Here is a 53,720-nt window from a genome sequence, read left to right on the forward strand (position 1 = left end):
CACCGTGGGGAGTACGTTTTCGATGCCGAGGCCACTGCCAGGATTGGTGTTGGCAATCTGGAAGCCCTTAGCGATGGGCGCATTGGGATGATCGGTCGAGGTTCGTCAGCTTCTGCTGGCGCAGAGCGCGCGCAGAGCGGTGGTGCCCAGATCATCATCAACTCACCAATCAACGTCCAGGCCCAGCAAGGAGTAAGTGAAGAGCAGGCGAGGCGTCAGGGTGAAGGTCTGCGAGAGGGCTTCGAAGGTGTCGTGCGTGATGTGCTGTATCGGGAAACCCAGCAGGGCGGCCTTCTTTGGAGAAAGTGATGACAGAGATCTTCAGCTTTGACGTTGAGGCCGAAGCTGACGGCGAGGTCAAGCAGAACACCTGGGAGAACAACTTCGGTGATGGTTTTGTCCAGGCAGGTGGCGTCGGCATTAACACCAAGACACAGTCGTGGAGCTTGTCCCATACAGGCCTTCTAGTCGAGGGAGAGGAAGCCTTTGAGATTCGCAAGTTCCTAGACCGCCATGAGGGCTATCGCACCTGCTACTGGACGCCGCCGGGTGGTGTGCAGGGTCGGTACAGGGCCAAAGGCTACAAAATCAGAGCCCGTGGCGCTCCCAACCTGGTGACCATCAGCTGGACTTTCGATCAGCGATTTACCCCCTATTGACCCCGCGCTTGCGGGGTTTTCTCTTTCAGAGGCCCCATGACTTTCGAATCCGATATCCAGAAGCTTGAGCCTGGCAACCAGATCCGGCTCTACGAGGTGGACGCGACCCGACTGGGCGGGAACATCATGCGCTTCCATGGCCATGCTCAGGAGGCCGATATCATCTGGCAGGGCCAGCTCTATTCGGCCATGCAGATCGAGGCCAAGGGCTTCGACATTCGCGGCGATGGCCGGCCTGCCACCCCGACCCTGCAGATGGTCAACGAAATTGACGGGGTGCGTGGCGCGGTCACAGCGCTCTGCCTGGCGCTCAAGGACCTGGTGGGCTCCAAGGTCAGGGTCATCGAGACCTTCCGCCACTTCCTGGATGCTGCGAACTTCCCGGACGGAAACCCCGATGCGTCCAACCAGGCCCGGGAAAACCTCTGGTACATCGAGCAGAAGACCGACGAGAACCGCCAGCAGGTGACCTTCCAGTTGTCCAGCCCTTTGGACATGGGCGGCGTCATGCTGCCGGCTCAGCAGATCACCAAGCTATGCCGCTGGGCCTGCCGTGGGCAGTACCGGGGTGAGGCCTGCGCCTATACTGGCGCTGCCATGTACACCAAGCAGGACGAGCCCACTGACAACCCGGCGCTCGACCGCTGCCCGGGGCGCTGGAAGAGCTGCAAGCTTCGCGGCAACACACGCCGCTTCGGCGGCTCCATGGGCGCAAGCCTGATCGTCAGCTCGAGGTGATCAATGCGTATCAACCAGTCACTGCAGGCCGCGATCCGCGAGCATGCCGAACGCGCGTATCCGGCCGAAGCGTGCGGGGTGCTGATCAAGACCGACCAGGGCCGGGCCTATGTGCCGTGCCGCAACCTGGCGAAAACGCCGCGGGAGAACTTCCGCCTTCACCATGAGGACTTGGCAGACGCCGAGGATCAGGGCGAGCTGCTGGCGATCGTGCACAGCCATCCTGATGCTGCGCCTACGCCCAGCATGGCAGACCGGGTGAGCTGTGAACTGCATGAGGTGCCCTGGGGGATCGTCGGCTGGCCAGGTGGCGACATGCAGTGGTTCAAGCCGTCAGGCTACCAGGCCCCGCTACTGGGTCGCGAGTTCGCCCATGGCCTGCTGGATTGCTGGGCCGCCTGTCGCGACTGGTACGCCCGCGAGGCCGGCTTGGTGTTGCCCAACTTCGAGCGCGATGACCTCTGGTGGGAGCAGGAAGACGGCCCAAGCCTGTATGAGGCCAACTTTGCTGCAACCGGCTTCTACCAGGTGGATGAGCCCCGGCGCGGCGACATGCTGGTGTTTATGGTGCCATCGCCTGGGCGGCCCTGCTTTCACCCTAATCATGCAGCTATTTACCTCGGCAGCCAGCCGGAGCTGACCAGCGAGCCGGCGGCGCGCCTGGGTGGCAGCGGGCCCTTCATCTACCACCACATGGCCGGCAGGGCCTCCACGCGGGAAGTCTACGGCTGGTCAATGGCCAACCGCTGCCGGCTGATCCTGCGGCACAAGGACTTTCAACCATGAAGCGCAAAGTGAAACTGTATGGGGTGCTGCGCAAGCACTTTGGACGCGAGTACGACCTGGATGTGAACAGCACACGCGACGCCATTCAGGCGCTGTGCAACATGGTGCCCGGCTTCGAAAAGTTCCTGACCACGGGCGAGGAGCGAGGACTGGTATTCACCGTGTTCTCCGGCACCCGCAACCTGTCAGCCGATGACTTGGACATGGTGGGCGACGACGCCGGAGACATCCGAATTGCCCCGATCATTCAGGGCAGCAAGCAGGCCGGGCTGTTCACCACCATCATCGGCGTCGTGCTCATTGTGGCTGGCTACTTCACCTTCGGTACCACCTCCGCCTATGGCGTGGCGATGATCGCCGGCGGTGCCGCCATGGCTGCAACTGGTGTGGTGCAGATGCTGTCGCCCACACCGACAACTGGCAGCCTTGATCGCAACGAGGACGGCAACAACCCCAGCTACGGGTTTGGCGGTGCGGTCACGACGATTGCCCAGGGCAATCCCTACCCGGTGCTGTACGGCGAGCGCGAGATCGGCGGAGCCGTAGAGTCGGGGGGGATCTACCCGCAAGACCGGCTGTGAATATTGGCAACACACGACCCGCTTCGGCGGGTTTTTTCGTTTGTGGAGACTGGAATGGTCCAAGTATCGAAGCGCGCGCCGCAGCAGTCCCGCGCAGCGCGTAAGCGCCAGGTTGTGGGCAGCAAGGGCGGGGAGAAGAAGCAGAAGCAGCCCAGCATCGCTTCCAACAGCGTTCCGTCCATCGCCGTTGCCCGCCTGCTGTACCTGTGGAGTTGGGGCCCGATTGTGGGGCCGGTCAATGGACTGCGCTCCGTCAAGCTCGATGGCACCCAGGTCATGGCCGACGACGGCACCATGAACTACCCGGGTGTCAAATGGCAGTTTCGCTCAGGTGAGTTGAACCAGGAGCGGATGTCCGGCATCACCGAGTCGAGCAACGAGATTGCTGTTGGCCAGTTGCTGCTGACCACTGCGCCCTACGTGCACACCATCAGCAACCCCATGCTGGATGCCGTGCGTTTGCGTTTTTCCTGGCCACAACTGCAGCGCCAGGACCAGGCCGGCAACATTGATGGTGTCCGCATTGAGTATGCGGTCGATGTATCGACCGACAATGGCCCGTTCCAGCAAGTGCTGGCGTCTGAGGTCAACCGCAAGAACGTCACCAAGTATGAGCGCTCGCACCGGATCGAGCTTCCCGCCGGTTCGCGCTGGACCATTCGTGCCCGCCGTATCACGCCCGAAGCCAACAGCTCGCTGACCCAGGATGGGATGTACGTTGAGGCGTTGTCGGAGGTGGTCGACAACGACCAAGAATACCCGCTGACCGCCGTCAGCTGCGTGGAGTACGACGCCGAGCAGTTCGGTGGCGATATCGCCAAGATCGCCGTGCTGATGCGCGGGCGCATCGTGCGCGTACCTGCCAACTACAACGCAGAGACTCGCACCTACGCCACCAGCGGTGCTGGTACCACCAACGGGGTCTGGGATGGCACCTTCAAGGAGGCCTATACCAACAACCCGGTCTGGGTCTTCTATGACCTGGTGCTGCACCCTTACTACGGTCTGGGAGATCGCATTGATGCAAGCATGATCAATCGCTGGTCGCTGTATCGCATCGGGCAGTATTGCGACCAATTGGTGCCAGACGGCATGGGCGGCCAAGAACCGCGCTTCACCTGTAACCTGTACCTGCAGAAGCAGGCCGAGGCCTGGGCGGTGATCCAGGACCTGGCAGCCATCTTCCATGGCCTGGCCTTCTGGGACGGTAGCCAGATCACAGTCAATGCCGATATGCCGCAGGACCCGGTTTACAACTACACCCTGTCGCAGATCCTCGACGACGGGGCGGTCAAGTACACCGGCAGTAAGCTGCGCGAGCGGCATAGCCAGGCCATGGTGTCGTTCGATGACCCGGCGCGGGGGTATTACACCGACAAAGAGCCCGTTTTCGACGAGGACGCGATCGCTGAATATGGGGTCCGCGAGATCTCCGTAGAGGCGGTGGGGTGCACCTCGCGTGGCCAAGCCCAGCGCGCTGGGCAGTGGGCTCTGATGACTGAGCAGCTGCAACTCAGGGGCGCAACATTCCGCGTTGGCCTGGATGGCTACATTCCGAAGCCAGGCAAAGTCATCACCTTGTCCGACCCAATGCTCGCTGGGCGGGACAATGGCGGACGTATCGCCGCAGTAACGGGCCGCGTCGTGACGGTTGACCGTGACATCTATGTTCCAAGCGGCGCCCGCCTGCTGGTCAACCTGCCTAGCGGGAGGTCCGAGGTTCGCCAGATCCGTTCTGTGGCCGGTCGCCAGATCACCGTGGTAGCCGAATTCAGCGAGACGCCGCAGCCTGAGTGTGCCTGGGTGCTGGACTTCGACGACCTCAAGGTCATGCAGTTCTACGTCCGCAACATCACCAGGCCTGAGTGGCACCAGTTTCAGCTGGAGTGCATCCAGTATGAGCCGGGCAAATTCGACGCCATCGATTTCGGTACCATCATCGATGACCGGCCCATCAGTGTGCTTCCGCCGGGCGTACAAGATGCACCCGCGCGCGTACTGATCGGCAGCTACTCCGCTGTGGACCAGGGCATTGCGGTCACCACCATGACCATCTCTTGGGATGCGGCACCAGGTGCTGTGGCCTACGACGTTGAATGGCGCTGGGGTTCGCGTGACTGGGTGAGGATGCCGAAAACCGGTCAGCTCACCGCTGATGTTCGTGGGGTCTACGCGGGTCAGTACTTGGCCCGCGTGCGCGCCATCAGTGCTATGGACGTGGCCTCTATCCCGACCACCTCAGCCCTGACGGAAATTGCCGGTAAAACAACGCCACCGCCGGCGGTGACCTTCCTGCGCGCTGAAAGCTTGATCTTCGGGATCAAGGTCACCATCGGTTACCCAGCTGGCGCCAGCGACACGCAGCGTGCAGAACTGTGGTACGGGCCGGGCTCAGACCTGGCAGCAGCCACGAAACTGACGGATCTGGCCTACCCGCAGGCAGACCACACCCTGCAGGGCTTGCGCGCTGGCCAGACGTTCTACTTCTGGGCGCGCCTGGTCGACCGTTCTGGCAACGTCGGGGCTTGGTTTCCGGTCGATGCGCCAGGGATTAAGGGTCAGGCCAGCGCCGACGCCGGTCCCATCCTTGAGCAGATTGCCAAGCAGATCGGCGAGAGCGAGCTCGGCAAGGAACTCACCAGCAAGATCGAAAAGATCCAGCTCATTGACGGCAACGGCCCGGGGTCGGTGAACGAGCGCGTAGGGGCGGCGAAGACCGAGCTGGCCAAGCAGATCAGCGATGTGAACAACGCTCTTGGCACTGTGAAGGGCAACCTCGAGCAGCAAATCACCGCCGTGAGCGCGGACGTTTCCGCTGCCAAGACCGAGCTGCAGCAGCAGATCGCCAATGTCTCGGCCTTGGCCGGCTCCTTGCCGTATCGCAAGGACAAGGCCTACAGCGTCGGCCAGAGCGCCCTGGGCAGTGATGGCAAGCTATACCAGGCCCTGAAAGCGGTACCCCTGAACACGCCACCGCCGAACGCCACCTACTGGACCGATGTTGGCCAGGCGGTAGTGACTGCCAACGGCATGGCCGCGCGGGTTTCGAAGGTCGAGACCGACGTGTCGACGCTGGATGGCAAGGTCACTGCCCAGGCGTCGCAGATCGGCGGACTGCAATCGAGCCTGACCACCACCAATGGCAATGTCTCGGCTGCCCAGCAGGCTGCTCAGGATGCGGCCACGCTGGCGGGCGGGAAGGGCAAGGTCATTGTTCAATCGGCAGCGCCTGCTGTTGCTGATCGTCTGGCGCAGAATCTGTGGATCGATACCACCAGCAATGCCAACACCCCGAAACGCTGGAGTGGCTCTGCTTGGGTGGCGGTGACGGACAAGGTGGCCACCGATGCTGCAGCCGCGGCCGCTGGCGCATTGGCCCTGGCACAAACCAAGGCCGATGCTTCGGTAGTCAGCAGCCTGACCACCCGGGTCAGCGATGCGGAGGGCAAGCTCACGTCGCAAGCCACCCGCATGGACGGCATGCAGACCAGCATCGACGGGAAGGCCAGTTCGCAGGCTCTGCAGCAGGTCACTAGCCGCGTGACGGCGACCGAGGACAAGGAGAAGGCCCAAGATCAGCTCATCAGCTCGCAAAGCCAGGCGCTTACCTCGCTGACCGACAGCGTGAGCAAGAAGGCCGATGCCTCAACGGTCCAGGCCCTGAGCAACGAGGTGAAGACCCAGGGGCAGAACCAGACCGCCCAGGGCCAGGCGCTGACCCGGATAGACACAAAGCTGCTGGCCAGTCAGGACAATTCGCCGACCAAGGTTTACCAGAGCGTGTTTTCGGACATGGCTCAGGATCAATGGGTGTCTACCAATTCGGGTGCAGGTTCCTCGGCATCGTTCGGTACGCCCACTGGCATCACGCGGGGCGCGGCGCTGATCTTGTACGGCGGCGCCGGCAACAGGACTTGGTGGGGCGCTTCGACCCGCAAGATCCGCTTCGACCCGACGCGTCTGTACAAACTGACTATCCGAGTGCAACAGGTCGCCATGGGTACCGGCTCGCCCGGCACCTACGCTGGCCTTGATTGCTACGCGGAAGACGGCAAAACCCGCGTCAGTACGCTGGGAACCGGCTCGGTTGGTTCGTCTCATTACGTCCTGCTGGCCAACAGAAAGCTCGCCCAAGGTGAATGGGCAACCGCCGAGGTGTACGTAAAGGGCCATACCACTGGCTCGGAAGGCGGGGCAGCAGGCGCCGGGACGCTGGCAGACCCCAAGCGGCTTAAGGAAGGTGCTGCCTGGTTCTCGCCCATGATCATCGCCGGTTACTCGGACTTGGGCGGGCAGGTCGTTGTCGATTATTTCGACATCGAGGACGCCACCGAGCAGGCGCAGATCGACGCAGGCGCTACGGCCACGTCGGCCATTGGTGCGCGGGTTGAGCGAACGGAGCAGGGACTGAGCTCGCAGTCCGGAGCCATCACCGTACTGATCAACACGCTGAATGCAACCAACCAGGAGGTGGCCAAGAAAGCCGATGCTTCAACGGTCCGGTCGCTAGACAATGCTGTGACGCAGCAGGGGGCCTTGATCACCGCTAACGGTCAGGCCTTGACAGGCATCAATGCAAGCCTGAGCAACTTGGGCGCCAGTGGCGTCAACCTGGTCCCGGCCGAGTACTGTGCGTTCACCAAAGACCTGCCGCCCATGTATTCCAACGGTGGCGTCAACGTCACCACGGTGGCTGATCCTCAAGCCCTCAAAGGCTATGCATTGCGGGCTGATAGCCGCGCCGTCGACTCTCACACCTTCGGTTTAAACACCGGTTTCAATGCGCCTGGTTGCAACATGGACTTCAAGCCAGGGAAATACCTGGTGTCCTTTTATGCCAGGACGGAGACGGCTGGCCATATGGTGGGGGCCTACGCCCGCGTGTTGCTCGCGGACGGGACATCTTTCAAGACGTCGAACGCGCCCACCTTCGCGTTGACCACGTCGTGGGCCAGGTACGCAGGGGTTATTGACCTGACAGACTCGGCCTACACCGGCACGCAGATGCAGCTGGCCATTCAGGGCAACCGCTCCGGGGTGGCCAACCGCATCAGCTACTTCGACCGATTCATGTTCGAAGCAGTGGTAAACGAGCAGAAGGCGCCGTCCACGTTCAGCATGGGCAACAGCTTCGACCAGGCCCAGGCGAACGCCTTGGCTAACACGGCCCTGACGGGGCGAGTGGAGCGGGCCGAAAGCGGGGTGACCAGTGTTTCCGGTCAGCTAACCGAGCTGAACAACAGCATCGGCGATGTGGGCGCGGAAAACCTGGTCTTCAACCCATCGTTCGAACGGGTCGATCCGGGCACTCCGGGAATGGCAGATGGCTGGTGGTATGACGGCACCGGCAGTACGACTCGAGTCCCGAGCCTGGTGCCGTCTTCGCTGGCATCGGGCACGGCCCAGCGATTGGACGTGACTGGCCTGACGTCGACCACCTGGGCCCGGTTCTACGTAAAGTCGCAGTTCCGGTTCAAGCCAGTGCCGGGCAAGACCTACACGGCATCGGTCTATATGCGCGGTACGCCGGGCCTGCGTATCTTGCCGCAGGTCTATGGAACCACTGAGGCAGGTGCTGGTACCGAGAGCTGGGCAGCGGCTCGCACCGATGCAACAGACGGCTGGGTACGGCTGACCGTAACCTTTACGCCCGGCGCCGTTACGACCAAGATTTACGCAGCGGTCGTGGTGTATGGCGGTGGCTCGGCCAACAGCGGCTTCATTGAGGCCGACCGCTATCAGATCGAGGAGGGTATCCGGGCAACCGGTTGGCGGGACAATGGCCAGGTCAACAGTTTCGAGAGTTCGGCCCTGTCGTCCGCCGTGACTGGGCTGTCATCAACGGTCTCGCAGCAGGGCTCGAACCTGTCGAGCGTCAGCAGCCGGACGACCAACCTGGAGAACGCTGTCAACAGCACCTCCAGCGGTTTGCCGTCCAAAGCCAGCACCAGCGCGCTTCAGTCTCTGACCGGTCGTGTGACAGCGGCCGAGGGTGGTTTGACCGCTGCCAATTCGAGCATCACGCGGATTGGCAGCCAAGTCGAAGCTATCGGCGGGTCAGGGGCAAACCTGATGCCGGCGGAGTACTCCACGTTCACTGATTCGCTACCGGTCTTCCGGAGCCAATCCGGGCTGGTGTTCAGTGCAGTGGCAGACGCTGCGGCCTACAGCGGCAGGCTGCTCAAGGTTGAGTCGAACTCTGGGTCGGGTTGGACTTGGCTGGCAAGTAGTCCCACCGACTACAACCTGCGCTTGGTAACGGGGCGCCAGTACATCGTCTCGTTTTGGGCCAAAGGCAGCGCGGTCCATAACGTGGCGGTCCGTATGCGCTTTCAGAACGTCGCGGGCGGCGAAAGCGAGGTGGTCTTCGCCAACGTGAACGTGGGTCTGGAGCTCGCGCGGTACAGCGGTGTGTTCACGGCTCCTGCAGCGCTGGCTGGGCCTGCCTGTGTGGTGCTGTTCACGCAGTCAGCAGGTAATTCCGGGTCTACTTGGTTCGACGGTTTCATGGTCGAGGAGAAGATCGGCGAATCGACGGCGCCCTCTGCCTTTACGCCTGGCACATCCACGCGCCAGGCTGCTGGCCAGGCGCTTGCGGTATCGGCGCTGGATACCAAGGTCACCCAGCAGGGTGCCAAGATCGAGTCGGAGGCCAAGCGCACGGACGGGCTGTACACGTCAGTGGGCAACGCCAACTCAGCGATTCAGGATGAAACGACTGCTCGCGCCACTGCTGACTCGGCACTTAGCACGCGGATCAACACCGCCCAGGCGAAAGCCGATGAAGCAGCAGCTGCGGTCCAGAGCGAGGTTCAAGCGCGGGCAAATGCCGATGGCGCTCTTTCCAAGCGCGTCGACACTGCCCAAGCAACGGCGGGTAACGCTAACGCTGCTGTTCAGCAGGTCGCGACTGCACAGTCGAATCTGAAGGGTGAGCTCAATGCCCAATATACCGTTCGGGTCCAGGTAAACCGGCAAGGCGGCTATTATCACTTCGGTGGGTTTGGGATCGGGGTTACAGAGCAGGGCGGTGTCGCTCAATCGGCCTTCGTGGTGTATTCCGATCAGTTTTTGCTGATCAACTCCAATGGGGGCGGCCTGTCTTCTCCTTGGTCTGTAGTAGGGGGACAGACGTTCATCGCCGATGCGTACATTCGCGACGCCAGTATCGGTGCTGCGAAGATTCAAGACGCTGCCATTGGTACAGCCAAGATCCAGGATGCTGCGATCTCAACCGCTAAAATCGGCGATCTGCAGGTGAGCACGCTCAAGATCGGCAACGAAGCGGTGACGATCCCGCGCTACACAGGCTATGCCCCGCGCTTTGCTTGCAATGCTACTTGGCAAACCCCGTTATCGATCACGTTCTTCATGCCTCAACCAGGCATGGTTTACATCAACTACTGCTCGACGTTCCTCTCGAATGGCACCCAGTTCTATCAGTACCGCTTGGTCCTGGATGGAAACATGATCGCTGAGTCCGTCGCGAACTGGTCGGACAGCTCCATCACCCTGGCATCTGGTCAGTACGTGGGAGCAGGCCAGCACACGGTTGATTTCTCGATCCTGGGGGCGGTGGGCGTGGTGCTTTCCTATCAGAACCTTATGGTGCAAGGAATCATGCGATGACTCAGTCACCCCAAGTCGGGGAGGTTGTGCTCTACAACGATCGTGGAGAAATCCGTATGCGGGGCTACATGTCCCGGCTCGAGGCGGAGCTCAACGCGAAGCGAACAGGATTCTCCTATCTGTTCGCCCGGGCCAGCGAGCTCGAGCAGTTCGTCAGCGCGGGCAAGATCGTGCCTCTACCGAAGATGGCACTGCAGCTGGTTGGGATGACCCTCAAAGGCGTGCCCGCCAATGCGGTGCTCAACATTGAGGGCGTGGAGTACACCGCCGACGGCAGCGACATCGAGTTGGGCTTCAGCCTGCCCGGCGAGTACGAGGTCGTGATCGACCTATGGCCTTACCAGAGCGAGGTATTGAGAGTTGAAAATCGAGCACAAAAGTGACCATGCCAAAGCCCGGGCCACTGACTACCCGGCGATCGAGGAACAGCTGGACATGCTTTGGCATGCGATGGACCAAGGAACAATGCCCAAGGCCGAGCCGTTCTATTCCACGATCCGACGAGTAAAGCAGCAATACCCCAAGACCTGACAGTTAACCACCTCTCAAGCCTGCCACGCGCGGGCATTTTTTTGCCTGGAGATAAACCATGCCCTATGTAGCCATCAACCTGACCAACGATTACGACCCTGACAACAAGACCCGATTCAACACCCTGGAGCAGGCCAAGGAGCGTATTCAAGCCGGCCTGCTCCAGTTCCCCAGCCACCGGTTCGTTACAGCCGAGCTCCTCGAGGAGTTCACTGCCGAAGTCGTGATCACTGGTAGCGAGCCAGCCAAGCCCGATCCGGTACCGGACGAGAGCACCGAGGCCTGAGCCCCACGCTTCACCATACAGCCCGCTCGGCGTGGGCAATTTGTGCCTGTCGAGTTACTTTCCAAAGCGCCTCATGCGCGAGTAGCGGTGCCTCTCATTTCCTGCCGATTTGAAACTTCAGTTTATCGGTTGGCCACCAGTTGAAAGACGGAGGTGGCTCATAGCAGCCTGGCTGGTTAGCAGGCGAAGCATCACACCGAACGGTGTATCCCTTCGAGCCTACCTCTGTAGTGTCATCGCTGGAGCTATAGTGAGAGCAGCCCGCCAGCGCGGTGAATATGAGTGATGCAGCAACACGCTTCATAAGAAATTCCTTCCATAGATTGCACCATCGTATCGCTTAGCAGTGGCGGGTAGGGACGTAGATCTCAGAGACCACCAGTGATTCAAGAAAGCGAGTCGAGCAGCTTGTTGAGGATGCCTTCCTGATACTGCCGGTTGTAGCAGCCCGGTTGATTCGGAGGAGTGTCATCGCACGCAATATCATGCTTGTTGGTGGTGCTCCCGTAGGTGCTGTTGGAGAAGTGGGAGCAACCAGTAAGCAGCCAGCTGAACAGCGCTAGTGCTAAAAATCCATTTTTCATACCCAGTCTCGCGTAACGGATGATGCAGATTGGACGTTCGTGCAACAAATAAGGCACATCCGGCCCGCCCAGCGCGGGCTTTTTTTCGTCCGGAGAAAACCTATGACCACACCTCGCGGTGTCCGCAACAACAACCCAGGGAACATCGATTACAACCCGCGCAACGCCTGGCAGGGGCAGCTGGGTCTTGAGGTGGGCGTGGCCAAGCCTCGCTTTGCGCGCTTTGACCATCCAGAGAACGGCATCCGCGCTTTGGGCAAGTTGCTGCTCAACTACCGGGGCAAGGATGGGATGCCCGGTGTTGGCCGGCCTGGTATCGACACCCCGCTGGAGTTCATCAACCGCTGGGCGCCGGCGAGCGAGAACGACACCAATGCCTACGCGCAGGCCATAGCCAAGCGCCTGGGCGTCGGTGTGCGCGATTCGATCGACATTTCCAGGCCGCAGATCCTGCGCGAACTGGTGGTCGGCATCATCGTGCACGAGAACGGCACCAACCCTTATCCGTCGACGCTGATCGATGAGGGTATCAGGCGGGCTCTGGCATGAGCCCCTGGGTTGGCTTGGCGGCTGCCGTGGTCCTGGTGGCTAGTCACTGGGGCGCCTACGAACACGGCCGGAGCGTCGAGCAGGCGCAGGCCGGCCAGGCCACGGCCCAGCGCGATAGCGGCGACCGTCTTGCCGAGGTGCTCGGTGAGCGTGGCGCCCGTCAGCAGGAACATCAAAGCGCACAGGCGCAGGAGGAGGCGAGAGCCCATGGTCATGAGGAAAGATCTATTGCGAGTAATGGCGCTGCTGGCGCCGATGCTGCTGGCCAGCGGCTGCGCAATGAAGGCGCCAAGCTCGCCGCCGCCATCAGTTGCCCCGGCACGGATACCGCCGCTGTCGCCCGAGGCCAGGCAGCCACCCGCGCCGCCATGGTGCTCTCCGACCTGCTCGCACGGGCTGATGCTCGAGCGGGAGAACTGGCTAAGGCTTATGACCAAGCCCGAATAGCAGGACAACTGTGCGAGGCATCCTATAATGCCCTGATCAGGTGATCGGGGCATATCATGGGGAAGCGTACTTTCATTGGCTTGATCGAGGCGGGAGAGCCCCTCATTAGGCAGGCCCTGGAGGCTATACACGCTTATCACGCGGCTCAGGATGCTGGACAACCGGACGAGGACGTAGAACGACTTCGCTTACTTTCAGAGTCGCTTTACCAAGTGGTCTGCGACTACCAGCTTCGGGTTGAAGCCAAGGCGCGCGGCGAAGAGCTACCATGGCTCCACTAGCGCGCATGCATCTTGGGCGTCAAAGCCCTGTAAGTGGTTCATGCCAAAATCTGAAATCCCAAGAGCTGGAATGACTTATGGATAAGGATGAATTTGCCGCTGCCGTTGAGGCAGGCAAACCATTGATTGCACAATCAATGGAAGCTCTCAAACGGTACTGGGAAGCCAGGGACTATGGCGCGCCGCCCGAGGAGATAGAGCGCCTGCGACTCCATTCCGAGTCCTTGGCCCAGGCGGTTTCTGACTACCAGCTTCGCACCGTCTCCAAGCTGATGGGCAAAAAACTGCCCCCGCTACACTAGCGCTCCCCGCTTGTCGGCAGTTGCCGGCCCCATTGCAGGTCACTACCATACTGTTCATATATACAGTATGGAGGCCCCGCCAATGAACACCGCCCTTGACTTCGAAATCGACGACATGCCCCAGCTCAGCCTGGACGATCTGATGCAGGTGCGTGCGCCCTGGACCTATCTGGTCAAGATCGAGGGCGGGAGCATGCAGGGTATCGGGATGTACTCCGGCGACCTGCTGGTCGTTGATCGAAGTGTCGAGGCCAAGCACGGCGACATTGTGATCGCGGCGGTGAACGGCGAACCGGTCTGCAAGCGCATGTGCCATGAGCATGGTGTGCTCGTCCTGCGGTCGGAGAACCCAAAGTACCCGTCTCGGTACATCATGGAGGGCGATACGTTCGAGGTGTGGGGTGTGGTGCGGTTCAGCGTGCGGGACCATGATCGTCTAGCAGGTTAGGCTTCCGATTCGGATTTCGAGCCTATGTGGGTAATGAGCCGACCCCTTCCACATAGCGAATGGGATCTGCCGGTAATCCAGTTGCGGCGCTCAGCTCCAGGCGCCAATAACCGACATCGTGCCAACGGCCTAGTTTGAAACCCACCTGAGGAAAGGTTCCGATATGGATGAAGCCCAGCCGCTCATGCAAACCTACGCTGCCTGGATTGGGCAGCGCTATGCCGGCATAGGCTGCGTTGAATCCTTGCTTGGAGAGTGCGGGAAGCAGCTCGGCATAGAGGCTACGACCCACCCCGGAGCGGTACTCTCCGTCCGCGACATAAACAGTGACATCCACCGCCCATCGGTATGCGGCCCGTGCACGATGTTGACTGGCGTACGCGTAGCCAACCAGGCGCCCATCACGCTCCGCGACAATGTATGGATAGGTCTGCAGCGTCTTGATGATGCGCTGCCGCATCTCCTCGGTTGTCGGCGCTATTTCCTCAAATGAGATCGCCGTGCTGGTCACGAAAGGGGCGTAGATGGCCTGGATCGCCGCAGCGTCATCGGGCCGGGCTTGTCTGACTTCAATGCACATGTCTGCCTCAGATTGAGCGCTGATTTACTCGGACGGAAAGCTGCTGGGCGCTTTCTTTGCGCTCCGAATACCGATCCACCAGAAACTGCTGGCGATCACGTAACAACAGGGTGAATTTGACCAGTTCTTCCATGACGTCCACCACGCGATCGTAGTACGCCGACGGCTTCATGCGGCCCACATCGTCGAACTCCTGATAGGCCTTTGGGAGCGACGACTGGTTGGGGATCGTGAACATGCGCATCCAGCGGCCCAACACCCGCAGCTGGTTGACTACGTTGAATGACTGCGAGCCGCCGCAGACCTGCATTACTGCCAGTGTCTTGCCCTGGGTGGGGCGCACGGCCCCAAGCGCGAGGGGAACCCAGTCGATTTGGGCTTTGAACACGGCGGACATTGCCCCGTGACGCTCCGGCGAGCACCAGACCTGGCCTTCCGACCACTGCACCAGGTCACGCAGCTCCTGCACCTTGGGATGCTCCACCGGCACGTCGTCAGGTAGCGGCAGACCAGAGGGGTTAAAGATGCGCGTCTCTGCGCCGAAGTGCTCCAGCAGGCGCGCTGCTTCTTCCACTAGTAGGCGGCTGAAGGAGCGCTCGCGGGTCGATCCGTATAGCAAAAGGATGCGCGGCTTGTGCTCGCTGATAGAGGTTGTCGCTGTCGGTAGGTCAAACAGCGAGAGATCGAGATTAGGCAGTTGATCGGACATGCTTCCTCCTGGTTATAGAGCGCCAATGCGATCCAGCTCGCGTTTGAGTTCGTCGCGGCCAAGGGTGCCGAAAGAAAGGGCGAAGAACGCCCGGCAGCGTAACTCGATGCGAGCCAGCGTGGCGCGGAATGCTGCTTCGACCGATGCCTGGTCAGCCACGACATCGGACGGATCCTCCAGCCCCCAGTGAGACTTCAGTGCAGGGCCGAAATACACCGGGCAAGCTTCACCTGCTGCCTTGTCGCACACCGTGATGACGATGTCAGGAGGGCAGTCCACGAACGCGTCATTGCCCTTGCTGCTCAGCACTTCGGTTGAGATGCCGGCATGCTGCAAAGTGGTCAGGGTGCGAGGCAACACTTGGCCCTTCGGAAAACTGCCGGAACTGACGGCTTCAAATCCGGGAGGCGCCAAGTGATTGAACATTGCCTCGGAAAGGATGCTGCGGCAGCTATTGGCCGTGCACATGAACAGGACTCGCATGGGAGCTCCTCCGCTTCGTGGCGGATGTCAGAGGCTCAGGCGCAATGCCAGGGCCGAAAGAGTGATCAACAGAACCGGCAGCGTCAGCAGGATGCCGACCTTGAAGTAGTAACCCCAGGTGATGCGCACGCCTTTGCGCTCAAGCACGTGCAGCCAGAGCAGCGTGGCGAGGCTGCCGATAGGGGTGATTTTTGGGCCGAGGTCGCAACCGATGACGTTGGCGTAGATCATCGCCTCACGCACCAGCCCTTGCGCCTCGCTGGCCTGGATCGACAGGGCGCCAACCAGCACGCTGGGCATGTTGTTCATGACAGAGGACAGTAATGCGGCGATCAACCCAGTGCCGATGGCGGCAGCCCACAGCCCTTGCTGCGCAAGTCTGTCGAGTAAGTGAGTGAGCATATCGGTGAGGCCGGCGTTCTTCAGCCCGTAGACCACTAGGTACATCCCAAGAGAAAAGATCACCACCTGCCAAGGCGCTTCGCGTAGCACCCGACGGGTCGAAATGCGGTGCCCGCGAGCGGCGACGGCAAAGAGGATCGTCGCACAGGCTGCGGCTACCGCACTGATCGGGATACCAAGTGGTTCCAGGGCAAACAGGCCGATCAACAGCACCACCAGCACCCAGCCACCGACGTTGAAGGTTGCGCGGTCATGAATCGCCTCGCTTGGGACTTTCAAGGCCCCGACCGTGTATTGCTTAGGGATGTCACGGCGGAAGAACAGGAATAGCACCAGCAACGTTGCGCCCACGCTGGCGAAATTCACCGGCACCATCACCGAGGCGTACTCGCTGAAACCCAGTCTGAAGTAGTCGGCCGAGACGATGTTCACCAGGTTGGAGACTACCAGCGGCAGGCTCGCCGTATCGGCGATGAAGCCGGCGGCCATGACGAAAGCCAGCGTCGCGGCAGGAGAAAAACGCAGCGCGAGAAGCATCGACATGACGATGGGCGTGAGTATCAGCGCCGCACCATCGTTAGCGAACAGCGCCGACACGGCAGCACCGAGCAGCACGCAGAAGCCGAACAGGCGGTAGCCGCTGCCGTTTGCCCAGCGCGCCACATACAACGCGGCCCACTCGAAAAAACCTGCCTCGTCCAGCAACAGGCTGATGATGATGATGGCGATGAAGGTGGCGGTGGCGTTCCAGACAATCGCCCACACGGTTGGGATGTCGTGCAGCGAAACGGCACCCGACGCCAAGGCGATGAGGGCACCGAGTGCGGCACTCCAGCCAACCCCAAGTCCCTTCGGCTGCCAGATGACCAAGATTAGGGTGAACACAAAGACGGCAATTGCAATCAGCATGAAAGCCTCGCTCGATGTTGATCAGCAGCAGGCAGCGTCACGAACGGGGCGGCCGTCCATGTTTTGCAGCCGAAGCGAGTTTTCTGCCAACCACTGTGAGTTGGCCTGCAAGGTTACCTGCAGCATTTCATGCACCCAGTCGGGAAGATCCGGGTTTAGGCGGTAGTACACCCATTGACCCTGTCGACGGTCCAGCAGCATGCCACTGCTGCGCAGCTGCGCTAGGTGGCGACTTATCTTGGGTTGGCTGTCATTCAAAGCGCACATCAGTTCGCAGACACAGAGTTCACCAAGGCTAGCGATCAGCAAGGTGGCGCGAGCACGGGTCTCGTCGGATAAGTTCTTGAACACATCGGGCGGGGTAGTCATGGCTGTACCATCACATATGGAAAGCCGAATATACGAATATCCATATGTATGATGCAAGCAGATTCGGTCTGAAAGTCCGCTGTGGGTCGATAGCAGACTTTGAATCAGCGGAGCATACGCCGGGAACGACGTGCGTTATGCCGGATCGGCATCATGGCCGGATGAAAGCCGTCGGACCAATTCGCGAACCAACTCATGAGTATCGGTGAGGAAGTGAGAGGGGTTTGGCCCAGCAAAATCGACAAATTTCCACCCGCAAAACCCCATGGCATAGCGCATGGTGATGTTAGCGGTGTAGATCAGTCCCCATGTTTGGAACCGGTGAACTCAGGTCATCAAAAACGAGTTCCGAGGTTCGATTCAGCGCTACTGCTGCAGTGCTGCAAGGCAGGCGAAATGGCCCGAAAATCGATTCCGCAACTCGATGCACACCCCTTGATTTCAAAGGGCTGCGTAGCGTATATAATCACGTCATTGCGGAAATCAAAAGCTCGTAAGCTATTGAAATTGAAAGTAATGGATGACGGATTGCAAATCCGTCTACGCCGGTTCGATTCCGACCTCGGCCTCCACCATTCGAAAGCCCCGCAGCCCTTTGGGTTGCGGGGCTTTTTTAATGCCCGCGATTTTCTCCAGTGCTCAGCAGCCAAAGGGAGCTGGTCAATGCTGGCGCGGTTTGGATCAACTGCGCACTGGATCTTGGGCTTTTTCGCTTCAAGCGGTAGGATTTTCCCGAGGCGCACCCTTTGTTTCGAGTCATGAAAAGAAAAATCTCAAGGGCGCTGCGAAAGTGGGTTGTTTACCTTGTGCTTGCAGGGCTGGCAGGCAACTCCAGCCGAGTGTTCGACCACCTGTCCGCCTTGAAGCCTTGGCGCGTCGCCAAGGGCTTCGCGGCTTACCTTATGACGACCTTGTGATACTACGCTGGCGCAGTGCGTTTACCTTCCGAGCCAAGACACTGGCCAGCGGCGTTCACACCTGGTCGTTGGTCAACGGCTGGTGATGTAGCTAAGGTTCAATACTCAACCCGCTCAAGGAAAATGCGCATGTGGTGGATCGGCCCCGAAAAATCCAGGTTCAAGATTCAGCGCCGCGTATCGGCCGTGGTTCTGGTATTGGCCGTCTTGTTTCTTGCCACTCAAATCGAAGCGTACATTCATGGCGAGGCCTTGCTGACAGACGTGCTGGGCGGGCTGTTCCTGACCGCGCTGGGTGGCGGCATGTTTTACATGGCGGACAAGTGGTAGCTCCCGCTCATGCGGGTGCATGAGGCGCGGACGCAGGTCCGCTCAAGACGTCTGCTCGCACACCCAGTCCACGAAGTTGCGGATCTTCGGTGAATCGTGGCTCTGGGTCGCATAGGCCACGTAGTGAGCATCCGGGCTGGGTGCATAGTAGTGCAGGGGAATCAGCAAGGCGCCGCGCTGCAGTTCTTCTGTCACCATGAACCTGGGTACCAAGGCCACACCCAACCCTGCGATCGCTGCGCGAATGCACAGGTCGAAGGTGTCGAACTGCGGGCCTCTGTAGCTGTTTCTGGATGTCATCGCCTGAGCACCCAGCCAGTCATGCCACGCCTCGGGTCGCGAAACGCACTGCAAGAGCGTATGGCTGTGAATGTCATCGATAGCCTTCAGCGGCCGGTGCAGCAGCAGGGCAGGAGCGCACACGGGCACGACGTCTTCGCGAAACAGCTCGACGCACTGGGCGCCGGGCCAGGTGCCACGCCCATAGAAGAATGCAACGTCCGCCTTGGCCTGTAACAGGTCGAACGGCTCCAGTTCATTGCGCACGCTTAGCCGCACGTGCGGATACGCTGCGCTGAATGCCGGCAGCCGAGGAATCAGCCAGCGCGAGCCGAATGTCGGTTGGGTCGCGATTCTCAAGGTTTCTGCCTGGCCATCGAACGTTAGGATGAAGCGCGTCGAGATGTCCGTTTGGCTCAGGATCTTGCCAACTTCGCTCAGGTACAGCTCGCCCACGGCGGTCAGTTGCAAGCCGCCACGCAACCGATTGAACAGCCGACGCTGCAACATTTGCTCAAGTTGAGCGACCTGCTTACTGACGGCGCTTTGCGTCAGGTTCAGTTCACGGGCAGCGAGGGTGAAGCTGGCATGACGGGCAGTGGACTCAAAGCACTGCAGCGACATCATGGACGGAAGCAATTTCTTGTGCATGGCTTGCAGGCATCACCTAAGACTATGGCCAGGCAGGCCGGACGAGCCGCCTGGGCCTGGGCGGCTGGGCGGTCGGCCAATCTATGCGCTGGTTGCCTGGATTTCAAGCGCGCGCAAGCAGGACGCGATGGATTGCGCCTGGGCCTGGGCGTACAGGGTCGTCTCGTCGATCACGCGAGCGCCCAACGCTGCCTCCAACTGCTGCTGGTTGCCTTGCGTCATGGCGTCGGCCTTGGTGTTGTCGCCGAGGTTGGACTGAAAGATCCCGGCAGCGCTCACAGGCAGGAAGTCCTCATACACCAGTGGCTCGAAACCGACCGCGCCTTGTTCGATCAGCGTTTCGAGATCCGTCCCACGCGCTTTAGCCGCATCCCTCACGAAATAATTGAAGTAAGCGAGCTTGTGCGTGCGCAGCGAGGCGTAGTCGTCAGGAAACGCGCTGAATGCCGTTTTGAGTAGGTGCGCATACTGCTCGGCATTGTCCGCCGATGGTGCTGCGCCCAGCGCTTGCCTGGCCTGGCTCAACAGCCGGTCATACAGTGCTTTGCCCGCAGGTGTCAGCGCCGCGCCGCGCTGCTCGATTTCTCCGAAACGAGCCGTGTGATGCCCCGGTGCCCCATCACCACCAGCAAAGGTCACCGCTTCCTGCAGGGCCTTGAAGCTTGTCTGGCGCAACAGGATTGGGCACTGGCGCGGCGGTGGCCCTTCGATGACTGCCTTGGGGGTCATGCCGCGCGAACGCATCTGGGCCTGAGCGCGGTCGATGTCGAGAGTGCGGGGCGTGAGGTGGTTGATGTGCGGCCCACGAAACGCCACCACGTCAGCGATCAGGCGATGCTGGTCATGCAGGGCGCGGTATTGCTGGGTACTGACCGTCGCGCTCTGGTGCCAGCGAAAGGTTTCCAGCGCCTCCTGGACGAACGCTTGAGCGTCCGTATCGGTAAGTCCGCCGTCACATTCGTGGCGGTCGATGAGCGCCATTACGCCAGGGGTGAAAATGGTCCGCTCGCTCAGCAACTGGCAGGCCTGTTCACGCAGTTGTGGGTCTTCGATCAATTCGAGCCGCAACAGCGAGGTGAACACCCTGAACGGATTGGCGCGCAGCGACGCTGCCTCGATAGGTCGGAATGCGGTGGCATGTACTGGCACGGCGGCGATGCTCAGGTCGTAGTAGCCAACTGGCGACATGCCCATGACTGCAAACAGTCGGCGCAAGCCTTGCAGCTCCTCGGCCGTTCCAACACGGATCGCGCCATGGCGTTCCACGCTCAGGCGCTGCTCGTCACCGCTGCTACGCAGTCGTTCTGCCAATGCAGGCTGAGCGGCCAGGGTCTGGGCATTGACTTCGGCGACCAAGTCCAACAAATCGCCATAGAGCGGTACCTCCTGCTTGTACATCGCTGACAGGGCGGTACTGAAAAGCGCACGGATTGCATCGGGGTGCATGAAACGGACCGGGTCCATGGTGAGCCTCCTGGAAAATTCGAGGCCTGCATTGATCACGGTGACGCGCCGCCCTGGCAAACGAATTAACCGAATCGCTGCCTGACTTTTTCGCATGCGTGGCGTCTGGTACGTGCACCGGCAGTGCCACGGCATGCTGAGTCGGCAGTCACAGCGGCTTGTACCTTGCAAATCAGGCCATTCCTACCGGGAATGCAGGCCCGATATTTTTTCGTTTGCGTGAACATAGCTTTTACCGCAGGTTGTGACGGCCTTTGACGGTGGGCTGTGCCCGCCGCCTGCGCTGTTACTGCAGCGCCGTGTAGTGCCGGAACAGGCACGTCGTAACCCGCCATAATAAGGATAAAACATGCACAACCCTAACCCCGCCGGGGTCATCGCCGCGTCCACCGAGCGGACCTGGATCACAGCCTTCGTGTTTTGCTTCCTGACGATGGTCATCGATGGCGCCGATGTCATGATCCTGGCCTATAGCCTGGCCACGCTCAAAACGGAATTCGGCCTGACTGGCCTGCAGGCAGGCATGCTCGGCAGCTGCACCCTGGCCGGCATGGCTGTTGGGGGCATTTACGGTGGCTGGGCAACCGACCGCCTTGGGCGGGTGCGCACCGTGGTGCTCAGTGTGCTGCTGTTCAGCCTCGGTACGGGGCTATTGGGCTTTACCGAGAACTATGTACAGTTTGCGATCATCCGCTTTGTCTCGGCCCTAGGCCTTGGTTCGGTGTACGTTGCATGTAATACACTCATGGCCGAGTACGTACCTACCCGGTTCCGAAATACCGTTCTTGGCAGCCTGCAAGCGGGCTGGTCGGTCGGGTATATCGTTGCAACGCTGCTCGCTGCCTGGATACTGCCAAGCTACGGCTGGCGCACGTTGTTCTTCGTGGGCGTCACGCCGGTGATTCTTGCCCTGCTGATGCACAAGATGGTGCCGGAACCTTCGACCTGGACCCGCTTGCAGAGTGCCGATCGTGCAGAGCGCAAGGCGCGTGAGCGTGTGGAGGGCGGCAAGTACAAACAGATCTTCGCCAACCCCAACGCCGCGAAGATGTTCGTTCTCTGGTCGCTGACTGCAGGCTTCTTGCAGTTTGGTAACTATGGCGTCAACAACTGGATGCCCAGCTACCTGGAGACCGAGTTGGGCATGGCGTTCAAGCAGATGACCACGTTCCTGGTCGGCACCTACACCGCTTCGATCCTTGGCAAGGTCATCGCCGGCATGGCGGCGGACAAGTTCGGGCGGCGCAAAGTGTTTGCCGCGGGTTGCCTGGGGACGGCGCTGTTCCTGCCGATCATCGTGCTGTTCAACCAGCCGGAAAACATTCTGTGGCTGTTGATCGTCTTCGGCTTCCTCTATGGCGTGCCTTACAGCGTCAACGCCACGTACATGACGGAAAGCTTCGAGGCCAAGTTCCGTGGCTCTGCGGTTGGCGGTGCCTACAATATCGGGCGTATCGGTGCTGCGGTGTCACCGGCTGCCATTGGCTTCTTCGCCAGCCAGGGCTCGATCGGTGTCGGTTTCCTGATCGTTGGCGCTGCTTATTTCCTTTGCGGCATGATCCCGCTGCTGTGCATCCGTGAGAAACAATTCGATCCGGCTCGTGAATGATCGGTGATGGCCGATAAGACGGGGGCGCGTGCTCGGTAAACCTTGGCTCACCTTTCCAAGAAATGACCCAGTGCAGTCACCGCTTCTGCTAAAGGCGTGCTCGTACGCGAAGGACTGAGCGCCCTGAGTCTGCCTGAAAACGCCGCCTGTAAAGGCGGCGTTCCTGCTCGGCAAGCTTGACGACCCTGCGGCTAGATCATCGGATTGGCAATCACCTCGGCCAGCCGCTCAGTACTTGCCCTTGGGGCTTTTCTCGAACTTCCATTCCGTCATTTTCTTCGCCGCCAGGAAACTTTCGCAGTTCGCGATGAACACATTGCGGTTTGCATCCTTTGACAAGCTGGCAAGGTTTTTTCCGTACAGTTGCGGGCCACAATTGTCTGCCGTTGGCTCGGGCACTTTCTCTTCGGTGCAGCCTGCCAGCGGGGTGATCAACCCAACAAGCGGGAGGAGGAGGGCGCGTTTTCTGTCCATGACGGAATCCTTCGTCGGTCTATTTCAAGGTGCGTCCAAGTTGTCTGCTAGCCAGCCTGCGGGTGCGCAGACTATCACGCCAGCTGAGTGTTTTGGCTGGCACATCCACGCATAACGCCCTTTTCAGAATTCGAGATCACCTTGCCTGCTCTGTTCGGCAATCGGCATTATCAGTTGCGCACCCTGGTTGCGAACATTGCCAACGGCCTTGTCGACCGGATACCAGCGGAAGTCAGTGGCCGGACGGCAGCCTGTCGCCACGATCGCCTCGGCGCGCTGCGTTGAAGTGGCGGGGTCCAGCCACTCCCTGGCAAGGTGCGGCGCCAACACCAGGGGCTTTCGGTCATGAATATCGATCAAGCCTTGATCAGCGGCGGCCGTGATGATCACGAAACCATCGTGCGCGTCTGGTTCAAGGTTCTGGTGAACTTCGGCAAGCGCGGCAAAGTAGAGCGGTGCACCGTCGGCGCTGGTGATGTAGTAGGGTTGTTTGCGCTTGGGATCTTGCGCATCTGGCAGCCATTCGAACCAGCCATTGGCAGGGGCGAGCGCTCTTGCATGTGGCCACAGACCCTTGAAAAACTTGCCAGTGGCTACGGTTTCGGCCCGGGCATTGATAGGGTCGAGTCGCTTGCCTTTGGCCCAGCGAGGCGACCATCCCCACTTCACTTTGTCTACGTGCAGACCTGCCTCAGCCTGGCGTATAACTTCGACGCGGGTAGAAGGCGCCACGTTATAGCGATCAACCGGTTCATGGTCGTAGCCGTTGATCACCACCAAGTCCAGCGCCAGCTGTCGCAAGTAGTGATCCATCGACTCGTAGATCGAGTAGCGTCCGCACATGTATTCACCTCTCGTCCGTCAGAAATTCACACGTTCAGGATTGACCCGTCCGCCGATGCCAGATTAACTGTATATGCATACAGTTTGCATTGGACTTTCTCTCATGACCATCACCTTCCTGGGCGCGCCACGTGGCAGCTCTGAACCACTTCCGATTTATTCGTATTACGTTCCGGCCGGTTTTCCGTCGCCTGCCGCGGATCATCTTGAGGGCTACATATCCCTCGATGAGTTATTCGACATCCGCGCACCGCATGTGTATCTGGTGAAAGTGGAGGGTGACAGCATGCAAGGCGCTGGCATCTATTCGGGCGATATCGTGGTGGTGGACCGGGGGCGCGAAGCCGAGCACGGGGATATCGTGATTGCGGCCATCAACAGTGAGCCCGTTTGCAAGCGCCTGCACCGACGTGACGGTGTGGTGATCTTGAAGTCCGAGAACCGAGCCTACCCCCCGCGCTATGTCATGGAGGGTGATGATCTGCTCATTTGGGGCGTGGTGCGCTATAGCGTCCGCGATCATGCGCAGTGAGCCAATATTTGCGCTGATCGACTGCAACGCGTTCTACGCCAGCTGTGAGCGCGTATTTCGGCCTGATCTGGCGAAGACGCCGATCGTGGTGCTGAGCAACAACGACGGTTGTGTCATTGCCCGGTCCTATGACGCCAAGCCATTCGTGAAAATGGGCGAGCCTTATTTTCAGGCGCGGGAAAAACTCCGTCGGCACGGTGTGGTGGCATTCAGTAGCAATTACGCGCTGTATGGCGACATGAGCGAGCGGGTGATGACGCTGATCGAAGCGATGGTGCCTGCCACCGAGGTCTACAGCATCGACGAATGTTTCGCTGAGCTCACGGGCATGACCCAGGACTTGACGTTGTTCGGGCACCGGCTGCGCTTGCGCATTGCCCAGTGCACCGGCATCCCTGTCGGTGTAGGTATCGCACGTACCAAGACCTTGGCCAAGCTGGCCAACCACACTGCCAAGCGACTGCAGAGCCACACTGGCGGCGTTGTGGACATCACCGACCCGGTAAAACGGGATTGGGTGCTACGCAATACTGCGGTCAAGGAGGTGTGGGGTATTGGGCGCAAGATGACGGCGCACCTGGAGGCCATGGGCATTCGAACGGCGATGGACTTGGCCCGCGCCGATGCCTGGACGTTACGGCAACGCTTCAACGTGGTGGTGGAAAAGACGGCCAGGGAACTGGCAGGCACGCCTTGCCTGGAGCTGGACGATGTCGAACCGCCCAAGCAGGAAATCTGCAGCAGCCGAATGTTCGGCACGCGCCTGAGCGAGTTGGCGCCGATCAAGCAGGCAGTGGCCACGTACGTCGGCCGTGCCGCCGAAAAGCTCAGGGCCCAGGGATCGGTGTGCAAGCGCATGCGGGTGAGCATCCGCACGGGCATGTTCAACCCGAACGAAGTGCACCATGCTCAAGGCGCATGGGTGGAGCTTCCCTATCCGACCTGCGACACGTTGCTGATGACCCAGCTGGCTACCGATGCCGTAGAGCGGATCTTCCGGCCGGGGCTTCGTTACAGCAAGGCGGAGGTGTTGCTGATGGACCTGCGTCAACCGGGTGATTTTTCGGGGGACTTGTTCGCCTCAAGGCAATCGGCGGCCTGCGATCGTCTCATGGAAGTACTGGACAGCATCAATGAGCGTTGGGGCAGGGGGACGGTCCGTGCAGCCAGCGTGCCAGCCGCGCCGGAATGGGGCATGAAACGGGAGATGATGAGCCAGTCCTACACCACCCGAATCGATCAACTATGGACCATCAGGGGTTGAGTGCGAAGCGGCTTGACGCTGACGAGCGGGCGCGACGGAGGCTTGGCGGTTGCAGGATTGTCAGACAATGGCGATTGTGCCCGCAGTTTTGTCTGTTCATCCCTGTAAAAAACGATCAACGCCGTGTCGCAATAATCGCTTTCTTTCAGATTTGGCTGATATATTTCGCCCCTTGCCGCAGTGTGGCTCAATATTCAGCAGGTTTTAATGAAACACGTTAGCGCGTCTGGCCATGAGGCCTCTCACCCGCCGGTGCAGGCCATTCTGAGTGCTCCTGGGGTGTGGGTAGAGCCGCCGAATATCCGCAGGGGCGGTGAGAGCGGTGTATTGAAGGTCGAGCTCGACGGCTTCACGTTCTACAAGAAGCAGCAGGTCGGCCATATCTACCGTAGCCTTGTGCACCCGTTCGGCTATCCGACAGTGGCCCGTGAGGCCAAGGCGCTGCGTGCCGCTGCCGCGCTGGGCGTCGCTACGCCATTGCTGCTGCACAGCGACGTCCACAAGCAGGACGGTGAGTGGCGTGCGGTGATGGTCACGGCAGCGCTGGACGGTTATGTATCGCTTGAAGACTTTTACCTCCAAGGCCTGGACAAGACCATCGAGCCCAAGCTACACCACGACATTCTTGAAGCGTATGGGCGTGCACTGGCCACGCTGAACCTTGGCCGCTGGCAGCATGGTTGCCTGTACTTGAAGCATGTGTTCGTCGCCTTCGACGAGTCGGGCATCAAGATCGCGTTGCTGGATTTCGAGAAAGCCAGGCAGCGGCTGACCGCAATGAAAGCCAGCCGCCACGACCTACGACAGGTCAAGCGCAGGTCTGACTGGGCAACGGCCGAGTGGGAGGCGTTTTGCAAAGGTTATCGGCAGGTGTTCGGCAGGGATGTGGAGCGATTCCTCTGACGGCATGTGAAGTGTCGGGGCTGCGAAGCGTTGATTGCGGCGGCAATAGGCGGCTTCGCTTACAAACGTTCTTCACCAGGTAGAGGGCTTGCTTGCAGCGCTCAAAAAGGGCTGTAAAAAAGCTTTAAAACCCCGTCTCAGGTCAATTTTCTGGCCTGACGCCTCCCGTAGTCTGTCTGTCTTTCAATCACGGAAGGCAGACGACATTTCATGGAACGAACCCTCGATATACAGCCACTCTCGGCTGAACAAATCCCCCTGTCCATCAACGGCACGGCCGTGACTGCCGCCCCGGGCGAAACTGTTCTAAGTGTGCTCAACGCCGTGGGCGTGCGTCAGCTCGCCCTCAACGACCATGGCCAGGTCAGCGGCGCTTTCTGCGGCATGGGCGTATGCCATTGCTGCCTGGTCGCTATCGATGGACGCCCCAAGCGGCGCGCCTGTCAGACGCTGGTGCGGGCCGGCATGCGCGTCGAAACCCAAGTCAATCCGATTGTCGGGGAGGCGCGGGTATGAGCGGGCATCCAGTCATTGTCGGAGGGGGGTCGGCGGGGATGGCTGCCGCCATCGAGTTGGTGGACGCGGGCGTGCGCTGCACGCTGATCGACGAGGCATCGCGCCCCGGCGGGGTGGTCTATCGTGGCCCGCTGCGCGCAGGTGTCGACCTGGGCTACCTGGGCGCTCGCTACAGCAAGGCTCTGGGTAAACTGCACACCGACTTCGCCGCCCGTGCGCAGTCTATCGACCTGCGGCTCAATAGCCGTGTCGTGGGCGGTGATGACCATAGCCTGGTAGTACTCGACGAGCAGGAACAGTTGCAGTCGCTGGCCTTCGAGCAACTGATCCTGGCAGCCGGTTGCCATGAGCGCAATGTGCCGTTCCCGGGCTGGACCCTGCCGGGCGTCATGCTGCTCGGCGGGTTGCAGCTGCAGATCAAAAGTAACGTGGTCAAGCCATTGGGTACGACCCTGATCGCTGGTACAGGCCCGTTACTGCCGTTGGTTGCCTGTCAGTTGCACGCCGCCGGTGCCAAGGTGGCGGGGGTGTACGAGGCCTGTGCGTTCAACCGTATCGCACGCCAGAGCCTGGCGCTGATGAACAAGCCCCAGTTGTTCCTCGACGGCCTGAGCATGCTGGCCTACCTGAAGCTGCACGGCATTCCCATGCACTATGGCTGGGGCGTGGTCGAGGCGCGGGGCGAAGGTGAGTTGACCGAAGTCAGCGTGGCGCCCTACGACGATGCCTGGAAAGCGGACATGACCCATGTGCGTCGCGAGTCGGTGCAGACGCTGGCGGTAGGCTACGGCTTCATCCCGCGTACGCAGCTTAGCCAGCAATTAGGGCTTGCCCATGGTTACAGCACCGATGGCTACCTGCGCGCCGAGTGCAACGTATGGCAGCAAAGCAGCCTGGAGCATATTCACCTGGCAGGCGACATGGCCGGCATACGCGGAGGGGAGGCAGCAATGCTGACCGGACGCATCGCGGCTGTGTCAATTCTGCAGCAGCGTGGCGTGCTGAACGCTGCGCAGGCCATTGAACGGCGCGAGCGTTACCTGGGCCAGTTGGCAAGCATCAAGCGTTTTCGCTCTGGCGTCGAGCGCTATACCGCGCGGGGGCCAGCACAGGTCGAGCTGCCACAGGCTGACACGGTGATTTGCCGCTGTGAGCAGGTGACGCGCGAGGCCATCGACCTGGCATTGGAGCAGGGGGTTCAGGATATGGCCGGGCTGAAGATGCGCACGCGGGTGAGCATGGGGGACTGCCAGGGACGCATGTGCGTGGGCTATTGCAGCGATCGCCTGCGCGCCGCGACGGGGCGTGCTGACGTAGGCTGGTTGCGGCCGCGATTCCCGGTAGACCCGGTACCGTTTTCGGCATTCAAGCACGCAGGCACGGAGGCCTGACATGAACAAGACCTATGACATCGTGATTGCCGGTGCCGGTGTAATCGGCGCGTCCTGCGCGTACCAGCTGTCCAAGCGCGGCAACCTGCGCATTGCCCTGATCGACGACAAGCGGCCCGGCAATGCCACACGTGCTTCGGCAGGCGGGCTGTGGGCCATCGGCGAATCGGTGGGCCTGGGCTGCGGGGTGATTTTCTTTCGCATGCTGTCTTCCCAGGCCAAGCGCCAAGCTCACGGTGCGGCGGTGGCCGTGGACTCGAGCACCCCGCACATCCTGCCGCAATGTTTCTTCGATCTGGCGTTGCAGTCCAATGCGCTTTATCCGCAATTGCACCAGGAGCTGATCGAGCGCCACGGGATGGACTTCAAGTTCGAGCGCACTGGACTCAAGTACGTGATCCAGGACGATGAGGATCAGCTTTACGCCGAGCACATCGTCAAGCACATCCCTCATCTGCAGTCACAGATCCGCTGGCTGGACCGCCAGGCACTTCGCAAGGCGGAGCCATCGGTCACCGAAAACGCGCACGGTGCGCTGGAGTTTCTCTGCGACCACCAGCTCAGCCCGTTTCGCCTGGGGGACGCCTACATGGAAGGCGCACGGCAAAATGGCGTCGACTTGTATCTCAACACGCGTGTCACTGGCGTGTTGCATCAGGGCGGACGCATCAAAGGGGTTCGTACCGAACAGGCCGGTGACTTCCATTGCGACACCCTGATCAATGCGGCCGGCGCCTGGGCTGCCGAATTGAGTGAGTGGGCCACGGGCACGTCCATCCCCGTCAAACCTGTCAAGGGGCAGATCGTATTGACCGAGCGCCTACCCAAGCTGCTTGATGGGTGCATCACCACCAGTGACTGCTACATGGCGCAAAAGGACAATGGGGAGATTCTCATCGGGAGCACCACCGAGGAGAAAGGCTTCGATGTCACCACGACCTTCCCGGAGATCAGCAGCCTGGTCCAGGGCGCCATACGCTGCGTCCCGGCACTCGAACAGGTCAACCTCAAGCGTACCTGGGCCGGCCTGCGGCCAGGCTCGCCCGATGAGCTACCCATCCTCGGGCCCGTGGATGAGATGCCGGGTTATTTCAACGCCTGCGGGCATTTCCGCACCGGGGTGCTGACCTCGGCAATCACGGGGGTAATGCTGGACAAGGTGGTCCACGAGGAGGCTTTGCCATTGGACATCACCCCGTTTCTGGCGCAGCGGTTCAGCAAGGTGGCGCTGCCGGCGTGAGAGGGCCTGGCGGGCCGTGTGAAAGCGGCTCGCCAGGCTGTGCGTCAGGCAATGCGTGAAGATGTGCTGATCGATTTGGCCATGGCAAAGGGTGCGGCAGACGCCAAGGCGCAAACCCTTGATTCGGGTGGTCGCCGCTAGCCACTGAACGGTCAATTCAGTGGCGCCAGTGTGTTCAGTTTTGCCGCGGAGGACGACTGTCGAATGCAAACTGACGTGCACTCATGGCCCTTTTGCACCCGACAATTCCTGGCGCACGATTGCAGCGCCTGCTGTCAGTGCGCGCAATTTGCCTTGGGCAACCGAGCGGGGCAGGGGCGCCATGCCGCAATTGGTGCATGGGTAGAGCTTGTCGGCGTCCACGAATGCCAGCGCCTTGCGCAGCGTATCGGCAACGGCCTCGGGTGTTTCGATAGCGTGCGTGGCCACATCGATTGCGCCGACCATGACTTTCTTGCCGCGGATCAACTCGATAAGGTCCATGGGTACGCGTGAGTTCTGGCATTCCAACGACACGATGTCGATACTCGATTGCTGAAGTTTGGGAAACGCCTTTTCATACTGGCGCCATTCGGCACCCAGGGTTTTCTTCCAGTCAGTGTTGGCCTTGATCCCGTAGCCGTAGCAGATATGCACTGCTGTCTCGCATTTGAGGCCTTCCAACGCCCGCTCGAGCGTGGCGATGCCCCAGTCGTTCACTTCATCGAAGAACACGTTGAAGGCGGGTTCGTCGAACTGGATGATGTCGACACCTGCAGCTTCCAGCTCTCTGGCTTCCTGGTTGAGCAGCACGGCAAACTCCCATGCGAGCTTTTCGCGGCTCTTGTAGTGGCTGTCGTAAAGCGTGTCGATCATGGTCATGGGCCCTGGGAGCGCCCACTTGATAGGCTGTCGAGTCTGCGCGCGCAAGAACCTGGCATCGTCGACGAACACGGGCTTGCGCCTGGCCACGGTACCTACCACTGTCGGAACGCTGGCGTCGTAGCGATCACGGATGCGCACAGTCTGCCGGTTCTCGAAGTCCACGCCGCTCAGGTGCTCGATGAACGTGGTCACGAAATGTTGACGCGTCTGTTCGCCGTCACTGACGATGTCTATCCCGGCGCTCGACTGTTCGTGCAGCGCCAGGCACAGTGCGTCCTGCTTGCCTTCGAGCAAGGCATCGCCGTGCAGTTTCCAAGGTGACCAGAGGGTTTCGGGCTGAGCCAGCCAGGTCGGCTTGGGCAAGCTGCCAGCGGTAGAGGTGGGGAGCAATGTGTTCATGAAATTCGACCTTGTGCGAGGAGGCGATCAACCTGCGAAGTGTGCAGACCATTGTTCGAGCAGCGTGTGGTAAGGCTTGATGAAGTGGGCCTCAGCGAACGTTCCTTGTTCAACGGCCAAACGGCTGCGCTCTACACGGTCGTAAACAATGCGCGTCAAAGAGTAGTCTTCGTGTTGCAGGCTAGGCTGATACGTGGCGCCGGCCGTTGCATTGGCGTTATAAATTTCGGGACGATAGATTTTCTGAAAGGTTTCCATCGTGCTCAAGCTGCTGATCAGTTCCAATGAGGTGTAGTCATTGAGCAAGTCGCCCGAACAGTACAAGGCCAGCGGCGCCCGGCTGCCTACAGGCATGAAATAACGAACACGCAAGCCCATTTGCTTGAAATAAGCATCGGTCAATGAATAGTCATCCTGCCGGTACTCTTGGCCCAACACGGGGTGGTCATGCCCCGTGCGCTGATAGGTTCTGCTACTTGACACGCTCAGGCAAATGACCGGTGGCTTGATAAAGTGTTGCTGGTAAACCGATGAGCCCACAAACCCTTTGAAAAGTTTACCGTGCAGCACGCCAAAATCGGCAGGGGCACTGAAGTCCGGGCGGTGGACGTTATAGGCGGGCAGCACGATGCTGAAATCGTAATCGCGCACATAGGACGAAAAGTTGTTGCCGGCTATGCCCGGCAAACGCTGGCCGGTGTGATGATCAATGACGGCAGTGGACAGTATTTCGATCAAGGGCAGCGGCGTATGCGTGACCTCGGTTGTAAAGTGAATGTACACCGATACGATATCCAGCTCTACGGTGTAGCGGTCACCGGCAGGGTTGTCCCAGTGGGCCAGCGCGTTGAAGCGATTATTGATCATGCCCAGTGTGTGGCGAAGGTTCTGTTCGCGAAGTGAACCCCTTGCCAAGTTGGCAAAGTTGGTGGTCAGCCGCGTGTTTTCGCACGGGCAATAATGTTCGTCAAATCGCGTGCGTTTGAGCGAGTAGGTAATGGCTTGATGCGTCATGAGTATTGAGGTCCACTCGTTGAGTCTGTCCCTGTAAAGTGGGGGTCATCTTAGAGTGAGCGCACAGGTATCCCTACTGAATTGATTTCAGCACAGGATCAAGAGGACTCATGAAGCCAGGCGCACGCGTCAGCCTTCAGGAAGGCTGACGCCACAGACAAAGTCATTCGAGCCCAGGCGATGAGCGCCATATTCCACCACATACCCACTCCCTCGACGTTGGGCTTCGATGTGGGCCGTACGCTGGTCAGCGTAGACGTCGACAAAATGCCACGGATGACGATCTCTCAACACGCCCCAGCCCAGTACCCACCCTGGCTTGTGTGGATCAGCAGGCAGGTTCCTCTTAAGACTACGGATACTCATTCGAGACTCCCGTGGCGACCGGTTAACGCGTTGGCTCAACAGGTGTAAAGGATGGTGTATGACGCATCGCACCTGGGTACGATCACGACGGGTTTTTCGAACAACTGGTTGCCGTGAATGGTCGTCGTGAAGTGCGCCTTCTCCAGACGTGCCCAGAGGCCCAGATCATGTATTTCAATGCGCGTAGCAACACGAGCTTGATGGCTGAGTTCGTGTTGGATGCGCGTTACAACATCACTCGCTTCTTCTTCTGTCATGACGATTACTCCGGTTGAGCAGAAACGTCCACGTCCCATAGAACCTGGACCTTGAACGGGGACTCCTGTGTAAGTAGAGCGCAATACTTCGCTGTTGGTGACCTTCTCCGACGAACGTAGCAGCGCCTTGATAACTGTTCGAGGCGCGTGGAGATCATGGCTGATGTGGAGGCGGGGACAGATAAACACAGCAGGGACTGCTAGTCTCAAGGTACCTGTTGATCGCTTTGGCTGAACCTCGCGCGGCAGTGGGGGTCATCAAGTAAGAGACCCACGATTTATTGCGTTTTGCGTTGCCAGTTTCTGAAAGGTTGGCTCGCTATGATCAGGCTCATCAGGTGAACACCTTCCGCAAAGGAGTCAGGCAATGGACTATTCCAGTATGGTCGAATCTTTGAACAAGATGCTCAAGGCGGCATCGGACGAGCGTGAGCGTGCGCAGGCGTGTGCAAAGGCCAAAGACGCCTGTGAGGAACCGCGTGCAGAAGCGGAGGAAGCCGAGGTCATGGCGCAGTTGCCAGGATCTCAGGTCTGGGTCTATGAAGGGCGCAGCAGAAAAGCGACGACGTCGGCCTATGCGGTGCGAGGTCATGGCCGTTGAGCACGGCGCTCAGCGGTCTGCAGCCACCCTTGCAGTGGCTTGCGACCCCGATGAACAGGGCCGCTGCCCGCTGCACACAGCTTGAGTGGAGGGCCTCGTTCAGCCCTCGAACTGGATCACCATCCGGCCCTTGATGCGCCCATCGAGCATCTCTTCGAAGATCTGATTGATGTCTTCGATGGGGCGCAGGCTGACCTTTGGCACCACCTTGCCTTCGGCAGCAAATTGAAAGGCCTCTTGCAGGTCCTGGCGCGTGCCCACCAGCGAACCGATGACCTCAATGCCATCGAGCACCAAGCGCGGGATATTCAGGTTCATCGCTTCTGACGGTAGCCCCACGGCCACCAGCCGCCCACCGGCACGCAGAGCATCGACGGCCGAATCGAAGGCGCCCTTGGCCACGGCGGTAACCACAGCGGCATGGGCGCCACCGGTCTGGGCCTGGATGACCTTGGCAGCATCCTGGCTGGAGGGGTTGATGGTAAGATCGGCTCCCATTTCAGTCGCGAAGCGCAGTTGCTCTTCGTTGACATCAATCGCAATGACCTTGGCGTTGAAGACGTTCTTGGCGTACTGCAGTGCCAGGTTGCCCAGCCCGCCGAGGCCGTAGATTGCGATCCACTGGCCGGGACGAATGTTGGACGTCTTGACTGCCTTGTACGTGGTCACGCCTGCGCAGGTGATACTGCTGGCCGCAGCGGACGATAGCCCTTCCGGTACCTTTACCGAGTAGTCGGCCTTGACGATACAGGCCTCGGCCATGCCACCGTCTACGGTGTAACCGGCGTTCTTGACCTGCCGGCACAGCGTTTCATTGCCGCTGGTGCAATACTCGCAGTGGCCGCAGCCCTCATAGAACCAGGCCACGCTGGCGCGATCGCCCGGTTTGAGGGACGTTACGCCAGGACCGACGTCCTGCACCACGCCAATGCCTTCATGGCCCAGCACAACACCCGTCTTGTCGCCGAAGTCACCGTTCTTGACGTGCAAATCAGTGTGGCAAACGCCGCAACACTGCATTTTCAGCAGGGCCTCGCCGTATTCGAGAGGGCGAACATGTTTTTCGACCACCTCAACGCGACCGCCTGGGGCTACGACAGCAGCTTTCATACGAACCTCCGTGTCTATTCGGTTGACTTGAAGCTAGCCCATGCAGAATAGCGCCCGCTTGCAAGTGGAAAACTGCCGCAGGTCATAGGAAGGCGGTGGCGTTGAGGGCGGCGACAAAAAGAAAAGCCCGCGGCAAGAATGCGGCGGGCTGCAAGAACATACGGAGCACGGTCAGAGTGCCAAGGCGAATGTGATCATTTCGTGAAGAGAAGGTGATGGGTACGTCGTACGTGAAGAAAATGTGCGACTGGGCAGTGGCAGGCCCTGCTGACCGACAAAAAAATGCCCGCCAGGAACGAGCGGGCCAACAACGTCTTGAAGGGAGAGCTCCTACGTTGAACGCAGGGCGTTAACCTGGGATTAAGTCACTGCGGCGTTGACCGCAGAAGCCGTTGAGCCTATACAGGCGTGCCACTTGAATCGAGGCTCATTATGCGCGACGACGACCTGCACGAACCTGAGCATGATCATTTGCTGGATCATGAATTTCACGATGAACAAGACGCGCTCGAGCCGGATGCCCATGGGGCGCAAGACGAGATCGAGATGCCATCGCTTGACGCGCTGGAAGAAGAAGAGCGCGATCATCCTGCGTGGTTCGACGACTGCGAGGATGAGTGATGGCGGGCCAGCAAAAGACAGGCAACAAAAAAGGCGCCTTGGGCGCCTTCTTCAGGATGTGGTGCGAGTGGCGGGACTCGAACCCGCAAGGCTCACGCCGACAGATTTTAAGTCTGCTGTGTATACCAATTCCACCACACTCGCACGCTTGAAAGGGCCACGGGGGCCGGCTCACTTCAGACAGAAGGGCTGTGCAATCAAGGCGGCTTTATAACCCACCGTTATAGCAGAGTCAACCTTGGCTGCCATATTCCGCACATCGCATCCCATCACACCTGGCCGATTGACAGTGTCATGAGCTTGGCCCAATGTTAGCCAAGTCACTGGATGTGATGGTCGGGCCGACGACTGCGCAATGAAGGTGAACAGCGTGCGTCAAGGTCTGAGCTCTAGCCGTTTGGATGATGTTCACCTGCCGTGCCGATGGAGCTCGCATGGTTTCAACTGATTGCCAGGTCAATTCAGATATGCCTGCTCATCGTTACGAGCAATTGGTCCAGTCGGTGGTGGACTACGCCATCTACATGCTCGATACCACCGGCCATATCGCCTCGTGGAATGCGGGCGCCCAGAGGATCAAGGGCTATAGCGCCGATGAAGTGGTGGGGCGTCATTTTTCCCTGTTCTTCACGCCTGAAGACTGCGCCGAAGGCAAGCCTGAGCAGTTGTTGCGTCAAGCGCTCGAACAGGGGGTGTCGCGGCATGAAGGGTGGCGCCAGCGCAAAGACGGCACGCGCTTCTGGGCATTGGTGGCCCTCGATGTGGTTCGCGATGACCAAGGCCAGGTCGTCGGGCTTGCCAAGGTCACGCGGGACATTACCGACCGCCGTGAGTCAGCGATGCAACTGGACGCCGTCAGAGCGCAGCTGTTCGAGGCTCAGAAGCTCGAGGCGCTGGGTCAGTTGACCGGTGGCCTGGCACATGATTTCAACAACCTGCTGACCATTATCCTCAGCTCTGCACGCTTGGCCCTTGCCGCCCCGGACCCAGAGCGCGTTCAGCGCATGCTGCACAACATTCTGGAAGCTGGCCAGCGCGGCACCGACCTGACCCGTCAGCTGCTCAGCTTTGCGCGTCATCGCAAGCTCGAGGTGACCTGTATAGAGCCGGCCAAACTGATCGACGCCACCCATGGATTGCTTGTTCACGCACTGCCCAGTTCGGTCACACTGGATGCGCGAGTGCAGCCCGATCTTCCCATCATCGAAGTGGATGCTGGTCAGTTGCAAATGGTGTTGCTCAACCTGCTGTTCAATGCCCGGGATGCCATCGCCGAGGAAGGCCGCATCGTGCTGACCGTCGAAGCGGTGTCGCTGACAGGTGAGGTCGATGGCCTGCACGGCCACTTCGTGTGCTTCGAGGTGCAAGACAGCGGCGAGGGCATGGCGGCGGAGGTACAGCCACGTATTTTCGAGCCCTTTTTCACCACTAAACCCTTCGGTCAGGGCACCGGCCTGGGCCTGAGCCAGGTGTACGGATTTGCCAGGCAAAGCGGCGGTGCCATCAGCGTGCAAAGCGAGCTGGGGGTCGGCACGTGCATGCGGCTGTATTTGCCCGTTCATTCAAGCCAGCCAGTTACCGAGCCGTGAGGGGCATAGCATGACTCAGACACTCAAGCGATTGTTGACAGGTATCGACGGGCTCGATGCCCTGCTCAAAGGTGGGTTGGTGGCGGGTGCGTCGTACATCGTGCAGGGCCCACCTGGCGCAGGCAAGACCATTCTGGCCAACCAACTGGCCTGCGAGCATGTGCGCAAGGGGGGGCGGGCGCTGGTGGCAACGTTGCTCAGCGAGTCCCATGAGCGGCTATTTCAATACTTGGGCACGCTGGACTTCTTCGACCCCTCGATGGTCGGCGATCAGATCCAGTTCGTCAGCGCCTTCGACACCCTGGAGCAGGATGGCCTTGATGCCGTGGTCAGGTTGCTGAGGCAGGAGATCAGTCGACACAAGGCCAGCCTGCTCATCGTCGATGGCGTACTCAATGCCCGCCTACGTGCCGAAACATCGCTCGATACCAAAAAATTCGTCTCGGCGCTGCAAGGTCATGCGGCCTTTGCTGGCTGCACCGTACTGTTGTTGACCAGTGCGCGGCTCGAAGAAGGCAGCCCTGAACACACGATGGTCGACGGCGTGATCGAACTGGGTGAGCAGATGATGGGTAGCCGCGCCGTTCGCACGATTCAGTTGCGCAAGACACGTGGCAGTGGAGCCTTGTCCGGGCGTCACGAGTGCCTGATCGACGATACCGGTGTGAGGGTGTTTCCGCGTCTGGAGTCGTTGTTCGCCAAGCCCAGTGCGCCCGCTAGTGCAGTTGCATCTCGGATCAGTAGTGGTGTGTCGACGCTCGACGACATGCTTGATGGCGGACTGTCCTGCGCCTCTGTAACGCTTCTGATCGGCCCGTCGGGCATTGGCAAGACCTCGCTTGGCATGGCGTTTCTGGCGGCCAGCACACCCCAGGCGCCCGGCTTGCATTTCGGTTTCTACGAATCACCCGATCGCCTGCGCATCAAGGCGGCTTCGCTGGGGTACGACTTTGCAGCCATGGAACAGACCCAGAGCTTGACACTGTGCTGGGAGCCTTGTACGCAGGTGCTGCTGGATCAGCTGGGTGCGCGCTTGATCGAACAGGTGCAGGCAACCGGGGCCAAGCGAGTCCTTATCGACAGCCTGGGCGCGTGGAGCCGCCTGTCCACGGAGCCTGACCGTCTGAATGCCTTTTTTCGCGCGTTGACCGGAGAGCTGCGCAATCGAGAGGTGAGTGTGATGCTGACCTGGGAAATGCGCGATATCTTTGGTGCGGAGATCACTGCGCCGGCGCCCGATTTATCAAGCATCGTCGACAACCTGGTGTTGATGCGATTCGTTGAGCACGACGGCACCTTGCGCCGAATGCTCTCCATCCTGAAAGTACGCGACAGTGCTCACGACGCGTCTTTGCATGAGCTTGTAATCGCATCGTCTGGGATCTCACTGCGTAGAGCGTTCGAAGGCACCAGCGGGGCCCTTTCTGGCACAGCCGTGCCGCAAGGGAGCCTTTAGGTTTCTCTTACATGAAGACTGTGCTGATCGTCGACGACGAATACCTGATAGCCGAGATCTTGGGTTTTGCCCTGGAAGACGAAGGGTATGCGATCGAAAAGGCGAGTAACGGCCAGAAAGCGCTGGAGGTACTCAAACGCGTACAGGTGCAGTTGGTCATCACCGACTACATGATGCCCGTGCTCAATGGTCAGGAGCTGGTACGTGCCATGCGGGCAAATCCTGCCTTGCGAACGCTGCCGGTCATCCTCATGAGCGGCGCCCAGGCCAGCGAGGGATGCCCGACATTATTCGCGGCAGTGTTCGACAAGCCATTCGACATGGGCGAGATGATTGCGACCGTGCGTGGCCTACTGAAGGGCTAAGGCTGTGGGCGCATCCCTGCAGCCCGCTTGAATGATCGTTGTCAATCGTCCTGCTTCTCAGGGGCCGGATTGCCGGCCTGGATGCGTTTGAAGATCTCCTCGCGGTGCACTTGAACGTCCTTGGGTGCGTCGATGCCTATTCTCACCTGCATCCCTTTGACGCCCAGAATGGTGACTTTGATGTCATCGTTGATGACGATGCTCTCGCCAACCTTACGGGTGAGTATCAGCATGTACTTCTCCTTGGTGATAAAAAAGTCCGCAGGCCATGTGCGCTAGCGGTGGGAGCCTATCCCTTTTCCTTCCATTAAAGACGCTTTAGAAGCCTAGTAATTCCCAAAATGTCAAAATCTATGGCACGAAGAAGGGATGCGAACAGCCAGCTACCGTATAAAGGATTTGTAGGACAAGGTGCTCTGTTGGGAAGGATAGTGGGGGCCTCGTTCAATAGGAAATACCTTTGCATCATGGAGTGGATAGACAAGCTCAATGTGCGGCCTGCTGTTCCAATGCCTTGAGAAAGACCAGCAAAGCGACCTCTTCCGGGTCCAGCCCCTTGCGCACTCGGCTCTTGGGCAAGGCGGCCAGCCGCCCGAGTGTGTAATGCTCCAGCACCGCTGGGTGGATATAGCAGCGTCGGCACACGGCGGGGGTGTTGCCCAGGCGCGAGGCGACTTGTTTGACAATGGCAGCGACCTGGCGCTTGGCCTCGGTTTCAGGCTCCCAGGCCAAGGGTCTGAGCAGGTCCAACGCAAGACTGCTGCCGGCCCAGGTACGGTAGTCCTTGGCCGTGAAGTCGGCGCCAGTCAACTGTTGCAAAAACTGATTGATGTCGCTCGAACCAATGCTGTGACGCTGGCCATCGGCATCCAGATACTGGAACAGCGCTTGGCCGGGCAGTTCCATGCAACGCTTCAGCAAGGCCGCCAAGCGTCGGTCACGCAGCGTCACATCGTGCTCGACGCCACGCTTGCCACGGAACTGAAAGCGGATGGTACTGCCCTTGACCTCTACATGTCGATTGCGCAGGGTCGTCAGCCCATAGGACTTGTTGTCGCGCATGTAGCGCTGGTTGCCAATGCGGATGAGGGTATGGTCCAGCAGGCTGACTACCAGGGCCATGACCTTTTCACGGTCAAGGCCCGGTCGTGACAAGTGGGTTTCCAATTGTGAGCGCAGCTTTGGCAATGCCTGGGCGAAGGCGAGCATTCGGCCGTATTTGTGCTGGTCACGGGTTTCACGCCATTGGGCATGATAGCGGTACTGCTTGCGGCCACGGGCATCGCGGCCAGTGGCCTGCAAGTGCCCTTGCGGGTCGACGCATATCCAGACATCGGTATAGGCCGGTGGGATCACCAGTGCGGCGATACGTGCCAGTGTTTCAGGGTCGCGGACCCGTTCACCATTGGCGTCCAGGTAGATGAAGCGGTCGCGCCAGCGGCGACGAGTCAAGCCGGGCTGGCTGTCGTCGACGTAATGCAGCGTTTCGGGAAGCGGGCAGTCGAGCATGGGCGGCAGGCCTCGATCAAGTCACTGATCAATGGACAACGGCCGCTTGGCCGTTGCTCCATTTCAGCGCGTCAGCTCAGCAATGCAACCGATTTGATCTGTGCATACAGGCGCTGGCCTGGGTGTACCCCAAGCTGGTCCGCCGAGAAACGCGTAATACGGGCGAGCAGGGTGCTGCCGTCGGCATCCAGGCTGACCAATAAATGGGCTGGGTTGTCGGCAGCGTGGGTGGCGCGTACCTGAACCTGCACTCGGTTGAGGATGCTTGAGGTGCCGTCGGCGGTGAGCGCCAGGCTGACATCGCGAGCGTGGACCTTGACCCTCAAGGCGCTGCCCAGGGCCCGGATGGGGTGTGCGAAACGTAGTACGAGCCCGTTGTTGCCAGGCAAGCGCAGTTCAAGCAGGTCGTAGTGCGGGTCATGGCCTGTCACCTGGCCTTCGAGCACCACGCCGGCATCCTCGCCCTGAGCCAACGATAAGTCCAGACGCGCCAAGGTAGGGGCAACCGGGCCGCTCGCTACCACACGTCCATGCTCCAGCAGCACGACGTGGTCAGCCAGCCGCGCCACTTCGTCCTGTGCGTGGCTGACATAAACCACAGGCACGTCCAGTTCCTCGTGCAGGCGCTCGAGGTAAGGCAGGATTTCACGCTTGCGGGGCCCGTCCAAGGCAGCCAGGGGCTCATCCATCAGCAGCAGCCGGGGGCTGCTGAGCAGCGCGCGGGCAATCCCGACGCGTTGCGCCTCGCCACCCGATAGCGTCGAGGGCCGGCGCGCCAGCAGGTGGCCGATGCCCAGCAGCTCGCTGGCGTGTTCCAGGTCCACCTTGCGCTGGGTCCACGGCACACGGCGCCAGCCGAACTCCAGGTTGCCACGCACGGTCAGGTGCGCGAACAGGCTGGGCTCCTGGAAGACGTAGCCCACCGGGCGCTGATGGGGCGGTAGAAAGACGCCACGAGCGGTGTCCTCCCAGACCTCGCCATTGATTTCCACATACGCTTGGCCAGGGCGCTCCAGCCCGGCCAGACAGCGCAGGCAACTGGTTTTGCCCGAGCCGGAGTGTCCAAACAAGGCGCTGATACCGCGCCCTGGCAGTTGCAGGTCGACGTCCAGGGTGAAAGCGTCGCGTGCCAGTTTCAGGCGTGCCACGATCGAGTGCGTCATGTCAGTTCCAGCCCGCATTGCCGCGTCGGCCTGCGTACAGCAACAGCAGCACCAAGAAAGAGAACGCCAGCATGGCGCCTGCGAGCCAGTGCGCCTGGGTGTAGGCCATCGCCTCGACATGGTCGAAGATCTGCACGGATACCACGCGGGTCTTGTCTGGAATGTTGCCTCCGATCATCAACACGACACCAAACTCGCCTACGGTGTGGGCAAAACCCAGGATGCTGGCGGTGATGAAACCCGGACGGGCCAGTGGTAGCGCCACATGCACGAAACTGTCCCAGGGCCCGGCGCGCAGCGTGGCCGCCACTTCCATGGGTCGCTTGCCAATGGCGGCAAAAGCGTTTTGCAACGGCTGGACCACAAAGGGCATCGAGTAGATGACCGAGCCGATTACAAGGCCCGAGAAGCTGAACACCACATTGCCCAGGCCCAGTGCCGCAATCCCTTGGCCAAGCCAGCCATGCGGGCCTAGTGCAATCAGCAGGTAAAACCCGATCACCGTCGGCGGCAGCACCAAGGGCAGGGCAACGATGGCGCCTATCGGCCCGCGAAACCATGACCGCGTGCGTGCCAGCCACCAGGCAACCGGTGTGCCTACGATTAAAAGAATCAGGGTGGTCAGGCTGGCCAGCTTCAGGGTGAGCCAGATGGCGCCAAGGTCACTGGCATCGAGCGGCATCAGATTTCATAGCCATAGGCTTTGATCACCGCAGCTGCCTTGGGGCCCTTGAGGTAGTCCACCAAGGCCTTGGCAGCCGGGTTGCCTTTGCCTTTTTCCAGAATCACCGCGTCTTGGCGAATGGGGTCGTGCAAGGAAGCCGGGACGATCCAGGCCGAACCGCTCTGCACCTTGCCATCTTTGAAGATCTGCGACAGCGCCACGAAGCCCAGTTCTGCGTTACCGGTAGAGACGAACTGGAAGGCTTGGGTGATATTTTGACCTTCTACCCATTTGTCGCGCGTCGCCTCGGTCAGCTTGAGCTTTTCTAGCACTTGCGTGGCCGCCAGGCCGTAAGGGGCGGTCTTCGGGTTGGCGAGCGCGAGGTGCTGGTATGCATTGCGCTGCAAGACTGCGCCCTTGTCATCCACATACCCAGGCTGGGCCGACCACAGGGCCAGCGTGCCGATGGCGTAGGTAAAGCGTGAGCCTGGCACGATGGCGTGCTCTTTCTCGAGCTTGGCCGGGGTGCTGTCGTCTGCGGCCAGGAACACTTCGAAGGGGGCACCGTTGTTGATCTGGGCATAGAACTGCCCGGTAGCGCCGTAGGCTGCAATCAGCTTATGGCCGGTGTCCTTCTCGAAGTCCTTGGCGATGGCCTGGATGGGTGCGGTGAAGTTGGCAGCGACAGCCACCTGGACCTCGTCGGCCCAGGCAGTGTTCAGGGTGATCAGGCTGGCGAGGGCGGCTAGGTAAGGCAGGCGAGAACGCATTGGGAAAGCTCCTGGTTTTCGTTATATGCCTGACTATATAGCGCTTCGCCAATTGCTTGCAGCTGTTTTTATTGGATCGAGGCTCAAGCAAGGCACGGCGCGCTCGATCGGTCCGGTTAGCGGTTCAGACGAGCCAATGCCTTGTCTGCAATGTCACGGGTCAGGTCTGCAGCGGACAAGTGCCGGCCGAGGCGTAGTGCCTGGCCTGCCCAAAGGTTGCTGAAATCACTGCTGCCTTGGGCTTCAGTGATTGCCCGCAGTGGCATCAATGCGCCACCTGCGAGCGGAAACCGGGGTGCCTGCGCGCTCATGGGGCCCAGCTCGCGCATCAGGCGATTATGGATACCGCGGGCCGGGCGACCGGTGAACAGGTTGGTCAGGGCCGTGTCGCTGGCGGACGCGCTGTCCAGCGCCTGCCGATGAAACGACGACACGGTGGCTTCGGGGCAGAACAGGTAGGCGGTGCCGATCTGCACCGCAGAGGCACCCAATGCCAGTGCGGCCAGCACACCACGGTGATCGCCAATGCCACCGGCCGCAATCACCGGGACATCGACGGCATCGACCACCTGCGGCACCAGCGCAAGCGTACCGATTTGGGTGGTGATGTCTTCACTGAGGAACATGCCGCGATGCCCGCCAGCCTCATAACCCATGGCGATGATCGCATCACAGCCGCGATCCTGCAGCCAGCGTGCCTCTTCGACGGTTGTGGCACTGGACAGTACTCGGGCCCCACTGGCTTTGACCCTGCGCAGCAGGTCAGCCTGAGGCAGGCCGAAGTGAAAACTCACCACTTCAGGGCGCAGGTGCTCGACCAGCTGGCAGCTGTGTTCGTCGAAAGGCGCGCGGTTGGACACCGGTGCAGGTGCTTCGAAATCAGCCCCCAGCGTTCGATAGTAGGGCTCGAGCACCTGCTTCCAAGCGGTGAGGGCGTCAGCATCGGATGCCGGTACCTGATGGCAGAAGAAGTTCAGGTTCAGGGCGCGGCCAGGGCTGGCGGCTCGAAAGACAGCGATTTGCTCGCGTACCTGCTGGTGCGTGAGCATGGCGCAAGGCAATGCGCCCAGACCACCGGCCTGGCTTACCGCAATAGCCATCGCCGTACCTGATGCCCCGGCCATCGGCGCTTGAAGGATGGGCAGTTCGATACCCAGCAAATCGAGAACACGGCGATCGGGCCACTGGCTCATGCGACGCTCCTTCAGGCGCAATGGATGGAGACTGGGCGATTAGAGTGCCTTGCTGACCTGGATGTCGCTGACCTTGTCCACGTCTTCACCATGGATCTTGCGCAGGGCTTGTAGCGCTTGTTCCCGAGAGTCGTCTGACATGAGGGCGAAATCCCAGCGGCGCTGGCCTTCGAGCTTGTACTTGATGACGTACTTGATGGTTTGGGTCATGGCTGGCCTTACCTGAGCTGCGACGAGGAACGACGGATGATCTTGATCTTGTGCGTAAGGCTGGGCTTGCGCGTGACCGAGATCGGACGGGTCGTCACGGTATCGATGGTGATGTTCCAGAAACCGGTGCTTGGCACGGTGATCTTGGCGGGGAACTTGTCGAAGTGGCCGCCGTGATAGGTGTGACGACCGCCATTCTTGAAGCTGCGGAAGTTGGCGTCGTTCATCAGACGGATGTTGCAGCGCTGGGAGCACTCGATGACGACGATGTCGTCCTCGTTGAGGTGCTCGCGCTGGTGTACGAATTTCATGTGTGGCTCCGCAAAGTCTGGTTTTGCAAACGCGCACGATAACACGATGCGCGGTGAGCGCGCCGGGCTGCTGACCGGGCGCAGATAAATCTGCCAGTACAGGGAGCAAAAGAGCCAGATCACGGTCGAACGGTGTTCCTGATGACAGAGGTGCAGCAGATGAAGTGGATGTTGGCGGCGTGGATGCTGACCCTGGCCGGGTGCGCCAGTGTGTCTGACCTAGAACAATCCCATGAGACGATGGATGTGATGTCAGGCAAGACGCCACGTGAATATGCCGACTGCGTGAAGGCCCGGCTGGCCGACTCGCGTGGCCCGTTGACGGAAGAAAAACGCGGTGATGGATTGCGTTTGATCGTGCCGCAGAAGTTTTCGCCAGGCGAGGGCCCAGGCGCGCTTCTGGATATCAGCCAGCGTGGCAACAATGGCAGCAGCATCAAGTTGCATGAACGTCTGAGCAACTTCCCATTGCGCCCGGGTGATGTGCGTAACGCCGCGACGGCTTGTATTTCCGGGGATTGACCCAGCGCAAGTGACCGACCTCCTTTTGCTTATATGTTTTGGGCCTAAGCATATAACAATAGAAAAGGAGGTTCGTGATGAGACCATTCAGCGTCATGGTGATCGGTGGCCTGATGTCCCTGGCCTGGGCATCGGCCCACGCTGCAGATGGCCAGAAAGTCTTTACCCAAGGGGGCGCCGACCCTGCAGCCCTCGCCTGCATCGGATGCCACGGTGCCGATGGCAACGGTATCGGCGCAGCAGGCTTCCCACGGCTCGCCGGCCTGCCGGCCCCTTACTTGAGCAAGCAACTGCGTGACTGGCGCAATGGTACTCGACAGCAAGTGGTCATGGCGCCCTTGGCAAAGGCATTGTCCGAGGACGAGATCACAGCGGTGAGTGCCTACCTGGCCAGCTTGCCGGCGCCGGCAACCGGTGACCTGCGTCGTCAGCAAATCGCCAATGATCCAACGCTGCGGCTTGCGCTTTATGGCGACTGGAACCGGCACGTCCCTGGATGTATCCAGTGCCACGGCCCAGGCGGTAGCGGCGTAGGCGAGCATTTCCCGCCGTTGTCTGGCCAGCCCGCCGCTTATCTGGCGGCTCAACTGAACGCTTGGCGTGATGGAACGCGCAGCAACGACCCCAACCAGTTGATGGTCGGCGTGGCCAAGGCCATGACCCCCGACGAGATCACGGCCGTTTCCGCGTTTTTCGCTCTTCCTGCCAACCTGGAGGCCAAGCCATGAAGCCTTTGCTTACAGCCGTGCTGCTGGCAGCAGGTAGCGTTCACGCCAGCCCCGTGACCATGGAAGACCAGTCCCAGCTCAAAGTGCCGAATGCACAGGCGCAACCGCGCTTCGTGCCGCCGGCAGAGGGCGAGTTGCCGGACAATGCGTTTGGGAAGAGGGTGCGCGAGGGGCACGCCCTGTTCGTCGATACCCGACGTCTGATGCCTGAAGCGGTTGGCAACGGCATGAACTGCTCTAATTGCCACCTTGATCAAGGGCGCATGGCGCACTCGGCCCCTCTGTGGGGCGCTTACCCGATGTACCCGGCCTACCGAAAGAAAAACGACAAGGTCAACACGTATGCCGAGCGAATCCAGGGATGTTTTCAGTTCAGCATGAACGGCAAGCCGCCGGCGGCTGACAGCCCGGAGATGACCGCGCTGTCGGTTTATTCCTACTGGCTCTCTACCAAAGCGCCGACCGGTGTGCCGTTGGCCGGGCGAGGCTATCCGGAAGTGGCGCCGCCAGCGGGGGGCTATGACTTCAAGCGTGGGCAGCAGGTGTACCTCGAGCAGTGCGCGATCTGCCACGGCAAGAAGGGCGAAGGCCAGAAGGTGGCGGGCGAGTATGTGATGCCGCCGCTATGGGGCAGGGACGCCTACAACTGGGGGGCGGGCATGCACCGGATCAATACGGCGGCGTCATTCATCAAGTACAACATGCCGCTGGGTCGACCGGGCTCGCTCAGCGACCAGCAGGCCTGGGACGTGGCGGCCTGGATAAACCGGCACGAGCGGCCCCAGGACCCGAGGTTGGTAGAGGGCTCCATCGAGAAAACCCGCCTGAAGTTCCATGCCAATGATGGGGTCAATCTCTACGGCCAGAAGGTCGAAGGCGTGTTGATCGGGCAGGGCACCGGTCGCTGATGGCCAGGCAAGGGCCTGGAAGGATGACGTACCGGTCAGGAATATTGGGCGGCCCTTTGAACTATCCGTGAGCGGTTGCCTCTATGTTCCCAACGATCGGCCACAGGCGGGGCATTGTAAGGTGACCGCCGCCTGATTAGACTGCGCCGTAACCCCCAGGCCTAGCCTTTGTTAAGGACGTTTATGATCAAGAAATGCTTGTTCCCGGCAGCCGGCTATGGCACTCGCTTCCTGCCAGCCACCAAAGCCATGCCGAAGGAAATGCTGCCAGTGGTCAACAAGCCGTTGATCCAGTACGGCGTTGAGGAAGCATTGGATGCAGGGTTGAGCGAGATCTCCATCGTTACCGGCCGCGGTAAGCGCGCACTGGAAGATCACTTCGACATCAGCTACGAGCTGGAAAACCAGATCAAGGGCACCGACAAGGAGAAGTACCTGGTAGGCATTCGTCGCCTGCTGGACGAGTGCTCGTTCTCCTACACCCGTCAGACCGAAATGAAAGGCTTGGGTCACGCGATCCTCACTGGCCGTCCCCTGATCGGCGACGAGCCGTTCGCAGTGGTGCTGGCCGATGACCTGTGCGTCAACCCGGAAGGCGATGGCGTGCTGACCCAGATGGTGAAGCTGTACAACCAGTTCCGTTGCTCGATCGTCGCCATTCAGGAAGTCGATCCGCAGGAAACCAACAAATACGGTGTCATTGCCGGCGACATGATTCGTGACGACATTTTCCGTGTCACCAACATGGTTGAGAAGCCCAAACCCGAGGATGCGCCGTCCAACCTGGCCATCATCGGCCGTTACATCCTGACGCCCGACATCTTCGATATCATCGAGAACATCGAGCCCGGCAAAGGCGGTGAGATCCAGATTACCGACGCCTTGATGAAGCAAGCCCAGAGCGGCTGCGTGATCGCGTACAAATTCAAAGGGAAGCGTTTCGACTGCGGTGGCGCCGAGGGCTACATCGACGCGACCAACTTCTGCTTCGAGAACTACTACAAGGCTGGCAAGGCTTACTGAGCCCCTGCTGCAAGCCAGGCGCATTTTTTCTTGCCGCCTGATGCTTGAAGCTTGAAACTGCCGGTACCAAGCTGCAAGTGACAAGCCACGCTGCCCGTTCGTGCAGCCTGCCGCTTGAAGCTTGCAGCTTTTTTTTTGGAGAACGAAAAGTGGCCTACGATTTTGATCTGTTCGTGATTGGCGCCGGCTCCGGTGGCGTGCGCGCTGCACGTTTCGCTGCCGGTTTTGGCGCCAAGGTAGCGGTTGCCGAGAGCCGCTATTTGGGCGGCACCTGCGTCAACGTGGGGTGTGTGCCCAAAAAGCTGCTGGTGTATGGCGCCCATGTGGCTGATGAGCTGGAGCAGGCGGCTGGATACGGCTGGACCCTGGAAGAAGGGCACTTCGACTGGGGCACCCTGATTGCCAACAAGAACCGTGAAATCGAACGGCTCAACGGTATCTACCGCAACCTACTGGTCAACAGCGGCGTGACCCTGGTTCAAGGTCATGCGCGCATCACCGGACCTAACGAGGTCGAAGTCGAAGGCCAGCGCTACAGTGCCGAGCACATCCTGATCGCCACTGGCGGCTGGCCCCAGGTGCCGGACATCCCGGGCAAGGAATTGGCGATCACCTCCAACGAAGCGTTTTACCTCAAGGACCTGCCGCGGCGGGTGTTGGTGGTGGGCGGCGGCTACATCGCGGTGGAGTTTGCCGGGATCTTCCAAGGGCTGGGCGCTGCGACAACGTTGTTGTACCGCGGCGATCTGTTCCTGCGCGGCTTCGATGGTTCGGTGCGCACTCACCTGAAGGAGGAGCTCGAAAAGCGCGGGCTCGATTTGCAGTTCAATGCTGACATCCAGCGCATCGACAAGCTTGAGGATGGCAGCCTCAAGGCGACGCTCAAGGACGGGCGGGAACTGGTTGCCGACTGCATCTTCTACGCCACCGGCCGGCGTCCGATGCTGGACAACCTTGGCCTGGAAAACACTGGTGTCGAACTCGATGACAAGGGCTACGTGCGCGTAGACGATCAGTACCAGACCACGGCGCCTTCGATCCTGGCCATTGGAGATGTAATCGGCCGTGTGCAGTTGACCCCGGTGGCATTGGCCGAAGGCATGGCTGTGGCCAGGCGTCTGTTCAAGCCGGAGCAGTACCGCCCCGTGGATTACCAGAACATCCCCACGGCCGTGTTCAGCCAGCCGCCTATCGGCACGGTAGGGCTCACCGAAGAACAGGCCGTCGAGCAGGGCTACGAGGTCAAGGTCTTTGAAAGCCGCTTCCGCGCCATGAAGCTGACCCTCACCGACATTCAGGAAAAGACCTTGATGAAGCTGGTGGTAGATGCCAAGACCGACAAGGTACTGGGTTGCCACATGGTCGGGCCGGATGCAGGCGAGATCATCCAGGGCCTTGGCATCGCACTCAAGGCGGGCGCGACCAAGCAACAGTTCGATGAAACCATCGGCGTGCACCCCACGGCAGCGGAAGAGTTCGTGACTCTGCGCACGGTGACCCGCTGACTCAGCCCAGGCCGCATGCAACGTGCGGCCTGCTTGCGGGGCGACGATTACGTAATCGTCGCCCCATGCGCGGTCGGTTTCATAGGCTAGCCGCGCGCTTGGGCATTACCGCGGTAAGCGCTCTCTAACCTGTCCCACTCATAGCCAAAACCAATCATGAGCATCAGGTTTGCCAATGAGCCTTTATCGGTCCATGCGGTTAGGATTCTCTCCGTCAACTGATTTCAACCCATGAAGGAGCGTCTCTCATGCCTATCATCAACAGCCAGGTCAAACCGTTCAACGCCACTGCCTACCACAAGGGCGAGTTCGTCCCGGTCAGCGAAGCCGACCTGAAAGGCAAATGGTCTGTCGTGTTCTTCTATCCAGCCGACTTTACGTTCGTTTGCCCGACCGAGCTGGGTGACCTTGCTGACAACTATGCCGAGTTCCAGAAACTGGGCGTTGAGATCTACGGTGTTTCCACCGACACCCACTTTACCCACAAAGCGTGGCACGACACCTCGGACACCATCGGCAAGATTCAGTACCCACTGATCGGCGACCCGACCCATGTGATCGCCCGCAACTTCGACGTGCTGATCGAAGAAGCCGGCCTGGCGGACCGCGGTACCTTCGTGATCAACCCCGAAGGCCAGATCAAGATCGTCGAGCTGAACGACGGCGGTGTGGGTCGTGACGCCACCGAGCTGCTGCGCAAGGTCAAGGCTGCCCAGTATGTCGCCGCCCACCCAGGCGAAGTCTGCCCAGCCAAGTGGAAAGAAGGCGAGGCCACTCTGGCGCCGTCGCTGGATCTGGTCGGCAAGATCTGATTGTCGCCCGATAAGCGCCTGTGCAGCGGCAGCGCCGCACAGGCCTTGCGGGATGAGCAGCCAGTCATGTGCCAAACGCGGGCGGTAAGCAGCCGCCACAGCTGAACCACTTACCGCCCCGTCAAACGCCCGGGCGACTTCGCCTGGGCGTTTTTGTATCTGAGTTTGAAAAAGGAAATCGCCCGTATGTTGGACGCCACGCTTAAATCGCAACTGAAAACCTACCTGGAGCGGGTCACCCAGCCGATCGAGATCGTTGCCTCCCTCGACGACGGTGCGAAGTCCCGCGAATTACACGACCTGCTGGTAGAAATCGCCGGCTTGTCCAGCCTCATCACCCTGCGAGCCGATGGCGACGACGCCCGCCGCCCTTCGTTCTCGCTCAATCGCCCCAACGGCGATATCAGCCTGCGTTTTGCTGGTATTCCCATGGGCCACGAGTTCACCTCCCTGGTGCTGGCGCTGCTGCAAGTGGGCGGCCACCCCTCCAAGGCCAGCCTGGAAGTGATCGAGCAGATCCAGACGCTGGAAGGGGAGTTCAACTTCGAGACTTACTTCTCGCTGTCCTGTCAGAACTGCCCGGATGTGGTCCAGGCATTGAACCTGATGGCGGTGCTCAACCCCAGCGTGCGCCATGTAGCCATTGATGGTGCGTTGTTCCAGGCTGAAGTCGATGCCCGCCAGATCATGGCCGTGCCCAGCGTGTACCTCAATGGTGAGGTGTTCGGCCAGGGGCGCATGGGCCTTGAAGAAATTCTTGGCAAGATCGACACCAACGCCGGCGCACGTCAGGCCGAGAAGCTCAACGCCAAACAAGCATTCGATGTACTGGTCGTAGGCGGTGGCCCGGCGGGTGCCTCTGCCGCCATCTATGCCGCGCGCAAGGGTATCCGCACTGGCGTGGCCGCCGAACGGTTCGGCGGGCAGGTGCTCGACACCATGGCCATCGAGAACTTCGTTTCCGTGCATGAAACCGAAGGCCCGAAACTGGCCACCGCGCTTGAAGAACACGTCAAGCAGTATGACGTGGACATCATGAACCTGCAGCGCGGTGAAGCACTGATTCCGGCTACCGACGGTGGCCTGCATGAAGTGCGCATGGCGAGCGGGGCTTCGCTCAAGGCCAAGACGGTCATCCTGGCCACCGGTGCTCGCTGGCGCGAAATGAATGTGCCGGGCGAACAGCAATACCGTGGCCGTGGCGTGGCCTACTGCCCGCACTGTGACGGCCCGTTGTTCAAGGGCAAACGCGTGGCGGTGATCGGTGGTGGTAACTCTGGCGTGGAAGCGGCGATCGACTTGGCGGGTATCGTGGCGCAGGTGACGTTGATTGAATTCGACAGCCAGTTGCGTGCCGATGCGGTGCTGCAACGCAAGTTGCACAGCTTGCCTAACGTGACGGTCATCACCCAGGCACTGACCACCGAAGTGATCGGCAATGGCGAGAAAGTGACTGGCCTGCGCTACAAGGACCGCACCAGCGACATCGAGCATGAGCTGGCGTTGGAGGGGATTTTCGTTCAGATCGGTCTGTTGCCGAACACTGATTGGCTCAAAGGCACCGTTGAACTGTCGGCACGCGGCGAAATCATCGTCGATGCCAGAGGGCAGACCAGTATTGCCGGTGTGTTCGCTGCAGGTGACGTGACGACGGTGCCTTACAAGCAGATCGTGATCGCCGTTGGCGAAGGGGCCAAGGCGTCTCTGGCCGCCTTCGACCACCTGATCCGCACCTCCGCGCCTGCATAAGCGACATTTCAGCAGAACCGCAACCCTCGCATGAACTGGCCGTGCCTCACGGCGCAGCGCATGCGGGGGTCTTGTCATGGGCCTGGCTAAACCCACGAGCCATGAGGGTGTCTATGCTTACAAGCAAACCCCTCAGGAGCCACGCCATGACCCTGATCAGCCGCGAACCCTGGTGGCTAGTGCCGCCAAAGCCCGGGCAGACTGAACAAGACCTGCACTGGGGCTACCTTGAGATCTACAGCAACGGCCACACGGTGTTTGTCGACCAGCGCCCAAGCGATCGCGAAATGACCGAGCGCAAGAGCTGCCGCAACTTCCCCAAATCAGACCGCTGAAGACTAGCCGCCTAGTGCGTCCAGCCGCGCTTCCAGTGCAGCGATGCGCGCTTCCAGTGCCTCGATTCGATCCTGTGTAACCGTACTGGTACCACTTCGCATTGAGCTCTCCTGCTGCTTTGCAGCCAGAATGGCTTCGATGTCTGCCGGGTCACCCAACGCATGAGTGTAACGGTCCTCACGCTGGCCGGCCTGACGCGGCAGGTGCACGGCCAAGTTCCGTGACACCAGACGTTCTAGCTGGTGGTGAATTTGGTCGGTGTCGTCGAAATCGTGCAGGCGGTTGCTACGGGTCAGCAACTCGCTCAAGGTTTGCGGGCCACGCAGGAACATCAGCCCCATCAACACCAGCTGCGCAGGAACCAATTCCAGCGCCTTGTCCACCCGGTGTTCCCAACGGTCGGCGCGGCTGCCCATCTGCAAGCGTGCCATCTGTTGTGCTTCGAGGCTGCGCAGCGCCTGACCCACTTGGCCCTGGGTAAGGTTCATCACCGGTTCGCGGCTGGTCTTCTGGTTACAGGCCAGGAGCAGGGCGTTGAGGGTAAGCGGGTAACTTTCCGGGCTGGTGGCCTGTTTCTCGATCAGCGAGCCGAGCACGCGAATCTCGACGCTGCTCAAGCGACCTTCAGTGGTGGTGTCTTGCTCGGACATGGCCCTGTCTCATTGCTGGGAAAAGGCCATTAGCGTAGGTGTATGAGGGAAGGGCCGCAAGACGGCCCGGCTAAATCAGGCGCTGCGGCGCGCTTCGGCCTGGCAGGCGGCTGCGGTGAACAGCACGTCGGTGGAGGAGTTGAGCGCGGTCTCGGCAGAATCCTGCAGCACGCCGATGATGAACCCCACCGCCACAACCTGCATGGCGATCTCACTGGGAATGCCGAACAAGCTGCAGGCCAATGGGATGAGCAGCAGGGAGCCGCCGGCCACACCGGACGCACCGCAGGCACAGACCGCCGCTACCACACTGAGCAACACTGCCGTGGGAAGGTCCAAGGGAATCCCCAAGGTGTGCACCGCCGCCAGCGTCAATACGGTGATGGTGATTGCAGCGCCAGCCATGTTAATCGTGGCCCCCAGCGGAATGGATACCGAATAAGTATCCTCATGCAGCCCAAGGCGTTCGGACAACGCCATGTTCACAGGGATGTTGGCTGCCGAACTGCGGGTGAAAAATGCAGTGATGCCGCTTTCGCGCAGACACAGCAGGGTGAGTGGGTAGGGATTTCGACGGGTTTTCCAGAATACGATCAGCGGGTTCATGACCAGGGCGACGAACAGCATGCACCCGATCAGTACCGCCAGCAGGTGCAGGTACCCCAACATGGCTTTGAGCCCTGACTGAGCCAAGGTGGAGGTGACCAGGCCGAAGATGCCCAGTGGCGCAAAGCGAATGACGATGCGCACGATCAGCGTGACGCCGTTGGACAGGTCGTCGACCACCTTGCGGGTGGTGTCACCGGCGCGGCGCAACGCGATGCCCAGGCCGATAGCCCAGGTCAGCACGCCGATGAAATTGGCATTGAGCAACGCGTTGATCGGGTTGTCGACCGCACTGAGCAACAGGTTCTTCAACACCTCACCGATGCCGCCCGGTGCACTCAGGGCGGCATCCGCTGCGTTCAGTACCAGGTGCGAAGGAAATACCATGCTGGCAACCACCGCCACGACAGCCGAGGCGAATGTGCCGAGCAAGTACAGCCCCAAGATGGGGCGGATGTGGGTTTCCTGTCCGTGCCGGTGATTGGCAATCGATGCCATGACCAGAACGAAGACCAGCACTGGCGCCACCGCCTTCAAGGCACTGACGAACACCGTACCGAGAAAGCCCAGGTCACGGGCAACGGTAGGGGCGATCAGGGCAAGCGCGATACCTGCCACCAGGCCGATAACGATTTGCGTCACCAGGCCGGTGCGGTTGAGAAGGCGAAGAAGCGGTGTCATGCGCAGCGAGGTCCTGAAATTCGAAAAGGTCTGGACTTTACCATAGACCTCG

At 60.3% G+C, this 53,720-nt stretch carries 59 protein-coding genes and 1 tRNA gene (1 of these 60 running past the window's edge); 34 read left to right on the forward strand and 26 right to left on the reverse strand.

The features are described 5' to 3' along the window. The 8 genes from PFU01S_RS03585 to PFU01S_RS03620 all read left to right on the forward strand — a co-directional run. Positions 1–309, forward strand: partial view of a phage tail tape measure protein gene (locus tag PFU01S_RS03585; RefSeq protein WP_028686467.1) — the 3' portion only. The gene continues 3,102 nt to the left of window position 1, outside the view; the window shows 309 of its 3,411 coding nt (coding positions 3,103–3,411); the start codon falls outside the window, past its left edge; its stop codon occupies positions 307–309. After that, on the forward strand, positions 309–659 hold the full coding sequence (locus tag PFU01S_RS03590; RefSeq protein WP_028686466.1) for a phage tail protein: 351 nt from the start codon (positions 309–311) through the stop codon (positions 657–659). Before PFU01S_RS03585 ends, PFU01S_RS03590 begins: the two co-directional genes overlap by 1 nt. A 36-nt stretch (positions 660–695) precedes the next feature. Then, on the forward strand, positions 696–1,397 hold the full coding sequence (locus PFU01S_RS03595; protein WP_028686465.1) for a phage minor tail protein L: 702 nt from the start codon (positions 696–698) through the stop codon (positions 1,395–1,397). A 3-nt stretch (positions 1,398–1,400) separates the two neighbouring features. Continuing rightward, on the forward strand, positions 1,401–2,183 hold the full coding sequence (locus PFU01S_RS03600; protein ID WP_028686464.1) for a C40 family peptidase: 783 nt from the start codon (positions 1,401–1,403) through the stop codon (positions 2,181–2,183). Further along, complete coding sequence (locus PFU01S_RS03605; protein WP_028686463.1) at positions 2,180–2,764, forward strand: tail assembly protein; 585 nt, start codon at positions 2,180–2,182, stop codon at positions 2,762–2,764. Before PFU01S_RS03600 ends, PFU01S_RS03605 begins: the two co-directional genes overlap by 4 nt. Positions 2,765–2,818: 54 nt before the next feature. After that, on the forward strand, positions 2,819–10,393 hold the full coding sequence (gene gpJ, locus PFU01S_RS22855) for a TipJ family phage tail tip protein (protein WP_050437966.1): 7,575 nt from the start codon (positions 2,819–2,821) through the stop codon (positions 10,391–10,393). Beyond that, complete coding sequence (locus PFU01S_RS21395; RefSeq protein ID WP_050437965.1) at positions 10,390–10,776, forward strand: hypothetical protein; 387 nt, start codon at positions 10,390–10,392, stop codon at positions 10,774–10,776. The genes gpJ and PFU01S_RS21395 overlap by 4 nt, the downstream gene beginning before the upstream one ends. Positions 10,777–10,982: 206 nt before the next feature. Further along, complete coding sequence (locus PFU01S_RS03620) at positions 10,983–11,210, forward strand: hypothetical protein (protein ID WP_028686462.1); 228 nt, start codon at positions 10,983–10,985, stop codon at positions 11,208–11,210. A 386-nt stretch (positions 11,211–11,596) separates the two neighbouring features. On the opposite strand, the gene PFU01S_RS22070 is transcribed toward PFU01S_RS03620, so the two are convergent. Further along, the gene (locus PFU01S_RS22070) at positions 11,597–11,794 is read right to left on the reverse strand and encodes a hypothetical protein (protein WP_058637837.1); all 198 of its coding nucleotides are present in this window, start codon (positions 11,792–11,794) and stop codon (positions 11,597–11,599) included. A gap of 102 nt (positions 11,795–11,896) precedes the next feature. On the opposite strand from PFU01S_RS22070, the gene PFU01S_RS03625 reads away from it, so the two are divergent. The 5 genes from PFU01S_RS03625 (at position 11,897) to PFU01S_RS03645 (ending at position 13,821) form a co-directional block, all read left to right on the forward strand. Continuing rightward, positions 11,897–12,343, forward strand: coding sequence for a structural protein P5 (locus PFU01S_RS03625; RefSeq protein ID WP_028686461.1), 447 nt, complete (start codon positions 11,897–11,899; stop codon positions 12,341–12,343). Next, positions 12,340–12,834 (forward strand): DUF2514 domain-containing protein, encoded by a 495-nt coding sequence (locus tag PFU01S_RS03630; RefSeq protein WP_028686460.1) that lies wholly within the window; start codon positions 12,340–12,342, stop codon positions 12,832–12,834. Before PFU01S_RS03625 ends, PFU01S_RS03630 begins: the two co-directional genes overlap by 4 nt. A gap of 12 nt (positions 12,835–12,846) precedes the next feature. Beyond that, positions 12,847–13,071, forward strand: a complete 225-nt coding sequence (locus PFU01S_RS22555) for a hypothetical protein (RefSeq protein WP_028686459.1) — start codon at positions 12,847–12,849, stop codon at positions 13,069–13,071. Positions 13,072–13,148: 77 nt separating this feature from the next. Next, positions 13,149–13,373: a hypothetical protein gene (locus tag PFU01S_RS03640; RefSeq protein ID WP_028686458.1), complete on the forward strand. Its 225-nt coding sequence runs from the start codon at positions 13,149–13,151 to the stop codon at positions 13,371–13,373. Positions 13,374–13,440: 67 nt separating this feature from the next. Next, entirely contained in the window at positions 13,441–13,821 is a 381-nt protein-coding gene (locus PFU01S_RS03645; protein WP_042139091.1) for a LexA family protein, read from the forward strand. Positions 13,822–13,843: 22 nt separating this feature from the next. Here PFU01S_RS03645 and PFU01S_RS03650 read toward each other — a convergent pair whose 3' ends face one another. Genes PFU01S_RS03650 through PFU01S_RS03670 form a run of 5 tightly spaced genes read right to left on the reverse strand, consistent with a single transcriptional unit; the run spans position 13,844 to position 17,273 of the window. Continuing rightward, complete coding sequence (locus PFU01S_RS03650) at positions 13,844–14,401, reverse strand: arsinothricin resistance N-acetyltransferase ArsN1 family B (RefSeq protein ID WP_028686456.1); 558 nt, start codon at positions 14,399–14,401, stop codon at positions 13,844–13,846. 7 nt (positions 14,402–14,408) lie between these two features. After that, positions 14,409–15,110 (reverse strand): arsenical resistance protein ArsH, encoded by a 702-nt coding sequence (gene arsH, locus PFU01S_RS03655; protein WP_028686455.1) that lies wholly within the window; start codon positions 15,108–15,110, stop codon positions 14,409–14,411. A 12-nt stretch (positions 15,111–15,122) separates the two neighbouring features. Next, a complete protein-coding gene (locus tag PFU01S_RS03660; RefSeq protein WP_028686454.1) occupies positions 15,123–15,593 on the reverse strand; it encodes an arsenate reductase ArsC in 471 nt (156 codons plus the stop codon). A gap of 27 nt (positions 15,594–15,620) precedes the next feature. Beyond that, complete coding sequence (locus PFU01S_RS03665; protein WP_028686453.1) at positions 15,621–16,904, reverse strand: arsenic transporter; 1,284 nt, start codon at positions 16,902–16,904, stop codon at positions 15,621–15,623. Between the two features lie 21 nt (positions 16,905–16,925). Then, positions 16,926–17,273 (reverse strand): metalloregulator ArsR/SmtB family transcription factor, encoded by a 348-nt coding sequence (locus tag PFU01S_RS03670; protein ID WP_028686452.1) that lies wholly within the window; start codon positions 17,271–17,273, stop codon positions 16,926–16,928. Between the two features lie 1,046 nt (positions 17,274–18,319). Here PFU01S_RS03670 and PFU01S_RS03675 point away from each other — a divergent pair. Beyond that, positions 18,320–18,520 (forward strand): hypothetical protein, encoded by a 201-nt coding sequence (locus tag PFU01S_RS03675; protein ID WP_027916137.1) that lies wholly within the window; start codon positions 18,320–18,322, stop codon positions 18,518–18,520. A gap of 42 nt (positions 18,521–18,562) precedes the next feature. On the opposite strand, the gene PFU01S_RS03680 is transcribed toward PFU01S_RS03675, so the two are convergent. Continuing rightward, positions 18,563–19,450, reverse strand: coding sequence for a LysR family transcriptional regulator (locus PFU01S_RS03680; RefSeq protein ID WP_027916136.1), 888 nt, complete (start codon positions 19,448–19,450; stop codon positions 18,563–18,565). Positions 19,451–19,531: 81 nt separating this feature from the next. Then, complete coding sequence (hglS, locus tag PFU01S_RS03685) at positions 19,532–20,914, reverse strand: 2-oxoadipate dioxygenase/decarboxylase HglS (RefSeq protein WP_028686451.1); 1,383 nt, start codon at positions 20,912–20,914, stop codon at positions 19,532–19,534. 349 nt (positions 20,915–21,263) lie between these two features. Between hglS and PFU01S_RS03690 the strand changes: the two genes are divergently transcribed. Continuing rightward, entirely contained in the window at positions 21,264–22,523 is a 1,260-nt protein-coding gene (locus tag PFU01S_RS03690; protein ID WP_027916134.1) for an MFS transporter, read from the forward strand. A 228-nt stretch (positions 22,524–22,751) separates the two neighbouring features. On the opposite strand, the gene trbK is transcribed toward PFU01S_RS03690, so the two are convergent. Next, the gene (trbK, locus tag PFU01S_RS03695; RefSeq protein WP_042139095.1) at positions 22,752–22,997 is read right to left on the reverse strand and encodes an entry exclusion lipoprotein TrbK; all 246 of its coding nucleotides are present in this window, start codon (positions 22,995–22,997) and stop codon (positions 22,752–22,754) included. Between the two features lie 123 nt (positions 22,998–23,120). Further along, the gene (locus tag PFU01S_RS03700; RefSeq protein ID WP_027916132.1) at positions 23,121–23,840 is read right to left on the reverse strand and encodes an SOS response-associated peptidase family protein; all 720 of its coding nucleotides are present in this window, start codon (positions 23,838–23,840) and stop codon (positions 23,121–23,123) included. Between the two features lie 103 nt (positions 23,841–23,943). On the opposite strand from PFU01S_RS03700, the gene PFU01S_RS03705 reads away from it, so the two are divergent. The 6 genes from PFU01S_RS03705 (at position 23,944) to hcnC (ending at position 29,686) form a co-directional block, all read left to right on the forward strand. After that, positions 23,944–24,372 carry a LexA family protein gene (locus PFU01S_RS03705; protein WP_027916131.1) on the forward strand — a complete coding sequence of 143 codons (429 nt, stop codon included), beginning with the start codon at positions 23,944–23,946 and terminating at the stop codon, positions 24,370–24,372. Next, complete coding sequence (umuC, locus tag PFU01S_RS03710; protein ID WP_028686450.1) at positions 24,362–25,636, forward strand: translesion error-prone DNA polymerase V subunit UmuC; 1,275 nt, start codon at positions 24,362–24,364, stop codon at positions 25,634–25,636. Before PFU01S_RS03705 ends, umuC begins: the two co-directional genes overlap by 11 nt. A gap of 207 nt (positions 25,637–25,843) precedes the next feature. After that, positions 25,844–26,539 (forward strand): lipopolysaccharide kinase InaA family protein, encoded by a 696-nt coding sequence (locus PFU01S_RS03715; protein WP_080992834.1) that lies wholly within the window; start codon positions 25,844–25,846, stop codon positions 26,537–26,539. Between the two features lie 210 nt (positions 26,540–26,749). Further along, positions 26,750–27,055 (forward strand): cyanide-forming glycine dehydrogenase subunit HcnA, encoded by a 306-nt coding sequence (gene hcnA, locus PFU01S_RS03720; RefSeq protein WP_033736522.1) that lies wholly within the window; start codon positions 26,750–26,752, stop codon positions 27,053–27,055. Continuing rightward, complete coding sequence (gene hcnB, locus PFU01S_RS03725) at positions 27,052–28,446, forward strand: cyanide-forming glycine dehydrogenase subunit HcnB (protein ID WP_028686448.1); 1,395 nt, start codon at positions 27,052–27,054, stop codon at positions 28,444–28,446. The genes hcnA and hcnB overlap by 4 nt, the downstream gene beginning before the upstream one ends. Before the next feature lies 1 nt (position 28,447). Further along, the gene (hcnC, locus tag PFU01S_RS03730; RefSeq protein WP_027916126.1) at positions 28,448–29,686 is read left to right on the forward strand and encodes a cyanide-forming glycine dehydrogenase subunit HcnC; all 1,239 of its coding nucleotides are present in this window, start codon (positions 28,448–28,450) and stop codon (positions 29,684–29,686) included. A gap of 222 nt (positions 29,687–29,908) precedes the next feature. On the opposite strand, the gene PFU01S_RS03735 is transcribed toward hcnC, so the two are convergent. The 4 genes from PFU01S_RS03735 to PFU01S_RS22075 form a co-directional block, all read right to left on the reverse strand. Continuing rightward, positions 29,909–30,949 (reverse strand): methionine synthase, encoded by a 1,041-nt coding sequence (locus tag PFU01S_RS03735; RefSeq protein ID WP_028686447.1) that lies wholly within the window; start codon positions 30,947–30,949, stop codon positions 29,909–29,911. A gap of 27 nt (positions 30,950–30,976) precedes the next feature. Next, positions 30,977–31,963: a DUF1852 domain-containing protein gene (locus PFU01S_RS03740; RefSeq protein WP_028686446.1), complete on the reverse strand. Its 987-nt coding sequence runs from the start codon at positions 31,961–31,963 to the stop codon at positions 30,977–30,979. Positions 31,964–32,092: 129 nt separating this feature from the next. Beyond that, positions 32,093–32,329, reverse strand: a complete 237-nt coding sequence (locus PFU01S_RS22560; RefSeq protein ID WP_080992835.1) for a hypothetical protein — start codon at positions 32,327–32,329, stop codon at positions 32,093–32,095. A 35-nt stretch (positions 32,330–32,364) separates the two neighbouring features. Continuing rightward, the gene (locus PFU01S_RS22075) at positions 32,365–32,586 is read right to left on the reverse strand and encodes a hypothetical protein (protein ID WP_027916123.1); all 222 of its coding nucleotides are present in this window, start codon (positions 32,584–32,586) and stop codon (positions 32,365–32,367) included. A gap of 367 nt (positions 32,587–32,953) precedes the next feature. Here PFU01S_RS22075 and PFU01S_RS03745 point away from each other — a divergent pair, with 367 nt between their 5' ends. After that, entirely contained in the window at positions 32,954–33,187 is a 234-nt protein-coding gene (locus PFU01S_RS03745; protein ID WP_028686445.1) for a hypothetical protein, read from the forward strand. Positions 33,188–33,286: 99 nt separating this feature from the next. On the opposite strand, the gene adhP is transcribed toward PFU01S_RS03745, so the two are convergent. Then, positions 33,287–34,297, reverse strand: a complete 1,011-nt coding sequence (gene adhP, locus PFU01S_RS03750; protein WP_028686444.1) for an alcohol dehydrogenase AdhP — start codon at positions 34,295–34,297, stop codon at positions 33,287–33,289. A gap of 432 nt (positions 34,298–34,729) precedes the next feature. Between adhP and PFU01S_RS03755 the strand changes: the two genes are divergently transcribed. Beyond that, positions 34,730–34,918 carry a hypothetical protein gene (locus tag PFU01S_RS03755; protein WP_027916120.1) on the forward strand — a complete coding sequence of 63 codons (189 nt, stop codon included), beginning with the start codon at positions 34,730–34,732 and terminating at the stop codon, positions 34,916–34,918. Positions 34,919–34,977: 59 nt separating this feature from the next. On the opposite strand, the gene PFU01S_RS03760 is transcribed toward PFU01S_RS03755, so the two are convergent. Continuing rightward, a tRNA-Leu gene (locus PFU01S_RS03760) sits at positions 34,978–35,062 on the reverse strand. Positions 35,063–35,352: 290 nt separating this feature from the next. Here PFU01S_RS03760 and PFU01S_RS03765 point away from each other — a divergent pair. The 3 genes from PFU01S_RS03765 to PFU01S_RS03775 are packed head-to-tail and all read left to right on the forward strand — an operon-like array spanning position 35,353 to position 38,328. Then, complete coding sequence (locus PFU01S_RS03765) at positions 35,353–36,507, forward strand: two-component system sensor histidine kinase NtrB (protein ID WP_027916119.1); 1,155 nt, start codon at positions 35,353–35,355, stop codon at positions 36,505–36,507. 10 nt (positions 36,508–36,517) lie between these two features. Then, the gene (locus tag PFU01S_RS03770; protein WP_028686443.1) at positions 36,518–37,963 is read left to right on the forward strand and encodes an ATPase domain-containing protein; all 1,446 of its coding nucleotides are present in this window, start codon (positions 36,518–36,520) and stop codon (positions 37,961–37,963) included. An 11-nt stretch (positions 37,964–37,974) separates the two neighbouring features. After that, a complete protein-coding gene (locus PFU01S_RS03775; RefSeq protein ID WP_028686442.1) occupies positions 37,975–38,328 on the forward strand; it encodes a response regulator in 354 nt (117 codons plus the stop codon). 41 nt (positions 38,329–38,369) lie between these two features. Here the strand turns inward: PFU01S_RS03775 and csrA are convergent, their stop codons facing one another. The 8 genes from csrA to PFU01S_RS03810 form a co-directional block, all read right to left on the reverse strand. Next, entirely contained in the window at positions 38,370–38,561 is a 192-nt protein-coding gene (gene csrA / locus PFU01S_RS03780) for a carbon storage regulator CsrA (protein WP_027916116.1), read from the reverse strand. A gap of 253 nt (positions 38,562–38,814) precedes the next feature. Beyond that, positions 38,815–39,837, reverse strand: a complete 1,023-nt coding sequence (locus tag PFU01S_RS03785) for a DNA topoisomerase IB (protein ID WP_028686441.1) — start codon at positions 39,835–39,837, stop codon at positions 38,815–38,817. Between the two features lie 71 nt (positions 39,838–39,908). Beyond that, positions 39,909–41,000: a molybdenum ABC transporter ATP-binding protein gene (modC, locus tag PFU01S_RS03790; RefSeq protein WP_028686440.1), complete on the reverse strand. Its 1,092-nt coding sequence runs from the start codon at positions 40,998–41,000 to the stop codon at positions 39,909–39,911. A 1-nt stretch (position 41,001) separates the two neighbouring features. Continuing rightward, positions 41,002–41,682 (reverse strand): molybdate ABC transporter permease subunit, encoded by a 681-nt coding sequence (gene modB, locus PFU01S_RS03795; RefSeq protein WP_027916113.1) that lies wholly within the window; start codon positions 41,680–41,682, stop codon positions 41,002–41,004. Beyond that, a complete protein-coding gene (gene modA / locus PFU01S_RS03800; protein WP_028686439.1) occupies positions 41,682–42,434 on the reverse strand; it encodes a molybdate ABC transporter substrate-binding protein in 753 nt (250 codons plus the stop codon). The genes modB and modA overlap by 1 nt, the downstream gene beginning before the upstream one ends. A 116-nt stretch (positions 42,435–42,550) precedes the next feature. Beyond that, positions 42,551–43,627, reverse strand: coding sequence for an NAD(P)H-dependent flavin oxidoreductase (locus PFU01S_RS03805; protein ID WP_028686438.1), 1,077 nt, complete (start codon positions 43,625–43,627; stop codon positions 42,551–42,553). Between the two features lie 39 nt (positions 43,628–43,666). Then, positions 43,667–43,837, reverse strand: coding sequence for a hypothetical protein (locus PFU01S_RS22335; RefSeq protein ID WP_088523181.1), 171 nt, complete (start codon positions 43,835–43,837; stop codon positions 43,667–43,669). An 8-nt stretch (positions 43,838–43,845) separates the two neighbouring features. Next, positions 43,846–44,148: a DUF1883 domain-containing protein gene (locus tag PFU01S_RS03810; protein WP_027916110.1), complete on the reverse strand. Its 303-nt coding sequence runs from the start codon at positions 44,146–44,148 to the stop codon at positions 43,846–43,848. 159 nt (positions 44,149–44,307) lie between these two features. Here PFU01S_RS03810 and PFU01S_RS03815 point away from each other — a divergent pair, with 159 nt between their 5' ends. The 8 genes from PFU01S_RS03815 (at position 44,308) to PFU01S_RS03850 (ending at position 51,730) form a co-directional block, all read left to right on the forward strand. Continuing rightward, a complete protein-coding gene (locus PFU01S_RS03815; protein ID WP_028686437.1) occupies positions 44,308–44,670 on the forward strand; it encodes a hypothetical protein in 363 nt (120 codons plus the stop codon). A 77-nt stretch (positions 44,671–44,747) separates the two neighbouring features. Then, positions 44,748–45,398, forward strand: coding sequence for a c-type cytochrome (locus tag PFU01S_RS03820; RefSeq protein WP_028686436.1), 651 nt, complete (start codon positions 44,748–44,750; stop codon positions 45,396–45,398). Beyond that, positions 45,395–46,306 carry a c-type cytochrome gene (locus tag PFU01S_RS03825; RefSeq protein WP_028686435.1) on the forward strand — a complete coding sequence of 304 codons (912 nt, stop codon included), beginning with the start codon at positions 45,395–45,397 and terminating at the stop codon, positions 46,304–46,306. The genes PFU01S_RS03820 and PFU01S_RS03825 overlap by 4 nt, the downstream gene beginning before the upstream one ends. A gap of 183 nt (positions 46,307–46,489) precedes the next feature. Next, positions 46,490–47,329 (forward strand): UTP--glucose-1-phosphate uridylyltransferase GalU, encoded by an 840-nt coding sequence (gene galU, locus PFU01S_RS03830; protein ID WP_027916106.1) that lies wholly within the window; start codon positions 46,490–46,492, stop codon positions 47,327–47,329. A 149-nt stretch (positions 47,330–47,478) separates the two neighbouring features. Next, on the forward strand, positions 47,479–48,834 hold the full coding sequence (gene gorA, locus PFU01S_RS03835) for a glutathione-disulfide reductase (protein ID WP_027916105.1): 1,356 nt from the start codon (positions 47,479–47,481) through the stop codon (positions 48,832–48,834). 248 nt (positions 48,835–49,082) lie between these two features. Then, positions 49,083–49,646: an alkyl hydroperoxide reductase subunit C gene (gene ahpC / locus PFU01S_RS03840; protein ID WP_028686434.1), complete on the forward strand. Its 564-nt coding sequence runs from the start codon at positions 49,083–49,085 to the stop codon at positions 49,644–49,646. Between the two features lie 186 nt (positions 49,647–49,832). After that, complete coding sequence (ahpF, locus tag PFU01S_RS03845) at positions 49,833–51,395, forward strand: alkyl hydroperoxide reductase subunit F (RefSeq protein WP_027916103.1); 1,563 nt, start codon at positions 49,833–49,835, stop codon at positions 51,393–51,395. 146 nt (positions 51,396–51,541) lie between these two features. Next, complete coding sequence (locus PFU01S_RS03850) at positions 51,542–51,730, forward strand: hypothetical protein (protein WP_027916102.1); 189 nt, start codon at positions 51,542–51,544, stop codon at positions 51,728–51,730. A 3-nt stretch (positions 51,731–51,733) separates the two neighbouring features. Here the strand turns inward: PFU01S_RS03850 and PFU01S_RS03855 are convergent, their stop codons facing one another. Continuing rightward, positions 51,734–52,381, reverse strand: coding sequence for a YceH family protein (locus PFU01S_RS03855; protein WP_028686433.1), 648 nt, complete (start codon positions 52,379–52,381; stop codon positions 51,734–51,736). Positions 52,382–52,456: 75 nt separating this feature from the next. Beyond that, positions 52,457–53,668, reverse strand: coding sequence for a serine/threonine transporter SstT (gene sstT / locus PFU01S_RS03860; RefSeq protein WP_027916100.1), 1,212 nt, complete (start codon positions 53,666–53,668; stop codon positions 52,457–52,459). Between the last annotated feature and the right edge of the window lie 52 nt (positions 53,669–53,720).

The sequence above is a fragment of the Pseudomonas fulva NBRC 16637 = DSM 17717 genome (assembly GCF_000730565.1).
GTDB classification, from domain to species: Bacteria; Pseudomonadota; Gammaproteobacteria; order Pseudomonadales; family Pseudomonadaceae; genus Aquipseudomonas; species Aquipseudomonas fulva.

What these genes read in the sequence shown, in the direction of transcription:
- PFU01S_RS03590 (WP_028686466.1), top strand. Translation starts at nt 309, where the DNA reads ATGACAGAGATCTTCAGCTTTGACGTTGAGGCCGAAGCTGACGGCGAG.
- PFU01S_RS03595 (WP_028686465.1), top strand. Translation starts at nt 696, where the DNA reads ATGACTTTCGAATCCGATATCCAGAAGCTTGAGCCTGGCAACCAGATC.
- PFU01S_RS03600 (WP_028686464.1), top strand. Translation starts at nt 1,401, where the DNA reads ATGCGTATCAACCAGTCACTGCAGGCCGCGATCCGCGAGCATGCCGAA.
- PFU01S_RS03605 (WP_028686463.1), top strand. Translation starts at nt 2,180, where the DNA reads ATGAAGCGCAAAGTGAAACTGTATGGGGTGCTGCGCAAGCACTTTGGA.
- gpJ (WP_050437966.1), top strand. Translation starts at nt 2,819, where the DNA reads ATGGTCCAAGTATCGAAGCGCGCGCCGCAGCAGTCCCGCGCAGCGCGT.
- PFU01S_RS21395 (WP_050437965.1), top strand. Translation starts at nt 10,390, where the DNA reads ATGACTCAGTCACCCCAAGTCGGGGAGGTTGTGCTCTACAACGATCGT.
- PFU01S_RS03620 (WP_028686462.1), top strand. Translation starts at nt 10,983, where the DNA reads ATGCCCTATGTAGCCATCAACCTGACCAACGATTACGACCCTGACAAC.
- PFU01S_RS22070 (WP_058637837.1), bottom strand. Translation starts at nt 11,794, where the DNA reads ATGAAAAATGGATTTTTAGCACTAGCGCTGTTCAGCTGGCTGCTTACT.
- PFU01S_RS03625 (WP_028686461.1), top strand. Translation starts at nt 11,897, where the DNA reads ATGACCACACCTCGCGGTGTCCGCAACAACAACCCAGGGAACATCGAT.
- PFU01S_RS03630 (WP_028686460.1), top strand. Translation starts at nt 12,340, where the DNA reads ATGAGCCCCTGGGTTGGCTTGGCGGCTGCCGTGGTCCTGGTGGCTAGT.
- PFU01S_RS22555 (WP_028686459.1), top strand. Translation starts at nt 12,847, where the DNA reads ATGGGGAAGCGTACTTTCATTGGCTTGATCGAGGCGGGAGAGCCCCTC.
- PFU01S_RS03640 (WP_028686458.1), top strand. Translation starts at nt 13,149, where the DNA reads ATGGATAAGGATGAATTTGCCGCTGCCGTTGAGGCAGGCAAACCATTG.
- PFU01S_RS03645 (WP_042139091.1), top strand. Translation starts at nt 13,441, where the DNA reads ATGGAGGCCCCGCCAATGAACACCGCCCTTGACTTCGAAATCGACGAC.
- PFU01S_RS03650 (WP_028686456.1), bottom strand. Translation starts at nt 14,401, where the DNA reads ATGTGCATTGAAGTCAGACAAGCCCGGCCCGATGACGCTGCGGCGATC.
- arsH (WP_028686455.1), bottom strand. Translation starts at nt 15,110, where the DNA reads ATGTCCGATCAACTGCCTAATCTCGATCTCTCGCTGTTTGACCTACCG.
- PFU01S_RS03660 (WP_028686454.1), bottom strand. Translation starts at nt 15,593, where the DNA reads ATGCGAGTCCTGTTCATGTGCACGGCCAATAGCTGCCGCAGCATCCTT.
- PFU01S_RS03665 (WP_028686453.1), bottom strand. Translation starts at nt 16,904, where the DNA reads ATGCTGATTGCAATTGCCGTCTTTGTGTTCACCCTAATCTTGGTCATC.
- PFU01S_RS03670 (WP_028686452.1), bottom strand. Translation starts at nt 17,273, where the DNA reads ATGACTACCCCGCCCGATGTGTTCAAGAACTTATCCGACGAGACCCGT.
- PFU01S_RS03675 (WP_027916137.1), top strand. Translation starts at nt 18,320, where the DNA reads ATGTGGTGGATCGGCCCCGAAAAATCCAGGTTCAAGATTCAGCGCCGC.
- PFU01S_RS03680 (WP_027916136.1), bottom strand. Translation starts at nt 19,450, where the DNA reads ATGCACAAGAAATTGCTTCCGTCCATGATGTCGCTGCAGTGCTTTGAG.
- hglS (WP_028686451.1), bottom strand. Translation starts at nt 20,914, where the DNA reads ATGGACCCGGTCCGTTTCATGCACCCCGATGCAATCCGTGCGCTTTTC.
- PFU01S_RS03690 (WP_027916134.1), top strand. Translation starts at nt 21,264, where the DNA reads ATGCACAACCCTAACCCCGCCGGGGTCATCGCCGCGTCCACCGAGCGG.
- trbK (WP_042139095.1), bottom strand. Translation starts at nt 22,997, where the DNA reads ATGGACAGAAAACGCGCCCTCCTCCTCCCGCTTGTTGGGTTGATCACC.
- PFU01S_RS03700 (WP_027916132.1), bottom strand. Translation starts at nt 23,840, where the DNA reads ATGTGCGGACGCTACTCGATCTACGAGTCGATGGATCACTACTTGCGA.
- PFU01S_RS03705 (WP_027916131.1), top strand. Translation starts at nt 23,944, where the DNA reads ATGACCATCACCTTCCTGGGCGCGCCACGTGGCAGCTCTGAACCACTT.
- umuC (WP_028686450.1), top strand. Translation starts at nt 24,362, where the DNA reads ATGCGCAGTGAGCCAATATTTGCGCTGATCGACTGCAACGCGTTCTAC.
- PFU01S_RS03715 (WP_080992834.1), top strand. Translation starts at nt 25,844, where the DNA reads ATGAAACACGTTAGCGCGTCTGGCCATGAGGCCTCTCACCCGCCGGTG.
- hcnA (WP_033736522.1), top strand. Translation starts at nt 26,750, where the DNA reads ATGGAACGAACCCTCGATATACAGCCACTCTCGGCTGAACAAATCCCC.
- hcnB (WP_028686448.1), top strand. Translation starts at nt 27,052, where the DNA reads ATGAGCGGGCATCCAGTCATTGTCGGAGGGGGGTCGGCGGGGATGGCT.
- hcnC (WP_027916126.1), top strand. Translation starts at nt 28,448, where the DNA reads ATGAACAAGACCTATGACATCGTGATTGCCGGTGCCGGTGTAATCGGC.
- PFU01S_RS03735 (WP_028686447.1), bottom strand. Translation starts at nt 30,949, where the DNA reads ATGAACACATTGCTCCCCACCTCTACCGCTGGCAGCTTGCCCAAGCCG.
- PFU01S_RS03740 (WP_028686446.1), bottom strand. Translation starts at nt 31,963, where the DNA reads ATGACGCATCAAGCCATTACCTACTCGCTCAAACGCACGCGATTTGAC.
- PFU01S_RS22560 (WP_080992835.1), bottom strand. Translation starts at nt 32,329, where the DNA reads ATGAGTATCCGTAGTCTTAAGAGGAACCTGCCTGCTGATCCACACAAG.
- PFU01S_RS22075 (WP_027916123.1), bottom strand. Translation starts at nt 32,586, where the DNA reads ATGACAGAAGAAGAAGCGAGTGATGTTGTAACGCGCATCCAACACGAA.
- PFU01S_RS03745 (WP_028686445.1), top strand. Translation starts at nt 32,954, where the DNA reads ATGGACTATTCCAGTATGGTCGAATCTTTGAACAAGATGCTCAAGGCG.
- adhP (WP_028686444.1), bottom strand. Translation starts at nt 34,297, where the DNA reads ATGAAAGCTGCTGTCGTAGCCCCAGGCGGTCGCGTTGAGGTGGTCGAA.
- PFU01S_RS03755 (WP_027916120.1), top strand. Translation starts at nt 34,730, where the DNA reads ATGCGCGACGACGACCTGCACGAACCTGAGCATGATCATTTGCTGGAT.
- PFU01S_RS03765 (WP_027916119.1), top strand. Translation starts at nt 35,353, where the DNA reads ATGGTTTCAACTGATTGCCAGGTCAATTCAGATATGCCTGCTCATCGT.
- PFU01S_RS03770 (WP_028686443.1), top strand. Translation starts at nt 36,518, where the DNA reads ATGACTCAGACACTCAAGCGATTGTTGACAGGTATCGACGGGCTCGAT.
- PFU01S_RS03775 (WP_028686442.1), top strand. Translation starts at nt 37,975, where the DNA reads ATGAAGACTGTGCTGATCGTCGACGACGAATACCTGATAGCCGAGATC.
- csrA (WP_027916116.1), bottom strand. Translation starts at nt 38,561, where the DNA reads ATGCTGATACTCACCCGTAAGGTTGGCGAGAGCATCGTCATCAACGAT.
- PFU01S_RS03785 (WP_028686441.1), bottom strand. Translation starts at nt 39,837, where the DNA reads ATGCTCGACTGCCCGCTTCCCGAAACGCTGCATTACGTCGACGACAGC.
- modC (WP_028686440.1), bottom strand. Translation starts at nt 41,000, where the DNA reads ATGACGCACTCGATCGTGGCACGCCTGAAACTGGCACGCGACGCTTTC.
- modB (WP_027916113.1), bottom strand. Translation starts at nt 41,682, where the DNA reads ATGCCGCTCGATGCCAGTGACCTTGGCGCCATCTGGCTCACCCTGAAG.
- modA (WP_028686439.1), bottom strand. Translation starts at nt 42,434, where the DNA reads ATGCGTTCTCGCCTGCCTTACCTAGCCGCCCTCGCCAGCCTGATCACC.
- PFU01S_RS03805 (WP_028686438.1), bottom strand. Translation starts at nt 43,627, where the DNA reads ATGAGCCAGTGGCCCGATCGCCGTGTTCTCGATTTGCTGGGTATCGAA.
- PFU01S_RS22335 (WP_088523181.1), bottom strand. Translation starts at nt 43,837, where the DNA reads ATGACCCAAACCATCAAGTACGTCATCAAGTACAAGCTCGAAGGCCAG.
- PFU01S_RS03810 (WP_027916110.1), bottom strand. Translation starts at nt 44,148, where the DNA reads ATGAAATTCGTACACCAGCGCGAGCACCTCAACGAGGACGACATCGTC.
- PFU01S_RS03815 (WP_028686437.1), top strand. Translation starts at nt 44,308, where the DNA reads ATGAAGTGGATGTTGGCGGCGTGGATGCTGACCCTGGCCGGGTGCGCC.
- PFU01S_RS03820 (WP_028686436.1), top strand. Translation starts at nt 44,748, where the DNA reads ATGAGACCATTCAGCGTCATGGTGATCGGTGGCCTGATGTCCCTGGCC.
- PFU01S_RS03825 (WP_028686435.1), top strand. Translation starts at nt 45,395, where the DNA reads ATGAAGCCTTTGCTTACAGCCGTGCTGCTGGCAGCAGGTAGCGTTCAC.
- galU (WP_027916106.1), top strand. Translation starts at nt 46,490, where the DNA reads ATGATCAAGAAATGCTTGTTCCCGGCAGCCGGCTATGGCACTCGCTTC.
- ahpC (WP_028686434.1), top strand. Translation starts at nt 49,083, where the DNA reads ATGCCTATCATCAACAGCCAGGTCAAACCGTTCAACGCCACTGCCTAC.
- ahpF (WP_027916103.1), top strand. Translation starts at nt 49,833, where the DNA reads ATGTTGGACGCCACGCTTAAATCGCAACTGAAAACCTACCTGGAGCGG.
- PFU01S_RS03850 (WP_027916102.1), top strand. Translation starts at nt 51,542, where the DNA reads ATGACCCTGATCAGCCGCGAACCCTGGTGGCTAGTGCCGCCAAAGCCC.
- PFU01S_RS03855 (WP_028686433.1), bottom strand. Translation starts at nt 52,381, where the DNA reads ATGTCCGAGCAAGACACCACCACTGAAGGTCGCTTGAGCAGCGTCGAG.
- sstT (WP_027916100.1), bottom strand. Translation starts at nt 53,668, where the DNA reads ATGACACCGCTTCTTCGCCTTCTCAACCGCACCGGCCTGGTGACGCAA.